Source organism: Nostoc spongiaeforme FACHB-130 (assembly GCF_014698475.1).
GTDB classification, from domain to species: Bacteria; Cyanobacteriota; Cyanobacteriia; order Cyanobacteriales; family Nostocaceae; genus Nostoc_B; species Nostoc_B spongiaeforme.
On record NZ_JACJTB010000020.1, the window covers coordinates 57,672 to 108,166 of the forward strand.

The 50,495-nt window shown below is 40.9% G+C and carries 49 protein-coding genes and 1 pseudogene (1 of these 50 only partly in view); 32 read left to right on the forward strand and 18 right to left on the reverse strand.

What is annotated here, in order from left to right; all coding sequences use genetic code 11:
• On the forward strand, positions 1–147 hold the 3' portion of the coding sequence (locus H6G74_RS16000) for a type II toxin-antitoxin system HicB family antitoxin (RefSeq protein WP_190968608.1). 78 nt of this gene lie to the left of the window's left edge; 147 of the gene's 225 nt are visible here — the last part of the coding sequence; its start codon lies off the left edge, out of view; it ends in the stop codon at positions 145–147.
• Positions 148–662: 515 nt separating this feature from the next.
• Here H6G74_RS16000 and H6G74_RS16005 read toward each other — a convergent pair.
• Positions 663–896 carry an EF-hand domain-containing protein gene (locus H6G74_RS16005; protein WP_190968609.1) on the reverse strand — a complete coding sequence of 78 codons (234 nt, stop codon included), beginning with the start codon at positions 894–896 and terminating at the stop codon, positions 663–665.
• Between the two features lie 696 nt (positions 897–1,592).
• Here H6G74_RS16005 and cysE point away from each other — a divergent pair.
• From cysE to nifT, 6 genes are all read left to right on the forward strand, one after another.
• Complete coding sequence (gene cysE, locus H6G74_RS16010) at positions 1,593–2,345, forward strand: serine O-acetyltransferase (RefSeq protein WP_190968610.1); 753 nt, start codon at positions 1,593–1,595, stop codon at positions 2,343–2,345.
• Positions 2,335–2,568 (forward strand): Asr1405/Asl0597 family protein, encoded by a 234-nt coding sequence (locus H6G74_RS16015; RefSeq protein WP_190674579.1) that lies wholly within the window; start codon positions 2,335–2,337, stop codon positions 2,566–2,568. Before cysE ends, H6G74_RS16015 begins: the two co-directional genes overlap by 11 nt.
• Before the next feature lie 123 nt (positions 2,569–2,691).
• Positions 2,692–2,889 (forward strand): DUF2949 domain-containing protein, encoded by a 198-nt coding sequence (locus H6G74_RS16020; RefSeq protein ID WP_190968611.1) that lies wholly within the window; start codon positions 2,692–2,694, stop codon positions 2,887–2,889.
• 525 nt (positions 2,890–3,414) lie between these two features.
• A complete protein-coding gene (nifV, locus tag H6G74_RS16025; protein WP_190674582.1) occupies positions 3,415–4,548 on the forward strand; it encodes a homocitrate synthase in 1,134 nt (377 codons plus the stop codon).
• Entirely contained in the window at positions 4,535–4,822 is a 288-nt protein-coding gene (locus H6G74_RS16030; RefSeq protein ID WP_190968612.1) for a nitrogen fixation protein NifZ, read from the forward strand. Before nifV ends, H6G74_RS16030 begins: the two co-directional genes overlap by 14 nt.
• Complete coding sequence (gene nifT, locus H6G74_RS16035; protein ID WP_190588707.1) at positions 4,797–5,000, forward strand: putative nitrogen fixation protein NifT; 204 nt, start codon at positions 4,797–4,799, stop codon at positions 4,998–5,000. Before H6G74_RS16030 ends, nifT begins: the two co-directional genes overlap by 26 nt.
• Before the next feature lie 116 nt (positions 5,001–5,116).
• Here nifT and H6G74_RS16040 read toward each other — a convergent pair whose 3' ends face one another.
• Complete coding sequence (locus H6G74_RS16040) at positions 5,117–5,446, reverse strand: four helix bundle protein (protein ID WP_313888485.1); 330 nt, start codon at positions 5,444–5,446, stop codon at positions 5,117–5,119.
• 140 nt (positions 5,447–5,586) lie between these two features.
• Between H6G74_RS16040 and H6G74_RS16045 the strand changes: the two genes are divergently transcribed.
• Positions 5,587–6,126: a (2Fe-2S) ferredoxin domain-containing protein gene (locus tag H6G74_RS16045; RefSeq protein ID WP_190968613.1), complete on the forward strand. Its 540-nt coding sequence runs from the start codon at positions 5,587–5,589 to the stop codon at positions 6,124–6,126.
• Positions 6,127–6,310: 184 nt separating this feature from the next.
• Positions 6,311–7,447 carry a PD-(D/E)XK nuclease family protein gene (locus tag H6G74_RS16050; protein ID WP_190968614.1) on the forward strand — a complete coding sequence of 379 codons (1,137 nt, stop codon included), beginning with the start codon at positions 6,311–6,313 and terminating at the stop codon, positions 7,445–7,447.
• 57 nt (positions 7,448–7,504) lie between these two features.
• Here the strand turns inward: H6G74_RS16050 and H6G74_RS16055 are convergent.
• The 3 genes and pseudogenes from H6G74_RS16055 to H6G74_RS16065 all read right to left on the reverse strand — a co-directional run.
• A pseudogene (locus H6G74_RS16055) lies at positions 7,505–7,603 on the reverse strand (DUF5615 family PIN-like protein); the annotation flags it as partial.
• Positions 7,604–7,930 (reverse strand): DUF433 domain-containing protein, encoded by a 327-nt coding sequence (locus H6G74_RS16060; protein ID WP_190968615.1) that lies wholly within the window; start codon positions 7,928–7,930, stop codon positions 7,604–7,606.
• Positions 7,931–8,053: 123 nt separating this feature from the next.
• Entirely contained in the window at positions 8,054–9,034 is a 981-nt protein-coding gene (locus H6G74_RS16065) for a hypothetical protein (RefSeq protein ID WP_190968616.1), read from the reverse strand.
• 238 nt (positions 9,035–9,272) lie between these two features.
• Between H6G74_RS16065 and H6G74_RS16070 the strand changes: the two genes are divergently transcribed.
• From H6G74_RS16070 to H6G74_RS16080, 3 genes are all read left to right on the forward strand, one after another.
• Positions 9,273–10,439, forward strand: coding sequence for a DUF58 domain-containing protein (locus H6G74_RS16070; RefSeq protein ID WP_190968617.1), 1,167 nt, complete (start codon positions 9,273–9,275; stop codon positions 10,437–10,439).
• Between the two features lie 165 nt (positions 10,440–10,604).
• The gene (locus tag H6G74_RS16075; protein WP_190968618.1) at positions 10,605–10,970 is read left to right on the forward strand and encodes a ferredoxin thioredoxin reductase catalytic beta subunit; all 366 of its coding nucleotides are present in this window, start codon (positions 10,605–10,607) and stop codon (positions 10,968–10,970) included.
• A complete protein-coding gene (locus H6G74_RS16080) occupies positions 10,967–11,371 on the forward strand; it encodes a DUF309 domain-containing protein (RefSeq protein WP_190968619.1) in 405 nt (134 codons plus the stop codon). The genes H6G74_RS16075 and H6G74_RS16080 overlap by 4 nt, the downstream gene beginning before the upstream one ends.
• Before the next feature lie 202 nt (positions 11,372–11,573).
• On the opposite strand, the gene H6G74_RS16085 is transcribed toward H6G74_RS16080, so the two are convergent.
• Both H6G74_RS16085 and H6G74_RS16090 read right to left on the reverse strand, forming a co-directional pair.
• Positions 11,574–12,935, reverse strand: a complete 1,362-nt coding sequence (locus H6G74_RS16085) for an NAD(P)/FAD-dependent oxidoreductase (protein ID WP_190968620.1) — start codon at positions 12,933–12,935, stop codon at positions 11,574–11,576.
• A gap of 395 nt (positions 12,936–13,330) precedes the next feature.
• Positions 13,331–13,621, reverse strand: coding sequence for a hypothetical protein (locus H6G74_RS16090; RefSeq protein WP_242051243.1), 291 nt, complete (start codon positions 13,619–13,621; stop codon positions 13,331–13,333).
• Between the two features lie 101 nt (positions 13,622–13,722).
• On the opposite strand from H6G74_RS16090, the gene H6G74_RS16095 reads away from it, so the two are divergent.
• Together H6G74_RS16095 and H6G74_RS16100 are read left to right on the forward strand one after the other, a co-directional pair.
• Positions 13,723–16,482, forward strand: coding sequence for a tetratricopeptide repeat protein (locus tag H6G74_RS16095; protein WP_242051244.1), 2,760 nt, complete (start codon positions 13,723–13,725; stop codon positions 16,480–16,482).
• Between the two features lie 361 nt (positions 16,483–16,843).
• Complete coding sequence (locus H6G74_RS16100) at positions 16,844–17,074, forward strand: hypothetical protein (RefSeq protein WP_242051245.1); 231 nt, start codon at positions 16,844–16,846, stop codon at positions 17,072–17,074.
• Between the two features lie 330 nt (positions 17,075–17,404).
• Here H6G74_RS16100 and H6G74_RS16105 read toward each other — a convergent pair whose 3' ends face one another.
• Positions 17,405–18,682, reverse strand: a complete 1,278-nt coding sequence (locus tag H6G74_RS16105) for an ankyrin repeat domain-containing protein (RefSeq protein ID WP_190968621.1) — start codon at positions 18,680–18,682, stop codon at positions 17,405–17,407.
• A gap of 208 nt (positions 18,683–18,890) precedes the next feature.
• Here H6G74_RS16105 and H6G74_RS16110 point away from each other — a divergent pair, with 208 nt between their 5' ends.
• The gene (locus tag H6G74_RS16110; protein WP_190968622.1) at positions 18,891–19,361 is read left to right on the forward strand and encodes a DUF4079 domain-containing protein; all 471 of its coding nucleotides are present in this window, start codon (positions 18,891–18,893) and stop codon (positions 19,359–19,361) included.
• 76 nt (positions 19,362–19,437) lie between these two features.
• Here the strand turns inward: H6G74_RS16110 and H6G74_RS16115 are convergent, their stop codons facing one another.
• Positions 19,438–20,118 carry a DUF1997 domain-containing protein gene (locus tag H6G74_RS16115; RefSeq protein WP_190968623.1) on the reverse strand — a complete coding sequence of 227 codons (681 nt, stop codon included), beginning with the start codon at positions 20,116–20,118 and terminating at the stop codon, positions 19,438–19,440.
• Positions 20,119–20,289: 171 nt separating this feature from the next.
• On the opposite strand from H6G74_RS16115, the gene H6G74_RS16120 reads away from it, so the two are divergent.
• Positions 20,290–20,946 (forward strand): NAD(P)H-binding protein, encoded by a 657-nt coding sequence (locus H6G74_RS16120; protein WP_190968624.1) that lies wholly within the window; start codon positions 20,290–20,292, stop codon positions 20,944–20,946.
• Positions 20,947–21,074: 128 nt separating this feature from the next.
• On the opposite strand, the gene H6G74_RS16125 is transcribed toward H6G74_RS16120, so the two are convergent.
• Positions 21,075–21,230 carry a hypothetical protein gene (locus H6G74_RS16125; protein ID WP_190968625.1) on the reverse strand — a complete coding sequence of 52 codons (156 nt, stop codon included), beginning with the start codon at positions 21,228–21,230 and terminating at the stop codon, positions 21,075–21,077.
• 120 nt (positions 21,231–21,350) lie between these two features.
• On the opposite strand from H6G74_RS16125, the gene H6G74_RS16130 reads away from it, so the two are divergent.
• Together H6G74_RS16130 and H6G74_RS16135 are read left to right on the forward strand one after the other, a co-directional pair.
• The gene (locus H6G74_RS16130; protein WP_190968626.1) at positions 21,351–22,283 is read left to right on the forward strand and encodes a ferritin-like domain-containing protein; all 933 of its coding nucleotides are present in this window, start codon (positions 21,351–21,353) and stop codon (positions 22,281–22,283) included.
• 28 nt (positions 22,284–22,311) lie between these two features.
• Entirely contained in the window at positions 22,312–23,058 is a 747-nt protein-coding gene (locus H6G74_RS16135; protein WP_190968627.1) for an isoprenyl transferase, read from the forward strand.
• 107 nt (positions 23,059–23,165) lie between these two features.
• Here H6G74_RS16135 and H6G74_RS16140 read toward each other — a convergent pair whose 3' ends face one another.
• Positions 23,166–25,010, reverse strand: a complete 1,845-nt coding sequence (locus H6G74_RS16140; RefSeq protein WP_190968628.1) for a tetratricopeptide repeat protein — start codon at positions 25,008–25,010, stop codon at positions 23,166–23,168.
• A 62-nt stretch (positions 25,011–25,072) separates the two neighbouring features.
• On the reverse strand, positions 25,073–25,660 hold the full coding sequence (locus H6G74_RS16145; RefSeq protein ID WP_190968629.1) for a Uma2 family endonuclease: 588 nt from the start codon (positions 25,658–25,660) through the stop codon (positions 25,073–25,075).
• A gap of 167 nt (positions 25,661–25,827) precedes the next feature.
• Between H6G74_RS16145 and H6G74_RS16150 the strand changes: the two genes are divergently transcribed.
• A complete protein-coding gene (locus H6G74_RS16150) occupies positions 25,828–28,002 on the forward strand; it encodes a sensor histidine kinase (protein ID WP_190968630.1) in 2,175 nt (724 codons plus the stop codon).
• Positions 28,003–28,284: 282 nt separating this feature from the next.
• Here the strand turns inward: H6G74_RS16150 and H6G74_RS16155 are convergent, their stop codons facing one another.
• Entirely contained in the window at positions 28,285–29,061 is a 777-nt protein-coding gene (locus H6G74_RS16155) for an ABC transporter permease (protein ID WP_190968631.1), read from the reverse strand.
• 331 nt (positions 29,062–29,392) lie between these two features.
• Here H6G74_RS16155 and H6G74_RS16160 point away from each other — a divergent pair, with 331 nt between their 5' ends.
• Positions 29,393–30,541: a DegT/DnrJ/EryC1/StrS family aminotransferase gene (locus H6G74_RS16160; protein ID WP_190968632.1), complete on the forward strand. Its 1,149-nt coding sequence runs from the start codon at positions 29,393–29,395 to the stop codon at positions 30,539–30,541.
• Between the two features lie 70 nt (positions 30,542–30,611).
• On the opposite strand, the gene H6G74_RS16165 is transcribed toward H6G74_RS16160, so the two are convergent.
• Positions 30,612–31,358 carry a DUF561 domain-containing protein gene (locus tag H6G74_RS16165; RefSeq protein WP_190968633.1) on the reverse strand — a complete coding sequence of 249 codons (747 nt, stop codon included), beginning with the start codon at positions 31,356–31,358 and terminating at the stop codon, positions 30,612–30,614.
• Positions 31,359–31,662: 304 nt separating this feature from the next.
• Here H6G74_RS16165 and H6G74_RS16170 point away from each other — a divergent pair, with 304 nt between their 5' ends.
• From H6G74_RS16170 to H6G74_RS16180, 3 genes are all read left to right on the forward strand, one after another.
• Positions 31,663–33,084: an efflux RND transporter periplasmic adaptor subunit gene (locus tag H6G74_RS16170; protein ID WP_190968634.1), complete on the forward strand. Its 1,422-nt coding sequence runs from the start codon at positions 31,663–31,665 to the stop codon at positions 33,082–33,084.
• 110 nt (positions 33,085–33,194) lie between these two features.
• Positions 33,195–36,383: an efflux RND transporter permease subunit gene (locus tag H6G74_RS16175; RefSeq protein WP_190968635.1), complete on the forward strand. Its 3,189-nt coding sequence runs from the start codon at positions 33,195–33,197 to the stop codon at positions 36,381–36,383.
• Positions 36,384–36,574: 191 nt separating this feature from the next.
• Positions 36,575–36,739 (forward strand): hypothetical protein, encoded by a 165-nt coding sequence (locus H6G74_RS16180; protein WP_190968636.1) that lies wholly within the window; start codon positions 36,575–36,577, stop codon positions 36,737–36,739.
• Between the two features lie 232 nt (positions 36,740–36,971).
• Here the strand turns inward: H6G74_RS16180 and H6G74_RS16185 are convergent, their stop codons facing one another.
• Both H6G74_RS16185 and H6G74_RS16190 read right to left on the reverse strand, forming a co-directional pair.
• The gene (locus H6G74_RS16185) at positions 36,972–37,331 is read right to left on the reverse strand and encodes a hypothetical protein (protein ID WP_190968637.1); all 360 of its coding nucleotides are present in this window, start codon (positions 37,329–37,331) and stop codon (positions 36,972–36,974) included.
• A 134-nt stretch (positions 37,332–37,465) separates the two neighbouring features.
• Complete coding sequence (locus H6G74_RS16190) at positions 37,466–38,515, reverse strand: metal ABC transporter substrate-binding protein (protein ID WP_190968638.1); 1,050 nt, start codon at positions 38,513–38,515, stop codon at positions 37,466–37,468.
• A gap of 89 nt (positions 38,516–38,604) precedes the next feature.
• Between H6G74_RS16190 and H6G74_RS16195 the strand changes: the two genes are divergently transcribed.
• Positions 38,605–39,429, forward strand: a complete 825-nt coding sequence (locus H6G74_RS16195; protein ID WP_190968639.1) for a metal ABC transporter ATP-binding protein — start codon at positions 38,605–38,607, stop codon at positions 39,427–39,429.
• Between the two features lie 76 nt (positions 39,430–39,505).
• Positions 39,506–40,351 (forward strand): metal ABC transporter permease, encoded by an 846-nt coding sequence (locus H6G74_RS16200; protein ID WP_190968640.1) that lies wholly within the window; start codon positions 39,506–39,508, stop codon positions 40,349–40,351.
• A gap of 50 nt (positions 40,352–40,401) precedes the next feature.
• Here H6G74_RS16200 and H6G74_RS16205 read toward each other — a convergent pair whose 3' ends face one another.
• Both H6G74_RS16205 and H6G74_RS16210 read right to left on the reverse strand, forming a co-directional pair.
• On the reverse strand, positions 40,402–40,899 hold the full coding sequence (locus tag H6G74_RS16205) for a hypothetical protein (RefSeq protein ID WP_190968641.1): 498 nt from the start codon (positions 40,897–40,899) through the stop codon (positions 40,402–40,404).
• A gap of 90 nt (positions 40,900–40,989) precedes the next feature.
• Positions 40,990–42,261 (reverse strand): PPC domain-containing protein, encoded by a 1,272-nt coding sequence (locus H6G74_RS16210; RefSeq protein ID WP_190968642.1) that lies wholly within the window; start codon positions 42,259–42,261, stop codon positions 40,990–40,992.
• Between the two features lie 343 nt (positions 42,262–42,604).
• Between H6G74_RS16210 and H6G74_RS16215 the strand changes: the two genes are divergently transcribed.
• The 7 genes from H6G74_RS16215 to H6G74_RS16245 all read left to right on the forward strand — a co-directional run bounded on the left by H6G74_RS16215 (position 42,605) and on the right by H6G74_RS16245 (position 50,340).
• Positions 42,605–44,620, forward strand: a complete 2,016-nt coding sequence (locus H6G74_RS16215) for a serine/threonine-protein kinase (protein WP_190968643.1) — start codon at positions 42,605–42,607, stop codon at positions 44,618–44,620.
• A 335-nt stretch (positions 44,621–44,955) separates the two neighbouring features.
• On the forward strand, positions 44,956–45,312 hold the full coding sequence (locus H6G74_RS16220) for a hypothetical protein (protein ID WP_190968644.1): 357 nt from the start codon (positions 44,956–44,958) through the stop codon (positions 45,310–45,312).
• A 741-nt stretch (positions 45,313–46,053) separates the two neighbouring features.
• Positions 46,054–46,251: a hypothetical protein gene (locus H6G74_RS16225; RefSeq protein ID WP_190968645.1), complete on the forward strand. Its 198-nt coding sequence runs from the start codon at positions 46,054–46,056 to the stop codon at positions 46,249–46,251.
• Positions 46,252–46,615: 364 nt separating this feature from the next.
• Positions 46,616–47,164, forward strand: a complete 549-nt coding sequence (locus tag H6G74_RS16230) for a single-stranded DNA-binding protein (protein WP_190968646.1) — start codon at positions 46,616–46,618, stop codon at positions 47,162–47,164.
• An 11-nt stretch (positions 47,165–47,175) separates the two neighbouring features.
• Positions 47,176–47,328: a hypothetical protein gene (locus H6G74_RS16235; protein WP_190968647.1), complete on the forward strand. Its 153-nt coding sequence runs from the start codon at positions 47,176–47,178 to the stop codon at positions 47,326–47,328.
• Between the two features lie 107 nt (positions 47,329–47,435).
• Positions 47,436–48,287 (forward strand): S-layer homology domain-containing protein, encoded by an 852-nt coding sequence (locus H6G74_RS16240; RefSeq protein ID WP_190968648.1) that lies wholly within the window; start codon positions 47,436–47,438, stop codon positions 48,285–48,287.
• Between the two features lie 166 nt (positions 48,288–48,453).
• Positions 48,454–50,340, forward strand: coding sequence for an ABC transporter ATP-binding protein (locus H6G74_RS16245; RefSeq protein ID WP_190968649.1), 1,887 nt, complete (start codon positions 48,454–48,456; stop codon positions 50,338–50,340).
• Positions 50,341–50,495: the final 155 nt, after the last annotated feature.

The window sequence follows — 50,495 nt, forward strand, 5'->3', positions numbered from 1 at the left end:
GATTATTGTCACACTCACGGAGATACTTATGAGGAAGCTTTAAAAAATGCTCAGGAAGTTTTAGAAATGCTAATTGAATCAGCTTTAGAAGATGGTGAAACTTTGCCAGAGCCGCAAACTTTGGGCAAGCCTTTAAAAGTAGCATAACGCGATGTGCAACTTATTTTTTAAACCCCTCTCCAAACCTCTCACGCCAGTCGCTACAACGGAGGGAACCTCCGCAACACGCTGGCTCCCCGAAGCGGAGAGAGGCTTTGAATCTTGCTCCCCTTCCCTCGTAGGGAAGGGGTTGGGAGTTAGGTTTGAGATAAAATTGCACACGGCATAGCATAATAAAATTAAACGGGTAAATTTAGAGGATGTTTTAAAAGTCCTCTCATTGGTAGCAAAACATTTTAGATCCCCCTAAATCCCCCTTCAAAAGGGGGACTTTAAAGCATTTACCCCTTTTTAAGCAGGGTGGTTTCATTCGCTCAGATGAGGATTTTGTCAAGAGTATCAGCCATAAATTTTAGTGAGTAACCCTTGACAGGGAAAGCAATAGGAGTAAGTTTTTCCGAAATCGTCACGTTCAAAAAAGCCTTGATAAAATTAAGCGATAGATTGTAAATCCCTCTTAGCGTTAGTGCTTTGAGGGATTTTGGTATTAGATTTTTTGAGTGCTAGGTTAAATTACTTGCTTCCTCTACTGCTTGCTTTAACTCTTCAAAGGTAATACTACCGTCTTCGTCGGAATCATACTGTACTATCAACTCTTGGGGACTAGTGGTATGTGTTTGTGATGAGATGACTGCACTTAAGCCAGGACTTAAAAAAAGCTCATTAATGGAGATTTTACCGTCTTGATCGCGATCTAAGGTATTAAAAAGAGATTGAAGTTCTTGCTCGGTTGTCATAAGTTTTTATCTGAATTAATTTTTCACTTTAATATTTCAAAATTCAACACACTTATATCAAAAGAAGTATAAATAGGTATCGCTGAGGCTGAGATTAATGAAATGGTATGAACTATATCTTCTCTGTGCAATCAGCTATGCTATAGCATTACGCTATCGTCCGTACCTCTGCACCCTCTGCTTCTATCTTGAAAAGTGCGATCGCTCAATTCGGTAGTGGACTGTTAACAATTTCATACTCATAAAAGTATTGATATTTACCAAAAATAAAAGCTAAAACAAGGTGAAGAATTTGGTTTTTTGGGTGGCAAAACCGTAAAATTACAATCGTAACTGGAGATACAGAAATTAAGTTGTAGTCGTCTCTACACCCCATTTCCGGGCAATTGAGTACAGCTTAATATATCGTAAAATAACTTGGCTAAATCGCTGCAAATTCATATAAGTCAAGGGTTTGATGGTGAGTACCGCAATTCTTAAACCCCCACCCAAGAAATACTAGTACCCCTACTGTAAAAAACTAGTACCCTTACCCCAAGAGAAATTTTTTATTAATTAAAAATAAAGCTTTGCAGTGGTTGAGTACAACCTTAATAAATCCAATAAATCCAACCGACATAGAGTGTACTGTCCTCTTGGGAGTCGCCTGCTATAAGCATAAAAATAGCACAAGGCTTTTTTACCCAGACAGTACCGATGCAAGAGTCATTAGACAGTAATCAACCAGCGACAGTAGCGCCTGATTCTGTAAAAACATCCCTGCTGAAAAATTTACTCTCTGCTGGCACTTCTTTTGAGCCAGTGTTGAGTGATTTTCGGATTATTTTTGAACGTGACCCGGCTGCACGTAATTGGTTAGAGGTGGTGTTTTGTTACCCTGGCTTCCACGCGCTTTGTTTACATCGTCTGGCTAACTGGTTGCATCGTCGAGGGGTAGCTTTCTTTCCGCGTTTCATTTCTCATATTGGTCGATTCTTAACCGGAATTGAAATTCACCCAGGTGCAGAGATTGGTAAAGGGGTATTTATCGACCACGGGATGGGGGTTGTGATTGGTGAAACGGCGATTGTGGGAGACTACACGCTGATTTATCAAGGTGTGACTCTCGGCGGAACTGGGAAGGAAAGCGGGAAACGTCACCCGACTGTGGGTAACAACGTTGTGATTGGTTCTGGTGCGAAGGTTTTAGGAAATATTCAATTAGGCGATCGCGTCCGTGTGGGTGCAGGTTCGGTTGTGTTGCGTGATGTTCCGGCTGATTCCACAGTTGTTGGGGTTCCCGGACGGATTATTTCTCGCAAAGACAAGAATCAATCTCCTCTAGAACATAACAAGCTCCCGGATGTGGAAGCCACTGTGATTCGTTCCTTATTATCTCGCATTGAGCAACTTGAACAAAAACTCAAAACTTACGAGTCAACGGTAATTCACAGGACAAATGACAAATAATACTTTAGGTGAGCAAATTTTACAGATTCCGTTGAGCGATCGCTGGCGAATTTATCACCGTTTGCAAGAGTTAATGATTCCCTGCGCTTGTCACCCTGATGGTTCTTTACGAGTCCAAGTTAACAGTTTACTGGCAGCAATTTTAGTCCGTAGTACGATTATGCAATTTTTTGCGCCGCGTCAAGAATTGGTCAACTGGTTAAAACATTGTTGGGATTTATAAACCAGTCTTGACATATCGAAAAAATCAGCCTCTCCTTTATTTTTAACTCTGATTTTTTTAGTTGCCTAAATTGCATTCTCAATCTTTAATTCTCCTCTATACTTATCTGTTTCTGGTTTAGTTATGTCCACCCGCACGAAAGAATCAAAATTCATCAAATTTTTACATACAGAACTCGAACTCACCAATGCAGATATTGCTGTAGCACTGCGACACAAAAAGTTTGATGATGCACCATTACCGATGCTGCTTTGGCAATATGGATTGGTCAATTTAGAACAGCTAGAACAAATTTTAGATTGGCTAGATGAGCAGAGATGAGGGACTTCCAACTAAAAAATATCCAATGATGAGGAGTAGCAGAGGGAGCAGAGGAGCAGGGGAGCGGAGGGAGAAAAAGATTCTAATCAATATTTTTGCTCTTTGACGTTGAATAATTTAATTTCTGGAAGTCACTAAAAGAATTTACGGTTTCAATGAGTTGGCGATCGCTAGTTACAACTTTTTGGCAGAAATGACTTGCAATTATCGGGAGATAGCACTATGATTTCTAGCTTTATTTTTGGATTTGTTTTCTTATTTGTTTCCAGTCTAGCTAACACCTATTTGGGCTATCTTCTACTAGAAAAAAGTGTGCATGACAATAGTGAAAAAGGCAGTTAAATTATACTGTCGTTTTGTTTTCTGTCATACAGATGCGATGTCTTTATCTCGTTAATATTAAAGAATGATGAAGACAAAATATTAATTGGATTAATTTATAGCATTTACCTTTACTCAGCGTTGCGGAAAATAATTAACGCTACAGAAAGAATATTAAGAAAAATTCCTATGAGGCTGTTTGAAATGAGTGAAATCATAATTAATGACACTACATTACGCGATGGCGAACAAGCAGCAGGTGTTGCTTTTACCTTAAAAGAGAAAATTGCGATCGCCAAATTTCTCGATGCTATCGGCGTGCATGAATTAGAAGTCGGTATCCCAGCGATGGGAGAAGATGAAATTCGTGCCATCTCAATCATTGCTGACTTGGGATTAAAAGCCAACCTCCTCGCCTGGAACCGCGCTGTAATTTCTGATATCAAAGCTTCCATTGCTTGTGGAATGCAGCGAGTACATATTGCGATTCCGGTTTCCGGTATCCAAATCGCTGCCAAGTTTCATGGACAGTGGCGAGTAAGTCTGCAAAGACTCAAAGATTGTATCAGTTACGCACGCGATCGCGGTCTTTGGGTAGCCGTCGGTGGCGAAGATTCTTCCAGAGCCGATGAAAACTTTTTGTTGGATGTCGCTCTGTATGCTCAAGAATGGGGTGCATCACGCTTTCGTTTCTGCGACACCGTAGGAGTTCTCGATCCTTTCACCACCTACAAAAAAGTTAAGCGCCTCGTTTCCTGGTTGTCGATTCCTGTAGAAATCCACACCCACAACGATTTCGGCTTGGCGACAGCTAACGCACTTGCAGGAATTAAAGGTGGCGCAACATCTGTTAACACCACCGTCAACGGCTTGGGTGAAAGAGCAGGTAACGCCGCTTTAGAAGAAGTTGTCATGGCCATCAAACGCATCTATGGCTTAGATATGGGAATTAACACACCCCGTTTGTTGGAATTATCGCAACTTGTAGCCGCAGCCGCCGGTGCTGGTGTACCACCTTGGAAAGCAATTGTTGGTGAGAATACCTTTGCTCACGAATCTGGAATTCATGCACACGGCGTATTACAAAACCCTAACACCTACGAACCCTTTGCACCAGAAGAAGTTGGTTGGGAAAGACGTTTAGTCGTTGGTAAGCATTCTGGAAAGCATTTGGTATCTAGCTTACTTCAGCAGCATGGTATCTTTCTCAACCCCGAAGAAACCCAATCTGTATTAGATGCAGTCCGCCAACAATCAGTTAAGAAAAAACGCAGCCTGACAACCGAAGAACTGTTGAACTTGGTAAAAGAACAGAGGTATTCTCATGCAACCCGATGAATACGAATTAGAGTCAGAACCTGATTTTGAAATTGGTGAAAAAGTCAGACTCCGCAAACAAATTAAAAACGACGGGACATTTCCCGGTAGAGAAATTGGCGAAATTTTAGCGAAGAAAGGAGACATTGGTTACGTAGCAAGTATAGGCACTTTTTTACAACGTTCCTATATTTATGCAGTGCATTTTTTAGATAAAGGCATTGTTGTTGGTTGTCGCAAAAAAGAACTAGAATCTGCTGAGGAAAATCATGAAAGTAATGCTACGGATGAATGATAATGGCAACTTAACCGTCTATGTTGCGAAAAAAGATTTAGAAGAAGTAGTAGTAAAGCAAACAGACGGTGAAGCTGGTAAAATTCTTACCTTAGCCAATGGTTGGGAATTAGAATTTCCCGAAATACCTGATGTAGCAAATTTGCCTAAAACTGTAGAAGCTAGACGCTTGGCTTAAAATTACAAAAGGCAGGAGGCAGAAGGCAGGAGGCAGGAGGTAGAATAATATTAAATTTTGGACTGAACAATCGAAAACTTAACATTGCCAATCCAAAATTTAAAATTAGCAGGAAATCAAGTTTTCATCTTTTGCAAAGTAGATGCTAGAATTCCTTGCAGCCTATCAACTTCTCCCATAACAGGAATAAATAATTCTTGATTTGCTAACTTAACTTCCTTCGCAATAATTAACTGGGTATCAAGTTCCCGTAGAGAACCCAAAGCGATATGGAGAAATTGAATATATTCAGATTTTGTTCTCCTGCCATAGCCTTCCGCAATATTTGAAGGTACAGAAACACAAGAACGTCTAATCTGACTTGTTAAACCGTAAAGTTCAGATTTAGGAAAATTTTCAGTTAGTTGATAATACTGAATCGCCAGCGCGATTCCACATTTCCAAATGAATTGTTCTCAGTAGCTCATAAGTTTGAAGGCAGAAGTTTGGAGAAATCCATCATTACACAAGATGTTAACTTCTGCCTTCTGCCTCCTGCCTCCTGCCTTCTCATCATTATTTTGTAATTAAATTTTGAGTAGTTAACATGGGTGACAAATATCTCAGATTATCGGAATTGAATTTAGAAGGTCAGTTCCAGGGTTTTGCAGGCATGAAATCAGGAAAAGCTAAATATCTGCAATTAGCAATTCCTTCTGGTAATTTATATATCAAATTACCAAAAGATTTGCGTAGTTCGTTGCAATGTAGTTTAGCTCCTGGTGAGCAAATTCATGTTTGTGGTGTGAGTAAAGTCAACACACGCACAGGCAAAATTAAAATCAAAGCACATCAAGTCACGCCAGTTGCTGCTTGTCCTACTCAAGAATTATTACCGCAACCAGAAGCCAAAATTATGGTGTGTCAAAAGTCTGGCTGTGTAAAAAAAGGCGGTAAAGGTTTATTATCAGAATTAGAAAAAACTTTGTGCGATCGCGGTTTGCGAGACAAAGTTAAAATTGAACACACAGACTGTCAAAAACGTTGCAGCAGCGCCCCTAACTGCGTTTTATTACTTGGTAAAAAGAAGTATAAGAAACTTCACCCAGAAGCGATCGCATCATTGCTAGAAAATCACTTAACCTAAATTCAATCTTCTTGTCAAATGTATATATTACTGTGTAGGGGTAAAACTTTTACCCCTATTTGTTTTTGATATTGTCAACTGGCTACTTCTAAGTTAAAACTGTTGCAGTCTCAATAGTTATCAGGTGTGTTAGCAACGCATAACGCACATTTCATACTGACTAAGCTAATCAGCTTTAATTGAAATGTCTTTATTTACCAATTTACTCAATCTGCATTCAGCCAATAAACCATTAGAAGACTTTTTTACTGAAATTTTCGCTTACTTTTTCTCGATTAATAAAGATTTACTAATCGCTTGGTTACAACAAAACTCAATTATTGGTGACAATAGTTACTCTAGTATTAATATTACCACTCAAAAAGAACATCGAGGTCTAGAAAGCCATAAGGAAGATAGTAGATTCGATATTTTAATTGAATTATCAAATGGTTTAGATACAGATGTCATAGTTATTGAATCAAAAATTGGTTCTACAGATGGAAATAATGCTTTAAAAAGATATGTTGAGATTTTGAGTAGTCTACAAAATGTTAATCAGCGTATCTTACTTTATATTACTCGTAATTATGATCCTCAAAAAAAAATCAAGACATTTGCTCACGAACAAACACCGATAGTAAATTTTCATCAGTTAAGGTGGTATCAGTTCTCTTCTTTTTTAGCAAAGCATGGCTCTGATACCTTAGCCCAAGAAATATTAACTTTCATGAGGAGTAATCAAATGGCAGACAAAAATCAATTCTCATCAATTGATTTATTAACAATGATGAACTTTAACAAAACTTTCAATTTCATGCAAGCAACGCTGAGTGAAGAAGTAGAAGCAGCATTTAATAATGCTTTTGGCAGAGTTATCAAAGGTTCACCCAGTATGACTCAATGGACATGGGGAAGTAGATATATTATTTATACTTTCTTTGCTCAAAGATGGAATTTTTGGTGTGGTCTTGGTTACTTTTCTTTAAATTCAGATGATTTGACTAGTTATCCCAATATTGGTATATGTTTAGAGGTTTCACCAGCTTTTATAAACAGGGAAAAAATTATTAAAAGGATGAAAGATGTTATCAATGACAAACCTGAAATTTGGATTCCTAGTAATTTAACAGTTACACCAGCATGGTCAGGTATAGTTTATTGCAAAAGCTTACAAGAGTTTTTAGCTTACGAAGACCAATCACATCACATCAAAAATTTCTTCCTAGAATCTATTAAGGAATTGAAAACAGTTAAAGAACAATATTTTGATTTTATTAGTAAGGATTTAAGTACAGAAGAATCTATAGAAGAAGAGATGGGTATTGCAGGCGGCTTATAGCAAAACCCAAGAGAGTTTTAATGATGTTTGGTTCCGTTCCTCCTCCCAAGCTACACCTTTTCCAGCTTCTTGGACTGTCAAAACATCATGTCCCAAATTGCGTAATAATTCTACAACCGGAAACGGAAACTGCTCATCTGCATAAAATCTTGCCATTTACGCTACCTGATTACGCTCAATTACCAATTCAATTTCATCAGAATGAGCTTTTGCATATACCCAAGCATTAGCTAAATCTGTAGCTGAAATGCTGGGATAGCTGGTCAAAAGGTCAGCATAACTATATCCAAGACGGCGAGCTTCCACAAGTACCCAAACTGGAATACGAGTGTTGGCAATTCGCGCCTCGCCACCACAAACTCCAGGGGTTTTCTCAATTCCTTGCCAACTGCTACCAAGACTTTGAGCAAGTAACTGTATTGCCTGCAATTTTTCACTAGGGCTAAGAGCAAGAAGTTGGTTTTCTAATTCTCTAAGTGTCACGAATTTAAATCTTTTGGTACTTTGTCAGACTATATCTACAATTCTAGATTTCATATTCAAATTTCAGCAATCAAGTCTCTGAGAAAGGCTCTCATCCCCAGGTTATGCTTACGTTTTGGGGTCTTACCACCAGGATGATAAAGGTTCTCGCAGTGCTTCTTGAATTACTTCTTTAATATGTGGAACATCCAATTTATCCCGCGTCGGCCCTGCAAAACGTGGGTCATACATCACAATATGAATCAAACTTAGTGCAGGTTGCCAGTTGACTTCTGCTAATGCTTGTGAAAAACCTTCAACATGGCTGCCGTCATCTGGTGTTCTGGCTCCATTCACCCATGAAAATGTGCGGTTTTGCGAGAAGCGATCGCCAAAAGCTGCTGCTTCAATCAAAATATTGTTATGGTGCAAAGTTACGTGAAATGGCTCATTGTTAGCGTCTGTTTGCCGAGTCAAAAGTATATATCCCAGCATTTTTAGTCCTTGCGGTGCATAGAAACGCTCTTCATTTAATCCAATTCTCAACCCAGCAAACAAATGAGCAGTGTCAAACAAAGCCCTCCGAATTATCCCAAATCTGGGTTGCGTTTGCCTAAAAACTTCAGGATCAGGTGTGACTTCAATTTTTGTTCCTCGACCATTACCTTGTTGAATAATCTTGGCAGATCCTTGGGCAATTCCTTTACTAAAACACTGTTCCCACAGCATTCCAGAACGCCAACTTTGTACCTTAAGGTGAATGCTAGTGGCATTAATTGGTGCTAAACCAACGCCTCTGCTAACTATATGAACGTGGGGAGTATGTTCATCACATGAGCGTGTTTGATGAATCCGAGTTAGCAATTTAGTAGCAAGGCTAATACCTTCGATATCACTGGGTTCATCAAATGGCAGTCCTGGGCCATCATCTACAACTGAGATAGTGGCTCCATCCAAAGTTACATTCACAAATGTTGCTTGTTTTGTCAAATAAGCATCAAGGACATTTGCTACCAGTTCATAAACAAACTGTTCTGTACCTTGCACTCCTGCACTCCCAAAGAACATAGCCGGTCGGCGACGAATTGCTTGAATTTCTTCTATGTGACTGAGGTTGTTAGACATTTTTGAATTATTAAAGTATGAATCCAATTATCCCCTCAGACTGGAAGTCTGGGGCTATACAAACAAAGCCTGCCTTCGCAGGCTAATAGTATGTGGTTTTAGTTGAACAATCTGGTTTGTACGGTCATCAATTTCATTCATCAAATATTCGTACAAGAGGTCTATTATGATTTTTCTGTTCCTGAAATGACACCAGCACTACTGTGAACTTCCGGTGATGTTGGGTTAAAAAAGAAACATGAAAATTATCAAACCTATCACCAACTGGTTAGAAAATCGGGCAAGTACACCTACATACGGCGGTTGGGTGCTTGCGGGAATTGCTATTTGTTTTTTTGGGGCGGCTGTCAATACGATGGCGGGTTGGCTGTATGCTATTAGCGGTGTGAGTGTGGCGCTGTTGGTAGTAGCAGCAGTTTTACCACCACGATCGCTTGTTGGTTTAACTATCACCCGCAATCCAATTCAGCCTGTCTCGGCTGGGGATGACTTGACTGTAGAATTAGAAATCCACAATCCCACTGCACAATCTGTAAGTTTGCTGCAAGTCGAGGATATTTTGCCTTTTGTTTTGGGTAAGCCAGTCAAACAGCCAATAGAAGTTATTCCGAGTAAAAATAGTTACCGTTGGATTTATTATCACCAGACCCAGCATCGAGGTATTTATCGTTGGCACAATGTTGAATTAGCAACTGGCGCACCTTTAGGTTTATTTTGGTGTCGTCGTCAGCGAGACTGTGAAGCGATCGCTATTGTTTACCCCACTGTATTACCTTTAACCACTTGTCCGTTAGTTGATGAAATGGGACAAGAAGAAAGCAAAAAAGGTGATTCCATCAATCGCCCATTGCAGACAGCAACATCAGGATTAGTGCGATCGCTGCGTCCCTATCGCATTGGCGACCCCACCAGACTCATCCATTGGCGGACTAGCGCCCGTTATGGCGAATTACGAGTCCGGGAGTTAGAAGTTGTCACAGGTGGACAAGAAATAATTATTGCCTTAGATAGTGGTGGCGAATGGCAAGAAGATGATTTTGAGCAAGCCGTAATTACCGCAGCCAGCTTGTATTTTTACACACAACGTATGGGAATGCCCGTCAAACTTTGGACAGCTGGGACAAATTTGGTAAAAGGCGATCGCATAGTCTTAGAAACCCTAGCCGCAACCAAATTTCAAGAAGATGCTAACGCCACAGAAACACCAAACAATCCTTTAATTTGGTTAACTCAAAATTCTCTGACACTATCTTCCTTACCCCAAGGCAGTCGCTGGATTTTGTGGCAAAATAATAATTCCTCAGATCAACCATCCACGGTTGTTAATCGTGACTGCCCTGGTATTGTGGTGCAAAGCGAACAAGCTTTACAACCCCAACTACAAAAACCTTTACAAGCATTGTAAATAAGTATTCTATGTATTTAATATTTCAATGAATGCTGATTTATTGCGGTTTTTGTCAAACATCATCATTGAATCTTTTCAGGTTGGGGAGATATCCCCAGTAATAGCACCTTGAGGCTGAGGTACAATGCAAAGAAATATTTAAATTATGAGCGGCCGATCCACATGATCACATCAGAAGTTAACACAAATTCCAGCGATAAAAGCTTAGAAGCAATGCGGCATTTTTCCGAACAATACGCCAAGCGTACTGGAACGTACTTCTGTAGTGAACCTTCTGTTACCGCAGTGGTAATTGAAGGGTTAGCCAAACATAAAGACGAACTAGGTGCGCCTTTGTGTCCCTGCCGCCACTACGAAGACAAAGAAGCTGAAGTCAAGGCTACATATTGGAACTGTCCTTGTGTGCCAATGAGAGAACGGAAAGAATGCCATTGTATGTTGTTTTTAACATCAGACAATGAATTTGCTGGTCAAAGCCAAGAAATCTCTATCGAAACTATTAAAGAAGTAAGAGATAGCATGGCATGAGCGAAACTATGCCCCAAGAGTTTTGGCAAGGTGTAGAACAGTTCAACTCTGGACAGTTTTACGCCTGTCATGACACTTTAGAGGCTTTGTGGATTGAAGCCATTGAACCCGAAAAAACTTTTTACCAGGGCATTCTCCAAATTGCTGTAGCTTTGTATCATCTCAGAAATGAGAATTTGCGCGGTGCAGCTATTTTACTCGGAGAAGGAAGCAACCGCCTGCGCCGTTATCCAGATAGTTATGGCGGCATTAATGTAGATGAGTTATTAAGCCAAAGTGCCGAATTATTGACAGTATTACAGCAAACAAGTGTAAATAAAATTCCGGCAAGTGAATTGCTGGAAAATCAAAACTTGCCGATACCCAAACTTGTACTATCTAATGATAGTGAAACAGGCTAGTACAGGTCGGCGTAAATAAATAGACCAGAAGGAATTGCTAAAAGGCTTGTAGTATCGTTATTCTTTCTTTTTCCTTTTGCCTTTTTACTTTTGCCTTGTTGTACTAGGTTCAAGACATGTGTATAGGGGTGTATGTATCCAACACTCTTACACCCCTAAACTCAATCTCTACAGACAATGTTGGTGCGGAAGTCCTACCTTTTTAGACATTGACGGCTTGTCTTGGTGGCGTGGCTTTGTAATATGTACTAGGCGCTTCATTTCCCACTTTTGCCAAAGCTTCTTGCCCAGTAATCAATCTTGCGCCACGTTTGCGGGTGACATAGTTCCATACCCACTGAATCATGACGACGAGTTTATTATCAAACTCAATTAAGAAGTAGATATGAATTAATAGCCAAAATAGCCAAGCAAAGAAACCTTTGAGTTTGATAAAGCCTAAATCCACGACGGCTAGATTTTGCCCAATCATGGCTAAACTGCCGCGATCGCTATAGTTGAAGGCAGGTAAGGTATTACCTTTGATTTTTTCCTTAATTAACTTGGCAACATATTCTCCTTCTTGCATCGCTACTGGTGCAACACCAGGAAGAGGTTTGCCATTTTGATGGGAGAAGTTTGCTAAGTCGCCAACTACATGAATGTTGGGATAGCCTTTAATGCTTAAGTCTGGTTCAACAACAACCCTTCCGGCGCGATCGCATTCTGCACCTGTGCGTTCTGCTAAAACTTGCCCCATTGGTGAAGCTTTCACACCTGCTGCCCATAATACTGTTTTGGCAGCAATTTCTTTCACTTCATCACCTTGTTTGAGGGTGACAATATCGTTTTCAATGTTGGTGACTAAAGTTTTGGTTTGAACGCTAACACCCAATTGCTGTAAAGATGCTTCTGCTTGTTGCGATAATTCTGGTGCAAAGGGTGGCAGAATCCGATCTAGTCCTTCTAGAAGTAAAACTCTTGCCTCGGATGTGTCGATATTGCGGAAATCTTCTTTGAGGGTTTGATAAGCAAGTTCAGCGATCGCACCTGCTAATTCTACCCCTGTAGGGCCACCACCCACAATTACAAAGGTTAACCAAGCCCGACGTTTTTCAGGATCAGTTTCTTTTTCTGCGGCTTCAAACGCCGAGAAAATCCGGCGACGCATTTCGATTGCATCTTCTACAGTTTTTAAACCAGGCGCAAAATCTTCCCAGTTATCTTTACCAAAATAGGAATGCTTGGCACCTGTAGCCACTATTAACGTATCGTATGGTATCGCTTGATCACCCAAAAAGACTTGCTGTGCTTGGGGATCTATATCATTCACCTCTCCTAACAACACTTTTGTATTTTTGCTTTTGTTTAATACCGATCGCAAAGGAGAGGAAATATCCGCAGGTGATAGTGTACCTGTGGCAACTTGGTACAGCAATGGTTGGAACAAGTGAAAATTACGTTTGTCAATCAGCGTTACTTCTACCTTAGCCTTAGCCAGTGCCTTTGCTGCATATAGTCCACCAAAGCCACCACCAATAATCACGACTTGATGCGGTGGGTTATTCTCAAGGGAGTCTACCATAAGAAGAAATATTTCCTAGTGTTACGGGTGCTGTAACTATTCTTAACAAATATGTATCAAACTTGTCATATATGTTTCTGTTCACGCTGCACAAATGAAAAAAACATAAAGGTAAGTTAGATTACCATTCCCAGATGATACATATTACATTCATATATTGCCCTCTTAGCTTTAGTGTTTATCGCCCTTTGTTTAGATATATTGCAAAGGGCATTATTTTATTAGGATTTCCGCACAAAGATTTTTTGTGGAGATTGGGTGTAAGAGTTGTGGATACATACACTCAATCCCGCCCAAACCCTTGTGATTTCTAGTAGAGATACAAGTGTTGGGAGCGTGAGAGCGAAACCCAACATTATCCAGACTTTGTTGGGTTTCTTTTCTCTGTGCTAAGTTTAGTTTTTAGCCTTGGCTGAACTGGATTTAGTTTGATTTCTTACTGGTGCTAAAGTTTTAACTAGTCCAGTTATTGCCATAATCAAAGTCGCAGCTCCTCCCATCAATAAAGAACTTAAAAATGCTATTGCGAGAATAATTTCTGTGGGACTGTAGCCGTCACGTATCCAAGCAGAAGGATTTTCAATTGTTGAAGAAGATACTGGAATTAACTGTGAAGTTTGGGGGTTGGTGGAAGTTGATGAAGAAGTATTCATGGCGCGAACCTCAGTGAAATTTACTGTTTTCATAGTATTTCTGCCTTGAAAGCCGGAGATTCCTGAGAAATAGAGACGAAGTAGAAGCAAGGTGTAAGATAAGTAGAATCAAGCAAAGTTTTGTCAGGCTGGCTATGCAATGGGATGAGTTTTTACGACAAGAAGCTGTTACTCATGAGTTATCCCCAGAGCAAACAGAAGCCTTTTTAGTTCGGTTGAAAGTTGAAAACACAGATAAAGGTGAAGCAAAACTAGCAAGCGATATTGATATTGGTGAGGAAGCCTTCACAAAGCGCATGGCGCAGGTATATAAGAAATTCGTTCGGAGTTGTCCTGAGTTAGCCACCTCTAAACGCGGAAAGCTAGAAATATTAAAGGCTTACCTGACAAAAAAATATAACGGTGTTCCTAATACTGCACCAAAACAAGAGATTCATCATAATATTCCCCTGGCTTTATCTAGGGAAAAGTTTGTCGGACGTGAAGCGAAATTGCAAGAACTCCATCAACTCTTGAAAAAGAATCAACAGGTAGCAATAGCAGGGATGGGTGGAGTCGGGAAAACAGAACTAGCTTTGCAATATGCTCATTCTCACCTCGTTACTTATCAAGGCGGGATTTGTTGGTTATCCGCAGTGCAGGATGTGGGGTTACAACTGGTGCAGTTTGCAATGAATAAGCTGCAATTGAACATCCCAGATGATTCAGAGTTAGTTCCAAGAGTCCAATACTGTCTGACAAAATGGCCTGAAGGTGAGGTTTTACTGATAATTGATAACGTCACTAACTATCGAGATGAAGTTAGGTGTTATTTAGAGTCTGTTCCGGCGCGGTTTAAGCAGTTAATTACCACGCGAGAAAAATTACAGTCGCCGATAGTGCGTTTAGATTTAGATGTGCTGACACCACTAGAGGCGATGCAGTTATTAAAATCCATAATTGGTAGGGAACGACTGCGACGTGAGGCGTTAGTTGCGAGAAGACTTTGTAAGTGGTTGGGATATTTGCCACTGGGTTTAGAATTAGTCGGGCGTTATTTGTTGGGTGATGAGGAATTATCCCTAGCGGATATGTTGCAAGACTTGGAAAATGAGCGTCTGAAAAATCCGGCTTTAGTCGAAGTTCCACAAGAAATGAAGACTGAATTGGGTGTTGCTGCTGCTTTTGAATTAAGTTGGCGGCGTTTGCGAGAAAATGCTCAAAATTTAGGCTGTGTTTTGAGTTTATTTGCTTTAGCTCCAATTCCTTGGGAGTTAGTGGAGGGGATAACAATAAATAATGAGGCGCAAAATTGGAAGCAAGCTAGACGTGAGTTGTTACAGTTACATCTAGTTCAGTCCAAGGGTGATGGAATTTATCAACTACATCCCCTGTTGCGGGAGTTTTTTCAAGATAAGCTCGAAGGCTTAGAGCAGAAAGAGGAATTTAAGCGATCGTTTTGCGGGGTAATGGTAGAGGTTACTAAAGATATTCCGCAAGAACCTACACTTCAGGAAATTAAGGCTATTGCTTTAGTAATACCTCATTTAGCAGAAGTAGCGAAAAATTTTATTCAGTATGTCAGCGATGAAGATTTAATTTGTGTATTTACTGGCAATGCTTTTTTTTATAAAGGTCAAGGATTGTATGACAAAGCAGCACCTTGGCTTGAGCAGTGTTTAGAAACAGCGAAACAACGCCTGGGCGAAGAACATCTCGAAGTTGCCTTTAGCCTCAATAACCTTGCAGACCTTTACGGTTGCCGAGGCAGATACAACGAAGCTGAAACATTGTCCATTCAAGCTTTGGCATTATGTCAAAAACTGCTGGGTGAAGAAGATCCTGGTATTGCTCTTATCCTCAATAACTTAGCTCATATCTATGACTATCAAGGTAAATACAGCGAAGCTAAACCTCTACTTATCAGAAGTTTGGAACTTACCCGTAAGGCTCTAGGAGAAGAAAATATAAATTTTACTGTGAGTCTCACTGGCCTAGCAGGAGTCTACCAATCTCAAGGCAAATATAGTGAAGCTGAACCTCTACTCATCCAAGCTTTGGCACTCAGACGAAAGCTGCTAGGAGAAGAACATCTATTTGTTGCACGTAGCCTTAACAACTTGGCGTTAATCTACTATGCCCAAAGCAGATACAGCGAAGCCGAACCTTTATTTATCCAATCTTTGGAACTCAGGCGCAAGCTACTGGGAGAAGAACATCCATCTGTCGCACTTGGTCTCCACAATTTAGGTTTACTCTACGAAGCTCAAGGCAGATACACTGAAGCCGAACCTTTATTTATCCAATCTTTGGAACTCAGGCGCAAGCTACTGGGAGAAGAACATCCTGATGTTGCGACTAGCCTTCACAACCTCGCGCATCTTCATACATTTCAAGGCAGATACACTGAAGCCGAATCTCTGTTTACCCAAAACTTGGCACTCTTGCGTAAACTGGTAGGTGAAGAACATCCCGATGTTGCCACTAGCCTCCATAACTTTGCAGAACTATACCAACTCCAAGGTAAATCTGGTAAAGCCGAAGCTTTGTATAATAAGGCTCTGAAGCTCAGGCGTAAACTCTTAGGCAAAGAACATTTTGATGTTGTAACTACCCTCCATCGCTTAGTAATACTCTACATTTCCCAACGTAGATTCAGAAAAGCTGAAGTCTTGCAAATCCAAGCTTTTAAAATCACTAGCAAGCTGCTGGGAGACGACAATCCTGGTATTGTACAAAGCATTCGCGTTCTCGCATCAATTTATATTTGCCAAGGTAGATATAGAGAATCTGAATTGTTGCTCATCCGAGCTTTAGATATTTCAGAACGAAATTTAGGGTCAAATCATCCCGATACTGTGGCTGTACGTGAAAATTTAGGAGATTTGCGCGATTCTTGGAAATCTCAACACTAAACTTTGAGTTCCCAACCTCATCAGTCAAGCTTTGATCTCCAAGTTTCATGTTCCGAACTCGAAGTTTCATGCTTTAAACTCCAAGTTTCATGTTCCGAACTCGAATGTTCCTGTTTCAAACGAGAACGTTCATGTTCTGAACTCGAAGTTTCGTGTTCTGCACTTGAAGTTTTGTGTTCCGAACTTGAAGTTTCGTGTTCCGAACTTGAATGATGATGTGATAAAGGCGATTTTTTTACTTAAATTGTAGACTGATCAGCAATCTATCAAAACATTATTAAATCAACTCGAAACTGTCTTGGCGTTTTTTGCTACGTTTGTATTAGATAGTGCCTTAGTCCAACAAATTATGAGGTGGGATATGACAGTATTACGCTCTTCGCCTTGGTATGAAGAAATCTTTCAACGTGGACAGCGAGAAGATAGGCTATCTAGCATTGAATTAACTCTAGAAGTCAAATTTGGCAATGAAGGATTGAATTTCATGTCAAAAATCTCTCAAATATCTGATATTGAAGAACTCAAGGCAATTCAACGTTCTATACTCATTGCTCAGAATCTAGATGAATTGAAGCAATTACTCGAAGATTAGAAAATGACAATTAAATTTCATGATTTTATCTCGCGCACAGGCGCAGGGATGTGATTTTAAATAAGAATATTCTGGTTCTGAGGTGGAATTGTGGTGTTTTGCAGTCGGTTCCGAGTTATCAGCGTATGTATTTATACGCTGATTGTAGTGAAACAGAAGTGCGATCGCACTGTAGAATCGGGATCATTGCAGGTACACAAGAGATATTGATAGCAAAACGGAAAATATGTATTGTGCCGTAACTCAACATCATCCAAACCTTGTTAGGTTTCACTATCGCTACAAATATTTCATTTGGTGATTCATGATAGGGATTCACCAGACACAAAATTACTCCTGTGCGCCGGCGGTTTGCAAAAGTTTGACGATATCTTGATAGCCATTAAATTCTGCCAGCATCAAAGCTGTATAACCACCACGATTTTTTAAATTGGGGTTTGCACCAGCTTGGAGTAATATCTGCACAGTTTCAGTGTAGCCTCCAGAGGCAGCCCACATTAATGCTGTGGCTCCGGCTATGTCTTGAAAATTGACATTTGCGCCTTTGGCTACTAACAGTTGAATGATTTCTATGTCATTGCGTTTAGCAGTTTTGAGTAATGCTGTTTGGCTATCATTGCCTAAAGTATTGGGATTAGCGCCATAGTCTAATAATACTTGGACTGTTTTGCTATGTCCCAAGGATATGGCACTTATTAAAGGAATTTCTAATTCTCCATAGGAGTTTGCGCCAGAACGCAGCAATGCTTCGAGAATTTCGCTGTGTCCTTGCAATACAGAGACTAATATGGGTGTGTCGCCTAAGTTATTTCTCAGTTGGACATTTGCACCGCGACTGAGTAACACTTGCACTACGTCAAGATGTCCTTCGACAACGGCAATATGTAATGCTGTTTCACCGTCTTTGTCTTGCAGATTAACTTGGGCATCTTTATCTAGTAAAGCAGAAGCGATCGCACTATTACCAGCCGCCGCCGCCGCTAATAATGCTGTACCCCCATCGCTGTTTTGTAAGTTAACATCTGCACCAGCCGCTAACAATGCTTGGACAATTTCTAAATTTCCCAAGTCCGCCGCAATCATCAAGAGTGTTTCGCCATCTTCATCTTGAAGATTTACATCTGCGCCATTTTGTGATAAAGCTTGTACAATTGTGGGGTTTCTTTGTTTGACTGCCAATTTCAAAGCAGTATCATCATCTTTATCGGCAAGATTTACCTTTGCACCAGCCGCAAGTAATATTTGGACTACTTCTATATAACCTTTGAGTGCTGCTGCCATTAAGGCGGTGCTGCCATCTTCGTTGATAGCATTAACATCAGCACCCCTGGATATTAAAAGCTGCACAATATCTACTTGTTTATTACTTGCAGCCAACATCAACGCCGTTAAACCATAGCGTTTTCTTGGTAAGTTGATATTTGCCCCGGCATCTAAAAGCGATCGCACAATTTCGGTGTAGCCTAAATTAGCAGCATACATTAACGCCGTCGTCCCATCGCGATCGCACGCATCTACATTGACACCAGCCGCTAAAATCTCACTCAGCCGCTTGATATCTCCAATTTTTGCAGCCTTCAGCAGCAAGACATCGTTGTTTTCCGTCATGAATCAAATCCTGCCCAGGCGGTTTTATCATCTATAGTTTGAAATTCTTTAAGTACTTTTGCAATAGGGCTGTCTGAGGAAAGTATTGAGTGCTGAGTCAACGCAACCCATCACGCCTAATTAATTACAAATTACGAACTCCGAATTACGAATTACCCTTAGACTTGTGCTAATTTTTATTAAGATTTAAGAATTGAGCGAGAACACAATGAGTCTGGAACTGTCTCCCGTGGTGAAATACTGGCTTAACTTTTTCCACCCGCTAATCATGTGGGTGCTTTTGGCGCTTTCACTTTATGCTGCTTATTTGGGATTGCAAGTACAGCGTACCAGAAACGCTCAAGGTGAAGAAAAGAAAGAACTGATTAAAGGCAAATTTAATGACAAACACTACCAAATGGGGTCTATCATCTTAGCTTTGATGGTAGCTGGTGCAGTTGGTGGGATGGCTGTTACCTATATTAATAACGGCAAGTTATTTGTGGGGCCGCACTTGCTGGCGGGGCTAGGAATGACTAGTTTAGTAGCTTTTTCTGCTTCCCTATCTCCTTTTATGAAAAAAGGCGCAAATTGGGCAAGAATCACGCACATCTTGTTAAATTTTGCGATTTTAGGTCTATTTACTTGGCAGGCTATTACTGGCGTGCAGATTGTACAAAGAATTTTGAGTAATGCTTAGTTAATAGTCAAATGAATTATGAAGTCTAAAATTATTTTTTCAGACTTCATAATTCATACTTCAAACTTTAGTTGATTCAACGCTTCTTTTTAGAATTAGCAAGAAAAGGTATGCCCAAAGACTGATGAAAGTCTTCTTGAACTTTGCGGGTTAAGCGACGAGAGACTTGGCGAACAATTTGATTTAGTAAGCGATCGCCTGTAGATTGGATGAGGGACTGGGGCAATCGTTGGATAAATCTGGGAAAGTGAAGATAAACCTTTAAATCTAAATCCCATTCAACCCGTGTCACCGTACTGGAAATCGCCGCATCATCACTGGGATACTCTTTTAATTGCATTGATGCTCGATAATCTACATCGTAACCGGGTGCTTGATAATCAGGAATGGGTATCGTCCGAATACGATATATTCCTTCTTCTGGTGGTAAAAGTTCTAAACCAACTTTCGGCTCCACTTCATAACCAAAAGAGCCGAAACGACCAATAATTAAAGCGTAGCCATTTTCTCCTAGTGGCTGTACCTTCATTGGTTCAGCACAACGTGTAAACCACGACGAATGAGCATTGAGATATTCCGCAACTTGATCTACTGGAGCATACATCTCCATATAATCGCTGTAGCAACCACAAAATCGGGTTTGATGGTCAAAATTTGTATCAGAAACTACATGATCAGTTTCTACTAGGTTGGCTTCTACAGGTAAAACAGTTTCTTTTATATCTAAGGAGTGATATTCGCCGTTTGTTGAAAGCATCAAGCATTCCCCTCTGAGATGGCGTTTGGCTAGGTTTATGATTCCCTGGTGACTTGGGTGATTTCGTAGGCAAAATTCTATTTTGGCTGAAACTTTAACATTCTGTCATAAACTTTATGAAATTACTAAAATACGGATAAATCACATACTAGTTTTTTAAGGTATTGTTTTATGAAAGCGTTTGTTGCTGGGGCTACAGGTGAAACAGGTCGCCGCATTGTCCAAGAGTTAGTAGCGCGTAACATTTCTGTACGGGCATTTGTACGGGATATCCAGACAGCTAAAGCAATTTTACCTCCTGATGTGGAGTTAGTGGTTGGTGATGTGTTGCAAGCAGATAGTCTCGCGGCTGCTTTAGGAGACAGTACTGTGTTGCTGTGTGCGACTGGCGCAAAACCAAGTTTTGATCCGACTGGGCCATATAAAGTAGATTTTGAAGGTACAAAAAATTTAGTGGATGCTGCTAAAGCCAAGGGAATTGAGCATTTTGTTTTAGTGTCTTCCTTGTGTACATCTCTGCTATTCCATCCTTTAAATTTGTTTTGGTTAATTTTAGTTTGGAAAAAGCAAGCCGAGGAATACATTCAAAAAAGTGGTCTTACCTATACAATTGTGCGACCTGGCGGTTTAAAAAACGAAGATAATACTGATGCTATCGTGATGCAGAGTGCAGATACATTATTCGATGGTAGTATTCCGCGCCAAAAAGTTGCCCAAGTTTCGGTTGCAGCACTCTTTGAACCAGCCGCCCGCAATAAGATTGTAGAGATTATTGCTAAACCAGATGCGAGTATAAAAACATTTGGGGAGTTGTTTCAGCAATGCTGACATAGAAGTGATGAGTTATGAGTAGTGATGAGTTATGAGTCCAGTAGGGTGTGTTAGGCGTAAGCCGTAACGCACTGAGAACTTTGCGGTAGATTTTTTCATAATTTTGTGTAATTCCTATTTACTCATTACTCATTACTCATATCTTGCACCAGGCGACTGAAGTCGCGGCTACACAGGCAAAACCCGCCTACGCGGGTTCCAAACCCTTGATTTCTCGTCAGTCCGCGTAGGCGGACTTCGTTTGTATAGCCGCGAATTCCATTCGCTGGGGCTAGGTGCAAGATGTGAGACTACTCATTACTCATTACTCAGCCGTCCGACTTTTAACCCGACTTTAGCCGACTGACAAAATAAAGTGCGATCGCTTAGGCTATTGGGCGTAGAGTTGAAAACATCACAATATGGTTCATACTACCAGCCCATTAGCAGCAGATTTGCCTGGCAAAAGCTATACTGTGCCTAACTATTGGCAAATACAGCAGCGTCTTTGTTCACTGATAGATAACTATGTAGCGGACAAACAGCTACAGGAACGCTTAGAAGATTTACCAAAACAATTTACTCATCCCCAACCGCGTCCTTGGAAGCCAATTGACTGGCAAGCTATTAACCATAGTCAAATTATTGGGATCAAACCAGATGTATTCTTATCCGTTTTGATAGGTGCAATGGATACAGAAGCACCAATTCGCGGTTACACCCAAACCAGTCGTCAATATTTAGAGAAATTACATCCCCAGATGGGGCAGTTTGTAGGTGGAACAGTCAATGAAGCTGGTGAACTGCAAGAAATTGGCTTGTGGGAAAAAGAAGAACGCCAACATACACCAGCGTTAATGAAAATTTACACCCAATTAACCGGCGAAAAAATCACCCCCAAACACCGCATTGTTAGAGGCTATATCCCTACAGATGATCCGCACGAAGATTTATATCGCCACGGCTTACACCGCGTCGCTACAGAATATGGTGCAACTTGTCTTTACTTGTGGCTAATGGCGCACACAACAGGCGCACTCCAAGATGTGCTGGAAGAACTCGCCAAGGATGAAATCAACCACATGACCAAATTTTGGGGCTTTGGAGTCTGGACTTTTCCCGATACAGGACTCATCCGCATCACCACAACCCTCATCAAAACCCGTTCGCAAAACTACGAACGTAATAACTTGATGCGTACTCTACGCCGCATGATGAATACACTCAACTGGAACGCCTGGACACCCACCAACAAAGCCACCCTACTGTTCACCTTCACCTATACGATGCACCGTCTCTGGAAGTGGCACAACAGCCTGACTCCAGAGTATTTACAAAACATATTGGCATCTTAAAACTCTCCTTTTATTTAGCAAAACCATCATGAACTCCCTACCTTTAGACCTCAACCCCCAAACAATCCCTCAACACATAGCTGTAATTATGGATGGGAATGGTAGATGGGCGACTAGTCGCGGACTACCACGCATAGCTGGACATCGCCAAGGCGCAAGAACCCTCAAACAACTCTTACGCTGCTGTAAAGATTGGGGGATCAAAGTTCTCACAGTCTACGCATTCTCTACAGAAAATTGGCAACGTCCCATTGAAGAAGTAAATTTTCTGATGCTTTTATTTGAACGCTTTATACGCAACGAGTTAGCGCCAATGCAGCAAGAAGGGGTGAGAATTTCTTTTATTGGTGATTTATCAGTTTTGCCTTTATCTCTGCAAGCCGAAATGCAACGTTCAATGACAGAAACATGGAATAATCAAGCAATTCATTTTAATGTGGCAGTGAATTATGGTAGCCGTAACGAAATTACTCAAGCCTGTCACCACATAGCCCAATTGGTGCAGCAAGGTGAAATCAGTTTAGACGCAATTAATGAAAACCTTGTAGAACAATATCTCTACACCGCAGCTACACCAGCCCCAGATTTACTAATTCGGACTAGTGCAGAAATGCGGTTAAGTAATTTTTTGTTGTGGCAAATGGCCTATACAGAAATGTACTTTACTGATGTTTTCTGGCCGGATTTTGACCGCGAAGCATTTCATCAAGCTTTGTTAAGTTACCAAAAACGCGATCGCCGTTTCGGTCAAATTAAAACTGTCTGTTCAGCTTAACACCAAAGTATAGCATGAAGCAGAAGGCAGTAGTTTAGGCAGGGAGTAGGGAATGGTGTATGATTTTTTTCCCAAATCAAATAGGAGTCCTATAGTAGAATGAGCTATTACATATCTTGTTGATATGTCGTTAATAATGCAGGGATATGATCATAACCATCCACGCCAATGATTGCCATGATTTTAGGGCGGTGTTGTTGTAACAGATTTTGGAATGCTTCTTGGCCGATTTGTCCTTGCAAAATTGTTAATAAGCCTGCTGGTTGTTTCCATTCACTAGAAGCAATCTGTTCTAAAAGATACATACCTAAACTGCCAGTGTAAATGGCTTTTTCGGCATTCTGTAATTGATAATAAGCCTCGGCTAAGTATGCTAAATTCCGCCCTTGTAGATACAAGTCTCCCGCAGTTTGAGCTGTTTTAAAACCATCTTCTAAATACTTAATTGCGGTTTGGGGTTGATCAATTACTAGATAAGCAATGCCTAAACTACTTAAACACAAAGCTTTACTTTGGATATCGCCTAATCTTTCTAATAACTTTAAACCTTGTTCTAAATAATTAATTGGCATCTCATAAGTTTCGGGTTCAACTTGTTCTAGTTGTTGTGCCTGCATAACTTCGCTGTAACCGAGATTTACCAAGGCGTTGGCTTCACCTGTGCGATCGCCTGCTTGCCGACTCAAAATTAAGGCGCGTTGGCTATAATTAATTGCCTCGCCATAATCTTTTTCTTGTACATAAGTCCGGCTGAGGTGGTTGAGGTTGGCAATTTCGCAGGGGCGATCGCCTGCATTTCTGGATATCTCTAATGCTTGCAGGTGAAAGTTAATCGAACGCTGATATTGTCCTAAAGCCCGTTGCGAATAACCCAAAAGTGTCAAAATCCTGGCTTTTTCTTGGGTTCCTTCGACTTGGCGCAACGGTTCATCTAAATAATCTAAGGCGTTTCTTAAAGAACTCCCCGAAAAGGAAGCAAATATTCCGCCATAAAGGGGAAAATAAGGACGTTGGGCAAAGTTTCGCAGAATTTGCAACATCATTTGCGAACCTGCATTACCCAATCTCGCCGCCGTATTACCAAAACCACTGGCTAACTGACTCCAAACCACCGCAAAGGTCAAATAAGTCGAAATTGATAATTTTGAGCCTGCTTGCACATTATATGGTTGTTGGTCAAACCAGTTAACTAAACCACGTTGCAAATACTGTAATATCAACGCTAATTCTACCCAGTCACCCAGGGTAACATTGCTTTGTTGTTCGGCAAATTCAATTGCCGATTGTTCTAAAGCTAAAGTCCGAAAGAATCCATAGGGAAACTCACTGTTAACTTTCTTTGCCCAAGTTGCCCAAGGGCCGTTTTCTCCTGGTACGCCGCCAAATCCCAAGTCTCGATTTTGTTCGTACATCCAACTAATCAAATGATCTTGGAGTCTTTGCCAAGAAGCTAAACCACGGGTGATACCTTGTGATATTTGGTCAATATCAGGATCTAATTGAGCAAATTGCTGTAAACCTTTGGCTAACTGCTGTAATTGGGATGAATTGAGTGGGTGTTTTTGATTGGGATCTGTAAAACGCAACAACGTAGCGAGGCGTTCATCGGTGAAGGCTGTGGTAATTTCTCGCACTGCTGTGGCGATCGCTTCTATGGCTTTGTTTTGTTCGGCGTAGCGTTGCCATTGATTTTGAATTGTTTTAATGGCTCTCAGGCTGCGGTTGGCTTTGGCTTTTTTGAGTTCATCCTGTTCGCTATCCACCTGATTTTGGATGATAGTCGAGCGATCGCTCAATGCTAACTCAAATATTTCCCCTGTCCCCGATGTTATACCTTTTTGCAACATCTGGTACACCATCTCCACAGAACTAACTTTGCCCTGGAGGGTGAGTTGGACAATTTCATCAATTAAAGCGAGGTAGCGATCGCGCAATGGCAGAGAGTCTGACACTTTAGCTCTGGGATAACTTTACATTAATTCCTATTCTAATGTGAGGCGCAGAAGTCAGAACTTCAAGATTCAGCAGATATTGTCCCTCCTGCTAGGAAAATCTGCTCAACTGTTAAATTCAAATCAGGGAAAGTTGGGGATTGAATGCGATCGCCTTGGCGGAACTTGTTAATTTGATACTCACCATCTTCTAAGCAGCAAACTAAAATTGTTGGTTGCTTGGGTTTACCAATATATTCTCTGCCACCCAACGCCGCATAATCTAAAATCCAGTATTCAGGAATTCCCATTTCTTCATAGTCAGCAAATTTTTTGTGATAATCATCACGCCAATTTGTGAGGCAGTGCGTTGGACGGGTTTCCCGGCTTGAAGCAACTGCCGTGCTGACTACTTCAACTACTAAAGGAATAGAAGCTGCTTGACTCACAGTAGATTTCTTTTTCCACAGTGGTTCATTAACTAAATTTGGCTGATTTAATAATAGGATATCTGGTGAGTAAGCTGATTCACTTGCCAACGGTTTTACGAACACTGTTTTTGGGATGAGATATACCAACAACAAGACTTTTAAAACATCCTCTAAATTTGTGAAATAACCGCAATTCCATCCGCGTTTATCTGCGGTTAATTTTATCTCAGATTTCGGCAATCAACCCGAATTTCTATATCTGCCTGAATATTACTAAATTTGGATATATCCCGTGATATTTGGGAATCCTAAACATAACTGTTTGGTGACTAATGATGGTTAGATTAACAAAGAAATCGGTCAAAGAGTTATTTTCTCGCTCACTGACTCATGACATACTCCTGAGTATGGCAATCAGAATTTTAGCTGTTGTGATTGTTTCAGCCGGACTTAGTTACCTGCATTTGATGTCCACACTGGAATTTCAAACCCGCGAACAATTACAAAAGTATGTTTTGGAACGAGGACAGCGAGAAGAAAATTTATTTCAATTAGCACAAGATAACCATCAGATATTAAAAAAAGCATTACTAAAACGACTAGAGCAGGTAAAGAATCAAAGTTCACGGGAGGAATTTAATAAGTTATTTTACTTATGGTCTGATGGCACAAGACGTAATTTTCTTGAAAACCGACCTGTTAAAGAGTTTGATACTGAGCAGTATCCCTCAGTTTTTATCGGTAAACAAGTCCCAAATACGGCAGAAATCCAAAGGCGAGTACTAGTCTTTTATGAATTAGTAAACAGTTATGGGCTAGCCTGGAGGAATCGTTTTGTTGATAGTTATATTATGTCCAGCGAAAACTTGATAGTCGCTTACTGGCCGAATGTGCCTTGGGGTATAGAAGCAAAAGCAGATTTATTCCTACCAAATGAAGAGTATTTCTATGTTGCTGACAAAAAACATAATCCTGCCAGAAAAACTGTATGGACAGGGCTTTATTTTGATGTTGTTACAAAACAGTGGTATGTTTCTGTGGAGACACCAGTAGACGATCGCTCTGGCAATCACATTGCCACCATTGGGCATGACATTATTCTCAACGAATTGATGACACGCACTATCAACGACCATCTACATGGGACGTATAATCTGATTTTTCGCGGCGATGGACGTTTGATTGTGCATCCTAATTATCTGCCGCAAATTCAAAAAAAGTTGGGACATTTCAACATTTTGAATGCTAGTGATGCACATTTACAACGAATTTTTCATGCCAGCGCCAATCTGCCATCACAGGCAGCAGTAATTGATAATTACCATGACAATGAATATCTGGCAGTCACCAAATTAAATGGCCCAGATTGGTATTTTGTAACTGTCTATCCTAAATCACTATTATCAAAAATTGCAGCTAATAATGCTAATTTTGTGCTGATAGTGGGATTAATTTCCCTCATACTAGAAATTGTTTTATTATTCTTTGTTTTGTATCAGAAAGTTACCAGACCCTTAAATAAATTAGTAGTAGCGACTAATCAGGTTTCCGAAGGAAATTTTAATCTTAATCTTGATATTAATTTGACAAATGAATTGGGTGTGTTGGCAACTTCTTTTACTAGCATGGCTAGTCAATTGCATGAATCTTTTGCACTTTTGGAAAAAAGCAATGAAGAACTAGAAATGCGAGTACAAAGTCGGACAGAGGAATTATTTCTAGTGCTTCAGGATTTGCAACAAACTCAGTCTCAATTAATTCAGACTGAAAAAATGTCAAGTCTAGGACAACTAGTGGCGGGAGTTGCCCACGAAATTAACAACCCTGTGAATTTTATTCATGGCAATATTGCCCATATTGATAGTTACACTCAAGATTTGCTGAAATTAATTCAGGCATATCAAGCACATTGTTCTCATCCACCTGCAACGCTGCAAGAAACTTTGGATGAGGTGGATCTGGAGTTTCTCAATGAAGACTTGCCGAAGCTACTGCAATCCATGAAAGTTGGTACTGACCGGATTCGGCAAATTGTTTTATCTTTACGCAATTTCTCTCGCCTGGATGAATCTGAATTTAAAGCTGTTGACATTCACGAAGGTATCGAAAATACTCTGCTGATTTTGCAACATCGCCTCAAGGGTAATCCAGAGTTTCCCGCAATTGAAGTAGTGAAAAATTACGATCAGTTGCCTTTAGTTGAGTGTTATGCTGGGCTACTCAATCAAGTGTTTATGAATTTACTGGCGAATGCTATTGATGCTGTAGAAGAATCAGCCAGACAACAGACGAACACCGAAACACAAGCCCCGATAATTTGCATTTCTACGCGGGTGACGGCTAATCATCAGGTACAAATTGCGATCGCCGATAATGGCTTAGGTATCCCTGCAACTGTAAAATCTCGCATTTTTGACCCTTTCTTCACTACCAAACCCATTGGCAAAGGTACAGGCTTGGGTTTATCCATCAGCTATCAGATTGTCACAGAAAAGCATCGCGGTCAGATGTTCTGCGATTCCACCCCTGGAGAGGGTACGAAATTTGTGATTGAAATTCCCATTACTCAACCTGAGAAGTAGTAATGCCAATTCAAAATTAACGCCTTATGTAGCATTCCTAGTTAATATGTGAACAACAAAGACAAGGGAGATAGGGTAGACAAGGGAGAGGATGTTTATAAAACATTGAATATTGCAATATCACAGGGATTTGAGACTGTGTATCTACCGCATTATTTTTTCAAATTGGTATAATTTGGCAACACCAGTAAGATGAAGAAAATGTACTTTTCTACTCCCTATTTCCTACTCCTCACTCCCAGCCTTTACAGATAATTTCAACAATCAAAGCGGATTCCTATATTACCTAATTAACTGTGCTGCCGAATTAAAAAACTGACGATACAATCCCTTGGTAACTAAAATTGTTGTCAGCAAATTAGCTACTGCAACCATAAACACAATCAAAATTTCATAAGAAACTGCATCTAAAGGGTTGACTCCACCTAATAACTGTCCGGCGGTGATGCTGGGAAGTGTCGCCATCCCAATCAGCATCATTTGATTAATAGTGGGAAGCAATGCAGCACGAATGGCTTCTTTTCGGTATTGATTTATGGCTTGTTGGGGAGTTGCGCCTAAACTCAAGTGGGTTTCGATTTCCCCAGAGGAATTATTGATGGTACTAACCAGACGTTCACCTGCGATCGCAGCTGCATTCATCCCATTACCAATGATGATTCCCGCTAGAGGAATTATATAGCGGGCTTCAAACCATCTGTCTGGTTGCAAAATTAATAAGTAAGTGTAAAAAAGCGTGAAAGCGGTACTAATGAAAATCGCTCCCCAAACCACAGGTAAGACGAGGGGAATTTTCTGGCTGATGCGATTGCGGGCGACAATGGCGGTAATTGTCAGGATAATTGTTAAAATCACCAAAACTGCCCAAGGATTATTGACAGCAAAGATAAAGTCTAAAACATATCCCAATACCAGCAGCTGTAAGATGGTTCTGCCAGTAGCAATTGCCCAGTTTAACTCTAATCCTAATTTTTCCCAGGCAGATAAACCAATAGCGATCGCCATTAACCCCACAGCAAAGGCTAAATCGGCTAAATCTAGTTTGATGAACTCCTGCAAGTTTTTTACCTCCGGGGAAAGTGCTAAATAAGGGGGACAAGGTAGACAAGGGAGAGGTGTTGGTGAATCATTGAGGATTGCTGTATCTCATAAAATGAGTGCTTGCAAGTCTTGTGTATTGACACTTTATCAGAGTGGACTAATTACAAATTACAAATTACGAGTTACAAATTAGTATGATATTTTTACCCATACAATAATTTTCAGTAATAACCCTTTTTGATGCGTATCCGGGGCGACAGTCTACTAATCAGCTTTTTGACAAAAAGTCAAGCAGCTAAACTCGACTGTCGAATTGCATCCTTTGTATTTTCAAATCACATAAAAACTCATGTTCCAAAGCGTAAATTCTGTTCCTGCTTTTGATATCAAGCAGCAATACGTCACTATCGAAGCAGAAGTAAGTGCAGCAGTGCTAGAAGTTTTAGCATCTGGACGTTATATTGGTGGCCCGATCATTGAAAGCTTTGAGCAAAAATTTGCAGCCTATCATGGTGTTACTAATTGTATAGCTTGTAACTCTGGAACTGATGCGCTCTACTTAGCCCTGCGAGCTTTAGAAATTGGTGCAGGCGATGAGGTGATTACTACACCGTTTACCTTTATTGCGACAGCTGAAGTCATCAGTGCGGTGGGAGCCAAGCCTGTTTTTGTAGATATAGACATTAATACATATAACTTAGATTTGCGACAAATCGCTGCGGTGGTTACACCCAAAACCAAGGCAATTATCCCGGTGCATTTATTCGGACAGCCTGTGGATATGACAGAATTAATGGCGATCGCACACAAGCACAATTTAGCTGTGATTGAAGATTGCGCTCAATCTACAGGTGCAGTTTGGGAAAATCAAAAAGTTGGTAGCATTGGGCATATTGGCTGCTTTAGTTTTTACCCCACCAAGAATCTCGGCGGTTGTGGTGATGGTGGAGCAATTACAACCAATGATCTCGAATTAGCTGCGAAGATGCGGGTAATTAAAGAACATGGGCAAAGAAATCGCTATTATTACGAGGAAGTTGGGGTAAATAGTCGTTTAGATGCCATCCAAGCTGCAATTCTGCAAATTAAACTGCGTTATCTCGATAATTGGAATCAAAAACGGCAAGCGATCGCATCTTATTACCAACAGTACCTCAGTCAAATTTCTGGAATTGTCGTACCAGAAGAACTTCCTGGCGGCGAGAGTGTCTGGAATCAGTTTACCATTCGCGTAATCAGTGAATCACGCAATGGTGCTAGTGCTTCTCGTCGAGATTGGGTAAAAAATCAATTGCAAGAACGGGGTGTAAATTCAATGGTTTACTACCCTTACCCACTGCATTTGCAGCCAGTGTATCAACATTTAGGCTATCAACCAGGACAATTACCAGTAGTTGAACAAACCTGTCATGAGGTTTTATCTTTGCCAATGTTCCCAGAACTGACAACCCAGCAGCAAGATCAGGTGATTTATGCGCTGAAGGATTGTTTGGTTTAAGGGGAGTGGGGAATCGGGAATCGGGTAAAAATTTCCTACTCCCTACTCCCCACTCACTACTCCCTACTCCTTAGACAACTGCACGGTTGTTAGCAGTCTCTAATGCTTCTACTAAACCACGTACAGCAGCAATCATCGCTACTTCGCTGTTGAGTTGGTTGATGGCAGAACCAACACCAACACCAGCCGCACCAGCTGAGATCGCTAAAGGTGCAGTAACGTTAGAAATGCCGGAAGCGCACAACACTGGTACGGATACAGCGCGAGAAATTTCATAAGCTGCGGCTAAAGTAGGCGCAGCTTTTTCAATTAATCCCAAAGTGCCGGAGTGAGCAGGTTGGCTGCTGGTTCCGCCTTCGGTTTGGATGATGTCAGCACCAGCTTTAACGAGTTCTTCTGCCAGTTGTACTTGCTGATCTAGTTCCAGAATGTGAGGAACTGTCACAGATAAGGTGATTTCTGGTAAAAGTGCGCGGGTTTGCTGAGTCAAGGCTAAAACTTCCTCAGCTTCAAATCTGCGTCCTTGCGCGTAGAAAGAGTCAAAATTTCCAATTTCAATTAAGTCTGCGCCAGCCGCCACAGCTTGCACAAATTTTTCTGGTTCAACGGCTGATACACACACTGGTAAATTAATCAAGCTTTTGGCCATTGCTACTATTGCTGGATCAGCAGCGATATCAACAAAGGTCGCACCACCAATTTCAGCAGCTTTAATAATAGCAGCCACGCGATCGCGGTCAAAGTTATGCAAACCACTAATAACTTTCAGAACGCTGCGGTTGGTAAATGCACGTTGTAGTGCAGAATTTATGGTCATAGTTCGTTTTTTGGAGCTACGAAGGTAGGAATATTTTTACACTACTGAGCGTTTGCGGCTAGGGGGTAGTCAGCGGTTCAAGACAGAATTTTAAATGTTGAGATTGGGGGGCAAGGGTTTAAGGGTGCAGGGGAGAGAAATTCTATCTGTATACACTTTCCAAATGTCTGGAAAATTTCAATACTTACTAGCAGGCTATTACTTAGGATAAATTGTTAGCATTCTAATCTTTAGATAAACTAACATAGAGCTTAACTAATAAACTAAACATTTTTGCGGAAAACACCAGCCACTCTGTGTGAATATGAGCCGTTTAGCTTCTGTCTTGATTACAAATCCTGTGTTGGAAATTTTACCCAAGAGTTTGAGCGATCGCAACTGGCTGCCCACCAGACAGTTATGGTTACTAATATTAAGTTTGGCTTATTTGTGTTCGGCTTGTGGTCGAGCTTCCGAAGCTCAATCAACAGGAAAAGATTCCGGTAAAAAACGACCTGTTCCTGTTATGGTGGCCACTGCTACTCAAAAAACAATCCCAATTTTCATCAAGGCTACAGGTACCGTAGAAGCATATTCTACTGTATCTGTCAAGTCACAGATTGGAGGACAGTTAACAGGAGTGTATTTCCGCCAAGGACAGAACGTCAAAAAGGGAGATTTGCTGTTTCAGATCGATTCCCGTCCCCAGCAAGCAGCCCTGATGCAAGCGATGGCGGCGAAATCCAAAGATGAGGCATTAGTCAAGCAGTCTGAGGCTAATGTTAACAAAGCGATCGCTCAAGTTAACCAAGCCAAAGCTACAGTCCTCAAAGATTTAGCCCAGGCAAATAATGCCAATGTCCAGGCAAAACGCTATACCGGGTTGCTAGAACAGGGCGCGATTAGTAAAGAGCAGTCTGAACAATACCAAACCAGTGCCATTGCTCAAACAGCAACAGTCAAAGCAGACCAAGATGCAGTAGCTAACGCCCAAGCCGCAGTAGTCGCCGCCCAAGCAGATGTAAAAAATGTCCAAGCCGCAGTAGTCGCAGACGAAGCCGCAATTGATAATGCTAAAGTCCAGCTTTCTTATAGTTCTATTTATTCGCCAATTACCGGACGCACGGGCAGTCTCAAGTTAAATCAAGGTAATTTAGTTACTGCTAATTCCACAGATCCCTTAATTACCATCAGCCAGATTCGCCCAATTTATGTTAACTTCTCGATTCCCCAGCGAATGTTGCCAGACTTGAAAAAGTACACCAGCAACCGCAAATTAGAAGTTGATGTCATTCCCCCCAAAGATTCAGGAAATCCTGTACATGGCTATTTAACTTTTGTTGACAGTGGCGTAAATACTCAAACTGGCACAATTCAACTCAAAGGCACATTTAGCAATGATGACGAGCGATTGTTACCAGGGCAATTTGTCAACGTTGTTCTGAAATTATCTGAAATACCCAATGCTGTGACTGTACCAACCAAAGCCATCCAAGCCGGACAGCAACAGCAATTTGTGTATGTTGTCAAACCAGACAAAACAGTAGAAATGCGTCCGGTAGTTGTGGGAGATGCAGTCAATAATGAAACTGCGATCGCCCAAGGCATCAAACCAGGTGAGCAAGTAGTCATCGATGGGCAATTCAACCTTGTACCTGGGGCAGCAGTGCAGGTTAAGCAGGGGTTAGGAGGAGGCAAGGGAGCAGGGAGCAGGGAGCAGGGGGAAAGAGAAATATTATCTAAGTAAATTGGATAATTTTATTTTTTTGCGCTCCTTAAAAATATTACTTTTCCTGATACTCAGGCTCTCAAAATGTCCTAATCACCTGCTCTTGGCTATAAAAAATAGGAAAATCTATGAATATTTCCGAGTTATTTATTCGTCGCCCAATCATGACGACTTTGGTAATGATTGGCGTTTTGATTTTCGGGCTGATGAGTTACCGAATGTTGCCTGTAAGTGACTTGCCAAATGTGGATTTTCCCACAATTCAGGTGAGTGCTAACTTGCCTGGGGCGAATCCAGAGACAATGGCGGCATCGGTGGCAACACCCCTAGAAGCCCAATTTTCGAGTATTGCTGGGTTGAGTTCGATGAACTCTACTAGTTCCTTGGGCAGTAGTCAGATTACCCTGCAATTTGATTTAAGTCGAGATATCGATGGGGCAGCCCAAGATGTGCAAGCTGCGATCGCCAAAGCCACGCGGCAATTACCTGCGGATATGCCCAGCCCCCCATCCTATCGCAAGGTGAACCCGGCCGATCAGCCCATCCTCTACATATCGTTGAATTCTGCTGTTCTTCCCCTGTCCACCGTAGACAAATATGCAGAGACACAACTGGCACAACGTTTATCAATGGTGAACGGGGTAGCACAGGTGCAAGTCTACGGTTCCCAAAAGTATGCGGTGAGAGTTTTGCTTGATCCCGAATCTCTCAGTGCCAAAGGTATAGGCGTTGATGAAGTTGCCGATGCTATTAGCAAAGGGAATGCCAACATTCCTACGGGGACACTTTACGGTCAAGAGCAAAATTATACAATTCAAGCTAACGGTCAACTTAATGATGCGGCTGCCTATCGTTCTTTAATTGTCAGTTACCAAGGCGGTGCGCCAGTCCAACTCGGAGAAATTGCCCAAGTCTTAGATAGTGTAGAAAATGACAAAGTGGCGAGTTGGTATTTTACTAAGACAGAAAAGGCGAAGCAAAAATCTAATTCTGGTGTACGGGCGATTGTTTTAGCGATTCAAAAGCAACCGGGAACTAATACCGTCGAAGTCGTGGAAGCGATTAAAAAACTGCTGCCGAAATTCCGCGAACAAATCCCCGCAGCCGTGAATATGGAAATTCTCTACGATCGCTCCCAAGCTATCCGCGAATCAGTTGATGATGTCCAGTTTACGCTGTTATTGACTATTGGTTTGGTTGTGTTAGTAATTTTCCTATTTCTTCGCAACCTACGAGCCACAATTATTCCCAGTTTGGCAGTACCTTTATCCTTGGTTGCCACCTTTGGCGTGATGCTACTGTTGGGCTTCTCCCTCGATAACCTTTCACTAATGGCGTTGACTCTTTCCGTCGGTTTTGTGGTGGATGATGCGGTAGTGATGCTAGAAAATATCGTCCGCCACATAGAAATGGGTGAAAGTCGCTTGCAGGCTGCGTTGAATGGCTCACGAGAAATAGGTTTTACCATTCTCTCTATGACCATTTCCTTAGTCGCCGTGTTTATTCCCGTGTTGTTTATGGGCGGGATTTTAGGGCGATTATTCCGCGAGTTTGCTGTGACTATTAGCGTGGCGATTTTGGTATCGGGAATAATTTCTCTGAGTTTGACACCAATGCTGTGTTCTCGATTCTTGCTTCCACCCCATCACCAGCAAGAAGACGAAACAGAACCAGTGAAAAAAGGTTTCAAAGGCAAAATTCAACGATTTAACCGGGGACTTTATAACACTTCCGAAAAATTTTTCGATGTCATCTTGGGTGGCTATGAGTGGAGTTTAAAGCGATCGCTCAAATATCATCGCACGACTATGTTTATCTCTGGGGCAATCGTAGTTGCCACAGTTTATTTATTTATGATTGTGCCGAAAGGCTTTATTCCGACTGCGGATGTGGGACAAATCACCGCCTCTACCCAAGCCGCCGAGGATATCTCCTTTGATGAAATGGTAAAACATCAACAGGCAGTTGCAGCGATCGCAGATCGTGACCCAAATATCAGGGCGATTAACTCCAGCGTCGGTGCAGGAGGGGCAAATTCTTCTAGTAATACTGGGCGCTTATTTATTAGTCTCAAACCCCGCGAAGAACGTAAATTGAGTGCCGATGAAATTGTCCAAGAACTACGCCCCAAGCTGTCACGCATCCCTGGAATGAAGGTTTTTTTGCAAAACCCACCAGCGATTAATATTGGCGGACAACAAAGCAAAGCTCAGTATCAATTCAGCTTACAAAGTCCGAATATTCAAGAGTTATATCAGTATGCGCCGACTTTAGAAGACAAACTCCGGGGACTACCTGATTTACAAGATGTCAACAGTGATTTGCAAATCAAAAACCCCCAAGTCCAAGTTGATATCAACCGTGATCAAGCTGCATCTATGGGGCTAACTGCCGAACAAATCGAAACAGCCCTGAGTAATGCCTACGGTACACGACAAGTTTCCACAATCTACGCTTCAGATAGCCAATATCAAGTGATTATGGGAGTCGAACCCAAATATCAGGGAGATCCCAGTGCTTTAGAACTGCTATCAATTCACTCTCCGACTGGACAACTAGTACCCTTAAATGCAGTCGCCAGCATCTCGAAAGGTGTAGGGCCTTTGACTATCAACCACTCAGGACAGTTAGCGTCTGTAACTATTTCCTTTAATCTCAAACCCGGAGTATCCCTTGGTAGCGTCACTGAGAAAATTGAACAAATTGCCCGTCAAACATTACCCGCCAGCATTACAACAGGTTTCCAAGGTTCTGCACAAGCCTTTCAGTCTTCCTTGCAAGGGTTGGGATTATTGCTATTGGTGGCAATTTTAGTAATTTATATTGTGTTGGGAATTCTCTATGAGAACTTTATTCACCCTTTGACTATTCTTTCGAGTTTGCCATCAGCCGGATTTGGCGCATTGTTAACCTTGTTGCTATTCCAAGTTGACTTGAATATTTACGCCTTTGTCGGCATTATCTTGCTAATTGGGATTGTGAAGAAAAACGGCATTATGATGGTTGACTTTGCCATAGAAGCTAGGCAAAGCGGTAAAACTCCCTACGATGCCATCTATGAGGCTTGTGTCGTCAGGTTTCGCCCCATTATGATGACCACAATGGCCGCTTTGATGGGAACTTTACCCATCGCCCTGGGGTTGGGTGCAGGTGGAGATACACGCCGTCCCCTTGGTTTAGCAGTCGTTGGGGGATTGCTGTTTTCCCAATTTTTAACGCTGTATTTAACACCTGTGTTTTATACATACATGGAATCTTGGCAAAGCTTTATGAAAAAACGCCAGTGGCGCAAACAATCAGATTCTCATGCAGTGTAAAACTTAGTGAGTAGGTTGGGTGGAGGCGCACAACAGATATTGGCAACAACACAGCAAGTCTATATTGCGCCATAACCCAACACCAAATTATGAGATTTTGAGAAAATATTGCGACAGGTAAAATCATTGTGGAGTGAATTTTATCTTGGAATTGAGATATTTTGATAGTTGAAAGTTTTGTGGTTTTCTTCATGGCATTTGTTGGGTTACGCTGTCGCTCCACCCAACCTACAGAAGAGGCTACAAACGAGACGATAGTACTGGGTTGTGAAAAAGTATTCTTTTTAACGAACCGCAAAGGACGCAAAGGACACAAAGAAGGAGAAGAAGGAAAAGAAAGAGAATTTCACAAATGATTTAGGATTGCTATAGCATTTGTTAGGTTCCGCTTCGTTCCACCCAACCTACAAACGGGGCGATCGTACTTTATGAAAAAACGCCAATGGCGTAAACAGCCAGACTCTCACGCAGTTTAAAACTATCGCAGTCCTAAATCATTTGTGAATAACAAGATCCCCGACTTCTTCAAGAAGTGGGGGATCTAAGCCTCTCAATTTTTAGTCTCTATCAAGTTAGCAGCGTCAATTATTACCACCAAATTCGATTACCATTTTCGTCAACTCTGGCTTGACGAATCACGTCGGAAATTTCTTCCGCATCTTTGACATGGTGCAGTGCTTTTTTCTCACCGTTGGGTTCTTCCACAATAAAATAGGTGGGAACTTTAATATGATCGCCTGTAATATCTGGTGAATCGACAGCAACCTGTTTTGCTTTTTCCTCGATAGATTGAGGTTGATCTGAGATTCTATCTCCAGGATTTGCAGTTAAGTTTCTTTCTTTGGCGGTGGGTTCTTCGCGTGAATGCCAATCTTTGCTGACGGGCTGTTCAATTTCGGCTTGATTATTTTCGGGTTGATTATTTTGATTTTCTAATTCTTCAGTCATGGCTAGTTCACAAATTAAAACTATGTATTCACTAACTCAATTTATAAAATTAAAGCCATGATGCTGTCCTTCTTCAGAGAGAGTTTCTGATGAAATTAAAAGGTAGATATTAGGGAGTAGGGAGTAGGCAATATTTATTTTTGCGGTTTGGTTTCTGTCTTTTTAGTTAGTTGAAAGGGTGTATATTTACCTCCCAAAGCTTCAACAATAGCGCGGGTATTTGCCTCCATCATTTTGATGTATGTTTCGCCATTGCTACCTTTAGCACCAATGGAATCAGAATAAAGTTGTTGAGGCGCTAGTTGCACGCCTGCTTCTTGAGCTACGGTTTTGATTAAGGTGGGATTAATAGTAGTTTCGGCAAAAATTGCGGGTACACCTGTTTTTTTCACTGATTCTACTAATCTTTGTACAGTTTGGGCGCTTGGTTGTTCTTCGGTGCTGATGCCAATTAAAGTTCCGGCGATCGCAATACTATATGCACGTCCATAATATTGAAAAGCATCATGGGTTGTAATTAGTTTGCGTTTATCGGGCGGAATGGTTTGAATTTGTTGATTTATCCAGGTATGCAGTTGTTTTAATTCATCGGTTAATTCGGCTGCGTTTTGAGTAAATTCTGCTTTATCTGCTGGCGATAACTCAATCAACGCATCTCGAATCACATTTACCATCGCGGCCGCATTTTCCGCACTTCCCCAAACATGGGGGTCTGGTACAATTTCACCTTTACCTTTATCTAACTCCAAGGGTTTGACTATTTCCCCTACGGCTACCTTCTTTCCTTTTCCAGCCGCATTCATTAACTTAATTAATCCTGGTTCTAAGTTATAGCCGTTATACAAAATTAAATTGGCTTCTTCTAAAAATCGACTATCGGCGGGGACTGGTTCATAAACATGGGGATCAGCACCGGGTTTGAGGATTCCTTTGAGTTGAATTTCGTCGCCGCCAACTTCTTGGGTTAAGTCTGCAATGATGGTGCTAGTAGCCACAACCCTCGGTTTATCACTACCTTTGGTAGTTGTGGAGTTGGTGTTGTTTTGACTACAACTAAACAAAGCCAACGGTAAAAGCATTCCCAGACACAGCCGCGAAACCAAGCTAAAAAATTCTGGTTTCCTTCTAGGGATGGTTGGCTTTTGTTGGACGAAAACGCCCTCTATCTCAGGTATTACACTCATTTATCTGTGACATTACTGCTTATTATAGATTTTTTCATATTTTTCTCATTTTTGTAGTAAGCTCAAGTAATAAATATGAAAATACCCTTATGGAAAACGTTTCTTTTTACGCCAACTTGGGACATACCCAAAAGATTGGTGAACATTCTGCATCGTATATCAAAGCTATTGATATGAATTCCACAGATGCAATTTCTATCGCCCACTTGGGAGTACATTACCGGACTCAAGAAGCCTTGAGGGATATTAATTGTGTGATTCAACCAGGAAGATTAACAGGGATTTTTGGCCCGAATGGTGCGGGCAAAAGTACGCTGATGAAAGCAATGTTGGGCTTGGTTCCTGTTAGTATTGGTGTGGTAAAGTACCAAAACCAACCATTGGTGCAGCAAAAGTCAAAAGTGGCTTATGTCCCCCAACGCAGCCAAATTGATTGGACTTATCCCGCCACAGTTTGGGATGTGGTGATGATGGGAAGAGTCAAGAAAACTGGCTGGTTGCGTAGCTTTTCGGGAGTGAGTCGTCAAATAGCAAATAGCGCCCTAGAAAGAGTCGGGATGAGTGAATTCCGCGATCGCCCCATAGGACAATTATCAGGAGGACAACAACAACGAGTCTTTTTAGCCCGCGCCTTGACACAACAAGCAGATATCTTCTGTTTTGACGAACCATTGGTAGGGATTGATCAAAAAACCCAAGCCGTAATTTTTGAAGTCTTCCAAGAACTCGCCGCCGAAAATAAAATCGTCCTAGTCGTGAACCACGACTTAGGCGAATCCATCACCCATTTTGATGACTTGATTTTACTCAACCGTGAATTAGTCGCCACAGGTTCTAGACAACAAGTCCTCACCGAACAAAACCTACATCTGGCTTACGGCGGGAAAGTTATGTACTTCTCCGACGCAGCTTAAAATCTTTTTCTTAGCGTCCTACCCTTCGGGAAGCCACTTCGTGTCTATGCGCCCTTTGCGGTTCGTTTAAATCTTTATGCTAGAAGCACTAATCGAGCCGTTACAATACGGCTTTATGCAGCGATCGCTAGTGATTGCTATTTTAGTTGGTTTGTTGTGTGCAGTTGTGGGTAGTTACTTAATGGTGCAACGACTCGCACTCTTAGGTGATGCTATCAGTCATTCTGTGTTACCAGGATTAGCCATCGCTTTTATGTTAGGCGCAAATATCTTTGTTGGCGCATTTATCGCCGGGGTTTTGAGTACAATGGCGATCGCCTGGATTAGGACGCGATCGCCAATTAAAGAAGATGCTGCAATGGGCATAGTTTTTTCTGCATTCTTCGCTCTTGGTATCACTTTAATTACAGTTGTTCAAAAAGATAATAAAATCGACCTGAATCACTTTTTATTTGGCAACATTCTCGGCGTTACCGTTGATGAAGTGCGAGACACAGCCATCATCGCTACCATTGTTTTAGTAGTCGTAATTTTAATCTACAAAGAACTTTTATTTTACACCTTTGACCCTTTAGGCGCTCACGCCGCCGGCTTACCAGTCAATCGCCTCAACTTTGGATTAATGTTACTCATTGCTTTAACAATTGTCGCCAGTATGAAAGCCGTCGGCGTAATTTTAGTTTTATCGCTGTTAATTACTCCTGGGGCGACAGCTTATTTATTAGTCAAACGCTTACACGAAGTCATGATTTTAGGCGCGGTAATTGGAGTATTTTCCAGTATTAGCGGAATGTATCTCAGTTACTTTTATAATTTGCCTTCCGGCCCGGCGATTGTTTTGGTAGTATCAGGATTATTTATTTTGGCGTTATTATTTAGTCCAAAACATGGGGTGTTGATACCAAGTGTGAATCGCAAGTAAATTTTTTTAAAGCCAATTCTGAATTCTTAATTCTGTCTTCTGACTCCTCTTTATTGACTAAATAGCCCATAAGATAATTTAGTTTCCCATTTATTGCCACTTCTTTCCATGTATAGCAAATTGCCATATTGTGGTGTTATAGGACAAAAAGCAGTCATCTGAATTAACGCTTGAGAAAAATCATCCGAAAAGCCTGGAAGAGTGAATGTATAGAACATAGACCATCTATGGTCATATTGATTGAAAAGGTTGTCATACTCTGCGCTAGACAGTAGATTAACTTTGGGATTATTAATCAATGAACTTAATAAGGAAGGTTGACTGTTAATCGATATCCAATTATCAAAAGTCTCTTTTTTGAGATCAGGAAACCCTGAAATTTTCATACCATATATTTCTGTTTCTTTTATCCGCAGATTTTCCCAAGTAATATCCTTAAGACTAGTTTTAGTAATTACCGAACTGGACTTTTCTAAAAGATATTCTCCTGCAATTTTGTAATCTTCAACTAAGGTCGCAAAAAGGTTGGTTTCATGTTGCGATCGCATATTTTTTTAATCTTATTTTATGGTTAATCAAGGTTGACAATATCCCCTTATTCAGAGGTATTGTCAACCTTGATTAATTTGTAACCGATTTTAAAATAAAGTTAATCGGTAATTACCGCGTTGGCTAGGATTACTAGAGGTGACAACTATATAATAAGTACCATCTTCAGGTAATCTCGCTCGGTCAATGAGGGTGCTATATTTACCATCGCGATCGCTATTAGCCGCAATTCTTTGTCCTTGAGAATTGAGTAAAACGATATAAGGCGAAAACTCTTCATTGACACTATCTACACGAATACTAACCAATTGATTTTTTTTACCTTGAAATTCTTTCACATTGTAGGGAGTCCCATTTTGTTTCAGGACTAAGTTTTGCTGACTCAATTCTCCTGTTTCGTCTAAAATGTAGCTGGCTCGATCATCTCGAATCGCCAGACTATAACGGCCTGTATCTCCAGGGTTTTGGCTAGTCACAGCAATTGTATATATACCCGCTACAGGTAAGCGTGCAAAAATAAAAGCATCCCTTTCTGTTTCACCACCGCCTCGTTTGAGGATGACGTTATTATTGGGGTCGAGGAGAAACATATAAGGACGTAAACTTAAGTTGTTAGAACGCCTTTGATCTGCACTACCCAAGAGGCGAATTTGAACTAGTTGGTTTTCTCTACCCTCAAATTGATAGAAATGATATGGTCTACCTTGCGATTGAAAATCTCTTTTATCCAGAATACCAAAGGCAATATCAACAAAGTTGATGTTTCTATAATTAGGTGTTCGAGAATTAGCCGCAGCTACGCCCCTAGAGTTTCTACTTCTCCCTGAGTTAGTGTTTGGTGTTTGTCTTCTACCTGGAGTTGGTGATACAGACCGATTTTGTGATGGTTGCGGTGTGGAATTAGTTTCTCTGGGATTTGACCTTACAGGTGCTGGTTGCGGTGTGGGGTTACTGTTTCTGGGAGGGGAATTAGTTTCTCTGGGATTTGACCTTACAGGTGCCGTTTGTGGAGTTGGATTACTTTCTGGTGGAGATGCTTCGGGAGTAGAATTAGTGGGTGCTGGTTGCAGAGTTGAATTACTTTCTGGTGGTGGGACACTTACTGGTAGAGGTGAATCAATAGATTGAGTACGCTGTGGTGTTACAGGGGGTTCCGCCGCCGGAATTTGTTCAATACCTTGTTGTACTGCTTCTGGCTGTCGTTCATCGGGTGTTTTAGCAAGTTGGAATTGTCGAGAAAGTGTAGGGAGTTCTAAAGCAGAGATTGGTAGGATATGACTAGCGATCGCTACACTACTAGCAAAAATCAATAAAGTCAAATTCATCCTCTTACGGTATTTTTGATTGTTTTGTCCTGCCATCTTGCACTCCTCTTTTTGATTTTTATTAAATTATCTCTGCCCGTAGATAGATACGTTTTGAAATGAATAATCAGGAATTAAAAAATAATTAAAATTTTATGTGTTTCAGCTAATACTCAGCACTGTCTTGGTCATTAATAGAGAACATACAATTGAGACAATACAAATTATCAACAGTAGTTATCATACTACCAATAAACAAAAAAAATCGAGGATTGTAAATTTATAACTACTGTTATCAGTGTATATTAATTATTTAATTGCTAGAAGTTTCCCTGCAACTTCATAGCAAAATTATACGTCATCAACTAACATAGATACAAATATAAAATGGATTCCCAGTATGGTCTGCTGCTTGAATCCCGATTGCCCTGAACCGTTAAATTCCGATGAAAATCAGTATTGTCAAAGTTGCAATACACCATTAGTAAGATTATTGCGAGGGCATTATCGTGTCATTAAAGTACTATCAGATGAAGGTGGATTTGGCAGAACCTATCTTGCGGAAGATGTAGATAAACTGAATGAATGGTGTGTAGTTAAACAATTCGCACCCAAAGTTCAGGAAGCTGCTGCTATTAAGAAAGCAATTTCATTATTTCAAGAAGAAGCAAAAAGATTACAGCATTTGGGAGAACACCCCCAAATACCAGCTTTATTAGCTTATTTTGAGCAAGATAATTATTTATTTTTAGTTCAACAGTTTATTGATGGACAGAATTTACTCCAGGAATTACGTCAAGGAATCACTTATAACGAAACTCAAGTTATGCGATTTCTGCTCGATTTATTGCCTGTACTGAAATTCATTCACGATCGCGGCGTAATTCATCGAGATATTAAACCACAAAATATTATTCGTCGTCGCAGTGATGGCAAATTAATCTTAATTGATTTTGGTGCATCCAAGCAGTTAACAGCCACAGTTCATACTAAATTAGGCACAACCATTGGTTCACATGGTTATACTCCCATTGAACAAATGCAAGATGGTCAAGCTTATCCAGCCAGTGATTTATATAGTTTGGGGGTGACTTGCTTTCATTTGTTGACGGGAAATGCACCGTCAAAATTGTGGATGCAGCAAGGCTATAGTTGGGTGAAATCTTGGCGACGATATCTACCAAATGCAAATACAACTAGGATAACTATAAGCTCAAAATTAGGGAAAGTTTTGGATAAACTGCTGACTACAGATATCAAACAACGTTATCAAGCAGCAGATCAAGTCTTGGAAGATTTGAAAAAACAATCCTTAGCATCTCCAACATCAACTAGTTCATTCGCATCTGCATCAACTTTACTCACGGTTCCGGGAAGCCAACAGAAGTTATTGGCGTTCAAATTCAATGATAACTGGCAAAAATTATTGCTCGTCAATGTTGTCGTGATACTGTTGGGATTAGGCGGAATTTGGTATTTTCAGTTTCTCCCTAAGCTTGATACTACCGCAGTCTCAGAAAATCTAGACCAACCCAAAACTTTTAGAGGACACGCGAGTGATGTTAATTCTGTTGCTTTTGCGCCTAATGGTCAAATTTTAGCGAGTGGTAGTGATGATCAAACAATCAAACTGTGGAATCTAGCGACGGGAACGGAAATTTCCACCCTCAAAGGACACTTGAAATGGATTTGGGCGATCGCCTTTCATCCTGATGGTAAAATTCTCGCTAGTGGTAGTGCCGATAAAACAATTAAACTCTGGAATCTGGCTACAGCCGAAGAAATTCGCACTCTCACAGGACATACTGATGGCGTAGCGGCTGTTGCTTTTAGTCCTAATAGTCAAACCTTAGCCAGTGCAAGCTTAGATCAGACTATTAAATTATGGGATCTGGCAACAGGTAAGTTAATTCGCACTTTTTCAGGACACAGCCAAACTGTTGCAACCATCGCCTTGAGTCCCGATGGCAAAACTTTAGCTAGTGGTAGTTGGGACAAAACTATTAAACTCTGGAATGTGGCAACTGGTAAACAAATTCGCACTTTGGAAGGACATACACAATTAATTCTGTCTTTAGCCTTCAGCCCTGATGGTAAAACTTTGGCTAGTGGTAGTAAAGATAAAACAGTGAAACTTTGGGATGTGACAACAGGCGAGACAATTCGCACGCTCAAACAACATTCTGATAAAGTCAATTCTGTGGCTTATGGTAAGACTGGCAACGGTACTATACTTGCCAGTGGTAGTAGTGATAATACAATTAAATTGTGGAATCCGGCGAATGGTGCAGAAATTCGCACCTTAAAACGTGATTCTGGTTATATATATTCTGTGGCGATTAGTGCAGATGGTCAAGCGATCGCTAGTGGCGGTAGTGCAGAAAATATTATCAAAATTTGGCCGATATCACCCTAGAGACGCGAGATTTCGCGTCTCTAGATTCTCAATTAACTATTTACGATTTCCGCTTAATATTTACTACTCTCTATTCCCCACCGCCCTAAATTTGCTCTTAATAAACTTAATTTAGCGAATCCAATCTTAATATTTATTAAATATCAAAAACAATAATTATAATTCTTATTACATATAAATTGTATTTTGTAAGTAAATCATCGAAAGTATTGACAGAAAATTTATCTATTAAATAAAATACTGGCAGATGTAGATTATATCTAATAGCAAAAGTTACGAAAATTATTTGCTGAAATAATAACAGCAAGCACAACAAAAGAATTGGGATAAAACTTATGAAAGCTCAAATCATTGCTGCTTTAACCTTTTTTGCAGCCATTGTCAGCTTAGAAAACCCGGTTCGCGCTCAGTCATTAGCGGCTCCCAATGTCAGCCAAGAAAACTACAAAGTAACTAGTGATTATTTAGAAGGAATTGGGACAAGAACAGCCGAAGATGACTTCATGAAATTCTTTGAAGGAGGAGAAATAAACCGCATCTCCAACAATACTCAAACAAAGAAATCACCGGCGGATGGACTGCGTTTTAATCGAGCGATCGCACTTCCTGATAACTCGATTTTTTTACTACCCGCAGCTCAGTCTACAGATGGTAATAATGGGTTAGAACTACAGGTAGATTTAGGTAATTAAAAAAGAAATAGAAAGTGGTTGTATAGGAAATCACAATTGTGATTTCCTATACAAATTACATTGACAAGTGACAGGTTGATTTCCTAAGTAAGCTAATCGTCATTTAAATTGCATTATGTTTAATGGTAAATAAAGCTCCAAACCCTCTCCCTTGCACCCTGCACCCTTGCGGTCTCAATGTGCAGAATAAATGTTTAACAGCTTACCTTGGCTACTGCAATAAAAAGGAGTCAGAAGACAGACTTCAGAATTCAGAATTCAGAATACTCCACCCATGTTCACGAAGTGTTCCCGTAGGGTAGGGATGGAGTTTTAGTCGGAAGAATACTTGAATTTCCTTGTGCATCGCAAGGGGCAAGGTTTTAAAACAATATTCATCATCCAGTCGTACAGAATTCAATACAGTTCAGTTAAGACTAAAAAGCAATTCTGGTGTAGGTTGGGTGGAGGAACGAAACCCAACAGAGTATGCGTGAATGTTGGGTTACGCTATCGCTACATCCAACCTACTATTCTCTGCGGTTTTTATGATAAGTCTTTTACCGGACATGATATGAGTCTTGTTAAGACTCCATCCTCACAAAATCCTCAAATTATCCTCCTATAAGTATGCGTATGAAGCTGAATGAGGAGTAAATTTATTTACCATGTTTTAGCTGACATAACTGGTAGTATTTTGACAATTACTCCTCGTCTTTCCTATCGGCACCCTACACAATACATACAGGAAAAAGAAACTTTATGTTATTGACTGAATTCCCAACAGAAGATTCAGCATTAGAGTTATCAAATCCGCAAATATTATTGACTACGTTGCGAGAATTACGGCAATCAGTATATGAAGAAGGACAAGAAATTTTTAGTCGCTGGCGATCGCGCATCCAAAGACCAGCTTTTATTGATAGTAGCCTTATATTGTCGAAGCAGTGGCAATTTTAGACGATGTGCTAACCAGAATGGAAGCTCATCAAACGAAGAAAACACCACAGTTGCGTGCTTTACATTCTTGGTAATTAAGTAGTTGTTGGTTATGTGCGGCACAAAGTTATAGGTTTTTACGCAGTAAATATCCTAATCTAGATGCTCTGTGTCAACATAATAGTATTTTTTCTCGCTTAGTGGTACAATTATACTACTCATGCAGAAATCAATGCTCGTTTTAGTCAAGCGAAGGTGGCCAGTAGTTTTATGACTAGTGTGCAATGCCATCGCTTGGCTTTTATGCTAGAAATAACGCACAATAGGAAGTTTATAAATTAATTCATAATTACGAATTAGGAATTATTGAGATTAGGAGGATTCAATGAACAGTTGCATTTTAATGGCAGATATTATTCAAGAGCCACAATTACGCTACACAGCAGATAATTTGGCAGTTACAGAAATGCTAGTACAGTTTTCTAATTCCCAGCGCCCGGAAGATCCGCCAGCAACATTAAAAGTTGTCAGTTGGGGAAATTTAGCTACCGAAGTACAGCAAAATTATCATCAAGGCGATCGCGTTATTATAGAAGGTCGTTTAGGGATGATTACATTTGAGCGTCGTCCTGAAGGTTTTAAAGAAAAACGTGCCGAACTGACAGTACAACGTATTCATCCTGTAGGTAAAGGTTTCGTTACTACTTCATCAGTCCCAGAAACCTACTCACAACCAGCAACTTCAGCCGCAACATATACTCAAGCTGAGGTTCCCAGTTATGATTCACCCCGTCCCGCGCCTGCGCCTGCTACCAGTAATGTGAGTGTTGCGCCGCCAGTCAAAAACCCTGAACCAGTATATCAACCAAGCAATTTTGAGCGCAGCTATACGCCACCTACAGAAGAACCAGATCCAGATGATATTCCGTTTTAAACGTGAGTTCGATGAGTGTTGAAAATTTTCATCTGGAAACCATCTCCCGCCTTGGTATTGATTCCGAGGCGGGAGTGATTTTTGTTGCTGAAGCAAGGATGCGATCGCTTCTGGTAGTTCTTTCAGTTGGCTTCTGGAACAAACTGCATATTTTCGCTAAGTAAAACATATTGATCAGAACATAGGCAAAAGTATAAACTTGCTGACCATATCCAATATTACTTAGCTATTTTTTATACTTTTAAATAATATAAGTGGAGGTAATGTTACAATGTGTTTTCATATTCAAACTATAGTCAATGCTGTTGGCTTTACTGCTATATCTTTGAGTGTGCAGTTAATTCATGATTCTTCTTTAGCACAGTCCCCAAAACCCGGAAATTGCATTCAAACTACAAATAGTCTTAGTCAGGTCACAAATTGTCAACAAAAACAGCTTAACCCATTGTTAATTGCGGAAATTCCAATTAATCAGTTAAAGTCAATTAATTTTACAGATATTAGTGGTGTCAACGGCGAAACAGAAATTAGACAATTAGCACAACTGGGAGTTTTAGAAACCACATCAGGGGAATTTCGACCCCAAGCACCTGTTACTCGTGGTCAGTTCGTTGCCTGGCTAGTCAAAACCTATAATAAGTTACATCGAGATTCAATTCGTCTATCTCAGAACAACCGTTTAGCTTTTCCTGATGTATCTTCCTCTCATCCCCACTTTACCTTTATTCAAGCTGCTCACAATGCTGGTTTTCTCGCTGGGTTTGATGATGGTAACTTTAAACCAGATGACATTTTGACAAGAGAGCAAATGATTGTTCTCAAAACTACCTTAGAGTCTAATCCTAAAGTGAGAAATAATTCTTCTGCATTGCGTAACTACCGCAACTTCATTAGTAACAATAGAGGCTTCAGTGATGCTGAACAAATCAATGATAGGTATCTGCCTTACATTGCTTTTGATTTAGGTAATGCTGCTGGGATTGGCAACTTTACAAGAGTTTATGGACGTACCCCCATTTATGCACCCCAAAAAGCCGTGACAAGAGCAGAAGCAGCTTTACTTTTGTCTCGCTTCCGTAAGGGTGGAACAGTAGAGCAGGCTTTAAAAAGAGGAAACAGATAAGGTTTTTGAGGATGGACATCTTGCCCATCTCTTGTATTTTTAGACAGGCAAGATGCCTAAACTACAAAAATCATACCGTGATTTAGTAATGCCAAAAATTAAAATTGCAGACATAGTATCTAAACTACTGCTAAAATCCAAATAATTTTCTGTATCCATAACTCCTATGAGTGAAACAGTCCTAGAGGTTCGCAATCTCCAAGTTGAATTTTCCAGTGATGACAACAGTCTCAAAGCTGTAGATGGAATTTCTTTTGAACTACATCGGGGGGAAACTCTAGGAATTGTAGGAGAATCGGGAAGTGGCAAATCTGTAACTTCACTGGCTGTTATGGGGTTGTTACAAACTCCCGGTAGAGTCAGTGGTGGGGAAATTTGGTTTCGTCAGCAGCCAGAAGCCAAGCCGATTAATTTGGTGGAGTTACCGCCGGAACAAATGCAGCTACACCGTGGCGGCGACTTGGCGATGATTTTCCAAGAACCGATGAGTTCGCTGAATCCAGTTTATACGATTGGGTTTCAGCTAACGGAAGCGATTATGCGCCATCAAAATGTTTCGATCGCTGAAGCTAGGCAAATTGCGATCGCAGGTTTGCAAGAAGTTAAACTCTTACCTAGCGATGAACTCATCAAACAACAATATCTCGAAACTTGGCCGCAAACCAACCCCCATTCACCCACACCAGATGATTACAAACTGGCGCAGTTGGTAAAACAGCACAAAGAAGCCATCTTAGACCGTTATCCACATCAACTTTCCGGCGGACAGTTGCAACGGGTGATGATTGCAATGGCCATTTCTTGTAACCCATTGCTGTTAATTGCAGATGAACCAACCACAGCCTTAGATGTGACGGTGCAAGCCACAATTATTGATTTGTTGGGAGAATTGCAACAAACCCGCGAGATGGCGTTGATTTTCATCACCCACGACTTGGGATTAATCTCGGAAATTGCCGATAAAGTCGCGGTGATGTACAAAGGTAAAATTGTGGAATATGGTGCAGCCGCAGATATTTTTAGTCATCCCCAACATCCATATACTAAGGGATTAGTTGCATGTCGCCCCACACTTAACCGTCGTCCTCATAAACTACTGACGGTTGCAGATTATATGAGTGTGGAGGAAACAGCCAACGGAGATTTATTAATTCAGGCGAAAGAACCACCACAGCCGCCAGAAATCACACCCGAAGAAATTAATACTCGCTTGATAAATCTGGAAGAAAAACCGCCTTTATTGCAAATCCGCAATTTGAAAGTTGGTTTCCCGGTGCGGGGTGTGTTTGGTGGAACAAAACGCTACAACATGGCGGTTAATGATGTTTCTTTTGATGTCAAACCAGGGGAAACTTTAGGGTTAGTGGGTGAGTCTGGTTGCGGGAAAACGACTCTCGGTCGGACTTTATTGCGATTAATTGAACCGATAAGCGGTGATATTATTTTTGACGGGCAGAATATCACCAAGTTGAAGGGTGAAGCATTGCAGAGACTCCGGCGGGAAATGCAAATTGTCTTTCAAAACCCCTTTAGCGCCCTTGACCCCCGGATAAAAGTTGGCGACGCAATTATGGAACCGTTGTTAATTCACGCTGTGGGTAAAACAGTAAAACAACGGCGTGACAGAGTTGCAGAATTATTAGAAAGGGTGGGTTTGAGTCCAGATGCGATGAATCGCTATCCCCATCAATTTTCCGGTGGTCAGCGTCAACGGATTTGTATTGCCCGTTCTTTGGCTTTAAATCCCAGATTTATTATTTGTGATGAATCAGTTTCGGCGCTAGATGTATCGGTACAAGCGCAAGTATTGAATTTGTTGAAAGAATTGCAAGATGAATTTCAACTGACTTATATCTTTATTTCCCATGATTTGAGTGTAGTGAAATTTATGAGCGATCGCATTTTAGTCATGAATCGCGGTCAAATTGTCGAACAAGGCACAGCCGAAAGCATCTACCGCGAACCAAAACAAGCATATACACAAAAATTAATTGCTTCCATTCCTACAGGTAGCCCAGAACGAATACGCAGCCGGCAAGTGGGAACTATGTAATGTTATCAATTACTAGGCAAACTGTAAGCCATGATTCTAGGTGTAGCGACTGTCTTAAAAGTCAAGCGATCGGGAGCAAAAAATGAAGCAGAGGAAGTAAAGAAAAAAGAAACAAGAGAAAAAAACATACATTCCAAAGTGAGCCAGTCATGCTG

Coding starts and splice junctions, on each gene's coding strand:
- H6G74_RS16005 (WP_190968609.1), bottom strand. CDS start 896: ATGACAACCGAGCAAGAACTTCAATCTCTTTTTAATACCTTAGATCGC.
- cysE (WP_190968610.1), top strand. CDS start 1,593: ATGCAAGAGTCATTAGACAGTAATCAACCAGCGACAGTAGCGCCTGAT.
- H6G74_RS16015 (WP_190674579.1), top strand. CDS start 2,335: ATGACAAATAATACTTTAGGTGAGCAAATTTTACAGATTCCGTTGAGC.
- H6G74_RS16020 (WP_190968611.1), top strand. CDS start 2,692: ATGTCCACCCGCACGAAAGAATCAAAATTCATCAAATTTTTACATACA.
- nifV (WP_190674582.1), top strand. CDS start 3,415: ATGAGTGAAATCATAATTAATGACACTACATTACGCGATGGCGAACAA.
- H6G74_RS16030 (WP_190968612.1), top strand. CDS start 4,535: ATGCAACCCGATGAATACGAATTAGAGTCAGAACCTGATTTTGAAATT.
- nifT (WP_190588707.1), top strand. CDS start 4,797: ATGAAAGTAATGCTACGGATGAATGATAATGGCAACTTAACCGTCTAT.
- H6G74_RS16045 (WP_190968613.1), top strand. CDS start 5,587: ATGGGTGACAAATATCTCAGATTATCGGAATTGAATTTAGAAGGTCAG.
- H6G74_RS16050 (WP_190968614.1), top strand. CDS start 6,311: ATGTCTTTATTTACCAATTTACTCAATCTGCATTCAGCCAATAAACCA.
- H6G74_RS16065 (WP_190968616.1), bottom strand. CDS start 9,034: ATGTCTAACAACCTCAGTCACATAGAAGAAATTCAAGCAATTCGTCGC.
- H6G74_RS16070 (WP_190968617.1), top strand. CDS start 9,273: ATGAAAATTATCAAACCTATCACCAACTGGTTAGAAAATCGGGCAAGT.
- H6G74_RS16075 (WP_190968618.1), top strand. CDS start 10,605: ATGATCACATCAGAAGTTAACACAAATTCCAGCGATAAAAGCTTAGAA.
- H6G74_RS16080 (WP_190968619.1), top strand. CDS start 10,967: ATGAGCGAAACTATGCCCCAAGAGTTTTGGCAAGGTGTAGAACAGTTC.
- H6G74_RS16085 (WP_190968620.1), bottom strand. CDS start 12,935: ATGGTAGACTCCCTTGAGAATAACCCACCGCATCAAGTCGTGATTATT.
- H6G74_RS16090 (WP_242051243.1), bottom strand. CDS start 13,621: ATGAAAACAGTAAATTTCACTGAGGTTCGCGCCATGAATACTTCTTCA.
- H6G74_RS16095 (WP_242051244.1), top strand. CDS start 13,723: ATGCAATGGGATGAGTTTTTACGACAAGAAGCTGTTACTCATGAGTTA.
- H6G74_RS16100 (WP_242051245.1), top strand. CDS start 16,844: ATGACAGTATTACGCTCTTCGCCTTGGTATGAAGAAATCTTTCAACGT.
- H6G74_RS16105 (WP_190968621.1), bottom strand. CDS start 18,682: ATGACGGAAAACAACGATGTCTTGCTGCTGAAGGCTGCAAAAATTGGA.
- H6G74_RS16110 (WP_190968622.1), top strand. CDS start 18,891: ATGAGTCTGGAACTGTCTCCCGTGGTGAAATACTGGCTTAACTTTTTC.
- H6G74_RS16115 (WP_190968623.1), bottom strand. CDS start 20,118: ATGCTTTCAACAAACGGCGAATATCACTCCTTAGATATAAAAGAAACT.
- H6G74_RS16120 (WP_190968624.1), top strand. CDS start 20,290: ATGAAAGCGTTTGTTGCTGGGGCTACAGGTGAAACAGGTCGCCGCATT.
- H6G74_RS16130 (WP_190968626.1), top strand. CDS start 21,351: ATGGTTCATACTACCAGCCCATTAGCAGCAGATTTGCCTGGCAAAAGC.
- H6G74_RS16135 (WP_190968627.1), top strand. CDS start 22,312: ATGAACTCCCTACCTTTAGACCTCAACCCCCAAACAATCCCTCAACAC.
- H6G74_RS16150 (WP_190968630.1), top strand. CDS start 25,828: ATGGCAATCAGAATTTTAGCTGTTGTGATTGTTTCAGCCGGACTTAGT.
- H6G74_RS16160 (WP_190968632.1), top strand. CDS start 29,393: ATGTTCCAAAGCGTAAATTCTGTTCCTGCTTTTGATATCAAGCAGCAA.
- H6G74_RS16165 (WP_190968633.1), bottom strand. CDS start 31,358: ATGACCATAAATTCTGCACTACAACGTGCATTTACCAACCGCAGCGTT.
- H6G74_RS16170 (WP_190968634.1), top strand. CDS start 31,663: ATGAGCCGTTTAGCTTCTGTCTTGATTACAAATCCTGTGTTGGAAATT.
- H6G74_RS16175 (WP_190968635.1), top strand. CDS start 33,195: ATGAATATTTCCGAGTTATTTATTCGTCGCCCAATCATGACGACTTTG.
- H6G74_RS16180 (WP_190968636.1), top strand. CDS start 36,575: ATGGCATTTGTTGGGTTACGCTGTCGCTCCACCCAACCTACAGAAGAG.
- H6G74_RS16185 (WP_190968637.1), bottom strand. CDS start 37,331: ATGACTGAAGAATTAGAAAATCAAAATAATCAACCCGAAAATAATCAA.
- H6G74_RS16190 (WP_190968638.1), bottom strand. CDS start 38,515: ATGAGTGTAATACCTGAGATAGAGGGCGTTTTCGTCCAACAAAAGCCA.
- H6G74_RS16195 (WP_190968639.1), top strand. CDS start 38,605: ATGGAAAACGTTTCTTTTTACGCCAACTTGGGACATACCCAAAAGATT.
- H6G74_RS16200 (WP_190968640.1), top strand. CDS start 39,506: ATGCTAGAAGCACTAATCGAGCCGTTACAATACGGCTTTATGCAGCGA.
- H6G74_RS16205 (WP_190968641.1), bottom strand. CDS start 40,899: ATGCGATCGCAACATGAAACCAACCTTTTTGCGACCTTAGTTGAAGAT.
- H6G74_RS16210 (WP_190968642.1), bottom strand. CDS start 42,261: ATGGCAGGACAAAACAATCAAAAATACCGTAAGAGGATGAATTTGACT.
- H6G74_RS16215 (WP_190968643.1), top strand. CDS start 42,605: ATGGTCTGCTGCTTGAATCCCGATTGCCCTGAACCGTTAAATTCCGAT.
- H6G74_RS16220 (WP_190968644.1), top strand. CDS start 44,956: ATGAAAGCTCAAATCATTGCTGCTTTAACCTTTTTTGCAGCCATTGTC.
- H6G74_RS16225 (WP_190968645.1), top strand. CDS start 46,054: ATGTTATTGACTGAATTCCCAACAGAAGATTCAGCATTAGAGTTATCA.
- H6G74_RS16230 (WP_190968646.1), top strand. CDS start 46,616: ATGAACAGTTGCATTTTAATGGCAGATATTATTCAAGAGCCACAATTA.
- H6G74_RS16235 (WP_190968647.1), top strand. CDS start 47,176: ATGAGTGTTGAAAATTTTCATCTGGAAACCATCTCCCGCCTTGGTATT.
- H6G74_RS16240 (WP_190968648.1), top strand. CDS start 47,436: ATGTGTTTTCATATTCAAACTATAGTCAATGCTGTTGGCTTTACTGCT.
- H6G74_RS16245 (WP_190968649.1), top strand. CDS start 48,454: ATGAGTGAAACAGTCCTAGAGGTTCGCAATCTCCAAGTTGAATTTTCC.